The 56,159-nt window shown below is 32.8% G+C and carries 33 protein-coding genes and 1 pseudogene; 22 read left to right on the top strand and 12 right to left on the bottom strand.

All coding sequences use genetic code 11. The features are described 5' to 3' along the window. On the bottom strand, positions 1–984 hold a 984-nt coding region (gene hmd / locus QZV03_RS03475; RefSeq protein ID WP_296874318.1), incomplete at its 3' end, for a 5,10-methenyltetrahydromethanopterin hydrogenase. A 434-nt stretch (positions 985–1,418) separates the two neighbouring features. On the opposite strand from hmd, the gene hmdC reads away from it, so the two are divergent. The 5 genes from hmdC to QZV03_RS03450 all read left to right on the top strand — a co-directional run bounded on the left by hmdC (position 1,419) and on the right by QZV03_RS03450 (position 6,321). Next, positions 1,419–2,915, top strand: a complete 1,497-nt coding sequence (gene hmdC, locus QZV03_RS03470; RefSeq protein WP_296874317.1) for a 5,10-methenyltetrahydromethanopterin hydrogenase cofactor biosynthesis protein HmdC — start codon at positions 1,419–1,421, stop codon at positions 2,913–2,915. 460 nt (positions 2,916–3,375) lie between these two features. Next, positions 3,376–3,726 carry a hypothetical protein gene (locus QZV03_RS03465; RefSeq protein ID WP_296874316.1) on the top strand — a complete coding sequence of 117 codons (351 nt, stop codon included), beginning with the start codon at positions 3,376–3,378 and terminating at the stop codon, positions 3,724–3,726. A 17-nt stretch (positions 3,727–3,743) separates the two neighbouring features. Further along, positions 3,744–4,757 (top strand): molybdopterin-dependent oxidoreductase, encoded by a 1,014-nt coding sequence (locus tag QZV03_RS03460; RefSeq protein WP_296874315.1) that lies wholly within the window; start codon positions 3,744–3,746, stop codon positions 4,755–4,757. A gap of 10 nt (positions 4,758–4,767) precedes the next feature. Continuing rightward, positions 4,768–5,907, top strand: coding sequence for a Coenzyme F420 hydrogenase/dehydrogenase, beta subunit C-terminal domain (locus tag QZV03_RS03455; protein WP_296874314.1), 1,140 nt, complete (start codon positions 4,768–4,770; stop codon positions 5,905–5,907). Positions 5,908–5,916: 9 nt separating this feature from the next. Then, the gene (locus tag QZV03_RS03450) at positions 5,917–6,321 is read left to right on the top strand and encodes a hydrogenase iron-sulfur subunit (protein ID WP_296874313.1); all 405 of its coding nucleotides are present in this window, start codon (positions 5,917–5,919) and stop codon (positions 6,319–6,321) included. Positions 6,322–7,309: 988 nt separating this feature from the next. Here the strand turns inward: QZV03_RS03450 and QZV03_RS03445 are convergent. After that, positions 7,310–9,088, bottom strand: a complete 1,779-nt coding sequence (locus QZV03_RS03445; RefSeq protein WP_296874312.1) for a ribosome biogenesis/translation initiation ATPase RLI — start codon at positions 9,086–9,088, stop codon at positions 7,310–7,312. Positions 9,089–9,262: 174 nt separating this feature from the next. On the opposite strand from QZV03_RS03445, the gene QZV03_RS03440 reads away from it, so the two are divergent. From QZV03_RS03440 to QZV03_RS03410, 7 genes are all read left to right on the top strand, one after another. Further along, positions 9,263–9,814, top strand: coding sequence for a hypothetical protein (locus QZV03_RS03440; protein WP_296874311.1), 552 nt, complete (start codon positions 9,263–9,265; stop codon positions 9,812–9,814). A 61-nt stretch (positions 9,815–9,875) separates the two neighbouring features. Further along, positions 9,876–10,214 (top strand): aminoacyl-tRNA hydrolase, encoded by a 339-nt coding sequence (pth2, locus tag QZV03_RS03435; RefSeq protein ID WP_296874310.1) that lies wholly within the window; start codon positions 9,876–9,878, stop codon positions 10,212–10,214. A 44-nt stretch (positions 10,215–10,258) separates the two neighbouring features. Continuing rightward, positions 10,259–10,927, top strand: a complete 669-nt coding sequence (locus tag QZV03_RS03430; RefSeq protein WP_296874309.1) for a delta 1-pyrroline-5-carboxylate synthetase — start codon at positions 10,259–10,261, stop codon at positions 10,925–10,927. 1 nt (position 10,928) lies between these two features. Further along, positions 10,929–11,090 carry a zinc finger domain-containing protein gene (locus QZV03_RS03425; protein ID WP_296874308.1) on the top strand — a complete coding sequence of 54 codons (162 nt, stop codon included), beginning with the start codon at positions 10,929–10,931 and terminating at the stop codon, positions 11,088–11,090. Positions 11,091–11,110: 20 nt separating this feature from the next. Continuing rightward, complete coding sequence (locus tag QZV03_RS03420; RefSeq protein ID WP_296874307.1) at positions 11,111–11,380, top strand: elongation factor 1-beta; 270 nt, start codon at positions 11,111–11,113, stop codon at positions 11,378–11,380. 312 nt (positions 11,381–11,692) lie between these two features. After that, positions 11,693–12,157, top strand: coding sequence for a pyruvoyl-dependent arginine decarboxylase (locus QZV03_RS03415; RefSeq protein WP_296874306.1), 465 nt, complete (start codon positions 11,693–11,695; stop codon positions 12,155–12,157). Between the two features lie 21 nt (positions 12,158–12,178). Further along, on the top strand, positions 12,179–12,706 hold the full coding sequence (locus tag QZV03_RS03410; RefSeq protein WP_296874305.1) for a hypothetical protein: 528 nt from the start codon (positions 12,179–12,181) through the stop codon (positions 12,704–12,706). Between the two features lie 78 nt (positions 12,707–12,784). Here QZV03_RS03410 and QZV03_RS03405 read toward each other — a convergent pair whose 3' ends face one another. Further along, the gene (locus tag QZV03_RS03405; protein WP_296874304.1) at positions 12,785–13,387 is read right to left on the bottom strand and encodes a TetR/AcrR family transcriptional regulator; all 603 of its coding nucleotides are present in this window, start codon (positions 13,385–13,387) and stop codon (positions 12,785–12,787) included. 24 nt (positions 13,388–13,411) lie between these two features. Beyond that, the gene (locus QZV03_RS03400) at positions 13,412–14,020 is read right to left on the bottom strand and encodes a TetR/AcrR family transcriptional regulator (protein ID WP_296874303.1); all 609 of its coding nucleotides are present in this window, start codon (positions 14,018–14,020) and stop codon (positions 13,412–13,414) included. Between the two features lie 619 nt (positions 14,021–14,639). Here QZV03_RS03400 and QZV03_RS03395 point away from each other — a divergent pair. Next, positions 14,640–24,920 carry an Ig-like domain repeat protein gene (locus tag QZV03_RS03395; protein ID WP_296874302.1) on the top strand — a complete coding sequence of 3,427 codons (10,281 nt, stop codon included), beginning with the start codon at positions 14,640–14,642 and terminating at the stop codon, positions 24,918–24,920. 999 nt (positions 24,921–25,919) lie between these two features. On the opposite strand, the gene QZV03_RS03390 is transcribed toward QZV03_RS03395, so the two are convergent. After that, on the bottom strand, positions 25,920–31,256 hold the full coding sequence (locus tag QZV03_RS03390) for an Ig-like domain-containing protein (RefSeq protein ID WP_296874301.1): 5,337 nt from the start codon (positions 31,254–31,256) through the stop codon (positions 25,920–25,922). A gap of 262 nt (positions 31,257–31,518) precedes the next feature. Here QZV03_RS03390 and QZV03_RS03385 point away from each other — a divergent pair, with 262 nt between their 5' ends. The 4 genes from QZV03_RS03385 to QZV03_RS03370 all read left to right on the top strand — a co-directional run bounded on the left by QZV03_RS03385 (position 31,519) and on the right by QZV03_RS03370 (position 41,973). Beyond that, complete coding sequence (locus QZV03_RS03385; protein WP_296874300.1) at positions 31,519–33,903, top strand: PQQ-binding-like beta-propeller repeat protein; 2,385 nt, start codon at positions 31,519–31,521, stop codon at positions 33,901–33,903. 245 nt (positions 33,904–34,148) lie between these two features. Then, on the top strand, positions 34,149–37,967 hold the full coding sequence (locus tag QZV03_RS03380; RefSeq protein ID WP_296874299.1) for an Ig-like domain repeat protein: 3,819 nt from the start codon (positions 34,149–34,151) through the stop codon (positions 37,965–37,967). 199 nt (positions 37,968–38,166) lie between these two features. Continuing rightward, positions 38,167–40,353, top strand: coding sequence for a right-handed parallel beta-helix repeat-containing protein (locus QZV03_RS03375; protein ID WP_296874298.1), 2,187 nt, complete (start codon positions 38,167–38,169; stop codon positions 40,351–40,353). Between the two features lie 318 nt (positions 40,354–40,671). Next, positions 40,672–41,973 carry a hypothetical protein gene (locus tag QZV03_RS03370; RefSeq protein ID WP_296874297.1) on the top strand — a complete coding sequence of 434 codons (1,302 nt, stop codon included), beginning with the start codon at positions 40,672–40,674 and terminating at the stop codon, positions 41,971–41,973. Positions 41,974–42,132: 159 nt separating this feature from the next. Here the strand turns inward: QZV03_RS03370 and QZV03_RS11250 are convergent, their stop codons facing one another. The 4 genes and pseudogenes from QZV03_RS11250 to QZV03_RS03355 all read right to left on the bottom strand — a co-directional run bounded on the left by QZV03_RS11250 (position 42,133) and on the right by QZV03_RS03355 (position 42,725). Continuing rightward, complete coding sequence (locus QZV03_RS11250; RefSeq protein WP_342764222.1) at positions 42,133–42,261, bottom strand: hypothetical protein; 129 nt, start codon at positions 42,259–42,261, stop codon at positions 42,133–42,135. Between the two features lie 6 nt (positions 42,262–42,267). Further along, positions 42,268–42,372 (bottom strand): annotated as a pseudogene (locus tag QZV03_RS11265) (hypothetical protein); the annotation flags it as partial. Further along, positions 42,338–42,595, bottom strand: a complete 258-nt coding sequence (locus QZV03_RS03360; protein WP_296874295.1) for a hypothetical protein — start codon at positions 42,593–42,595, stop codon at positions 42,338–42,340. The pseudogene QZV03_RS11265 and the gene QZV03_RS03360, both read right to left, overlap by 35 nt. A 7-nt stretch (positions 42,596–42,602) precedes the next feature. Beyond that, the gene (locus QZV03_RS03355) at positions 42,603–42,725 is read right to left on the bottom strand and encodes a hypothetical protein (RefSeq protein ID WP_296874294.1); all 123 of its coding nucleotides are present in this window, start codon (positions 42,723–42,725) and stop codon (positions 42,603–42,605) included. A gap of 166 nt (positions 42,726–42,891) precedes the next feature. Between QZV03_RS03355 and QZV03_RS03350 the strand changes: the two genes are divergently transcribed. Together QZV03_RS03350 and QZV03_RS03345 are read left to right on the top strand one after the other, a co-directional pair. Beyond that, positions 42,892–43,857 (top strand): hypothetical protein, encoded by a 966-nt coding sequence (locus tag QZV03_RS03350; RefSeq protein WP_296874293.1) that lies wholly within the window; start codon positions 42,892–42,894, stop codon positions 43,855–43,857. Positions 43,858–44,485: 628 nt separating this feature from the next. Next, complete coding sequence (locus QZV03_RS03345) at positions 44,486–45,679, top strand: hypothetical protein (protein WP_296874292.1); 1,194 nt, start codon at positions 44,486–44,488, stop codon at positions 45,677–45,679. A gap of 223 nt (positions 45,680–45,902) precedes the next feature. On the opposite strand, the gene QZV03_RS03340 is transcribed toward QZV03_RS03345, so the two are convergent. Genes QZV03_RS03340 through QZV03_RS03330 form a run of 3 tightly spaced genes read right to left on the bottom strand, consistent with a single transcriptional unit; the run spans position 45,903 to position 52,160 of the window. Continuing rightward, complete coding sequence (locus tag QZV03_RS03340) at positions 45,903–47,720, bottom strand: right-handed parallel beta-helix repeat-containing protein (RefSeq protein ID WP_296874291.1); 1,818 nt, start codon at positions 47,718–47,720, stop codon at positions 45,903–45,905. Positions 47,721–47,779: 59 nt separating this feature from the next. Beyond that, the gene (locus QZV03_RS03335; RefSeq protein WP_296874290.1) at positions 47,780–49,267 is read right to left on the bottom strand and encodes a hypothetical protein; all 1,488 of its coding nucleotides are present in this window, start codon (positions 49,265–49,267) and stop codon (positions 47,780–47,782) included. Positions 49,268–49,289: 22 nt separating this feature from the next. Then, positions 49,290–52,160, bottom strand: coding sequence for a lectin like domain-containing protein (locus tag QZV03_RS03330; RefSeq protein WP_296874289.1), 2,871 nt, complete (start codon positions 52,158–52,160; stop codon positions 49,290–49,292). A gap of 837 nt (positions 52,161–52,997) precedes the next feature. Here QZV03_RS03330 and QZV03_RS03325 point away from each other — a divergent pair. From QZV03_RS03325 to QZV03_RS03315, 3 genes are all read left to right on the top strand, one after another. After that, on the top strand, positions 52,998–55,109 hold the full coding sequence (locus tag QZV03_RS03325; RefSeq protein ID WP_296874288.1) for a hypothetical protein: 2,112 nt from the start codon (positions 52,998–53,000) through the stop codon (positions 55,107–55,109). Positions 55,110–55,203: 94 nt separating this feature from the next. After that, complete coding sequence (locus QZV03_RS03320) at positions 55,204–55,392, top strand: hypothetical protein (protein ID WP_296874287.1); 189 nt, start codon at positions 55,204–55,206, stop codon at positions 55,390–55,392. A gap of 146 nt (positions 55,393–55,538) precedes the next feature. Beyond that, on the top strand, positions 55,539–55,874 hold the full coding sequence (locus tag QZV03_RS03315; protein WP_296874286.1) for a type II toxin-antitoxin system VapC family toxin: 336 nt from the start codon (positions 55,539–55,541) through the stop codon (positions 55,872–55,874). Positions 55,875–56,159 lie beyond the last annotated feature (285 nt).

Here is a 56,159-nt window from a genome sequence, read left to right as displayed (position 1 = left end):
GGTAGGTACGATTTCTGCTAAGGAACCGAAGTTCATTGAGTCAGCAGTACCTAATAATGCAGCTGGGTTTAAAGCATCGTCCATTTTGTCGATACCTTCGTTTTGCATTAATGCGGTAACTTGGGTTAAAGCTTCGTTAGCCATCATTTGTGCAAATCCAGCAGGAGCGCCTAAAATTTGAGTAACGGTGTCTCTGTAAGCTAAGATACCTGCGTAGGTAATAGCGGTTACTGCGGAACACATGTCACATACAGGACCAACCATGTTAGCTGGTAATGTGAATGCGGATCCTCTTGCTTTTTGACCTAAGTCCATTAAGGTGTCGATGGAAGCTTGGTCTGCGAAACCTTCAGCAATGTAAACTTGTCCTTTCATTTCTGGTACTGCACCAGGGTGGTAGGAAGCTACGTTAACGTCAGTTCCTAAGTCTTCGAAGATTTTGTTTAATCCAGTGGTTGGAATGGTACATGCGTGAGTTACGATTGCACCAGGTTTAATAGCGTCAGCGAATTTTTCGATGATAGCAGGTTGCATACCTCCTTCTGGTAACCAGGTCATAACCCAGTCAGCGTCAGCAACAGCTTCACGGTCATCGGTGGTACATTTCATACCTAAGTCTTCAGGGTGAGTGAAGTGAATTGCACCTTTTTCTGGTTTTGGTACAGTTTCAGCTAATTCAGCAACTTTTGCTCTGATTGCTGGCATTACTTCTTCTGGGTTTCCTGCTTTGTGAGCTGCCATAACTTCTGCGTAATCAAAGTCATCTACTACAGTGAATTCACCGTCAAATACTGGGTCGGATACTACTACTTCATCTACTCCGGCTAATTCTAATAATTCTGCACCCATTTCGATGGTTGAGTGAGTCATTGAGATGTTTTCTTTTCCGGTTGCTTCTGCAACTTCACAAGCTCTTGAGAAGTTGGTAATTCCACTTGCAGCATGAGTTCTGTAACATCCTGCACCTAAAATTGCTACTTTCATTTTTTTGTCTCCTTTACTATCGTTATTGAATCTTTCTTTTAGTTTAGAAAGAATCATATTTTTGTCTCCTTAATAGTTGGTAACTTTTTTTTAAATAAATTTATTTAAAAAAGTTTTACTGCATGGTCTAAATATATACTTGCTATTATTACAAATTATGGTAATTTTATTCCATGCAGTAATAAATTATATTTAAAAAATCATATTATTTAAATCTTTATATTCTACTTTGTTAAGTATTATCTTAACTATATTTTTTCTATTTTTAGTATTACTGTTATTACTATTTATTTATTTAAATAGGAATAAGTAATACTTTTAATTTTATAATATATAATGTTTACTATTATTTTAGGTATACCTAAATCGAAACTTATTTATTAAAGATTTTACTGAAAAATATAATATATATAACATAAATGGAGCAGATTTTCATGTATGACTTAATAAAAAAAGCAGTTTTTGATGATGAATCAGCAATTGAAATATCAAAAATGGATAAGGATGTAACCACTGTTGTTGATGCAATCTCAGAGCTTTCCCTGGAAGAGACAATGCGTTTGGGAATGCAATTCAAAAGATTCCCTCTGGGATGTGATTTGACGGAGGTGGTTGCAGGAACCTGTGCATCCGATTTGGAACTAAAAGAATTGCTGGGCAATTGCCGACTGGCCGACATGATTGGAGCACCTATTCATATCTGTGCATATGCCTTTTCAGACATTGCCGAAAAATTCGGCATGAGAGGCGTTGAGGTGATGCAGAAAGTTCATGAAATAGTTGATGTTCCCCTTGATTTGGATCATTTCGGTGAAAACGGGGCGATGAGACTCCCTAAATATATCAGTGGATGTGGTGGTGAATGTTATAACAAGGGTCCTGCATTTACAGAATGCCCACGTGGAAGGATTCATGAAAGGTTGATCGATAAGGAACTTGCCGAAAAGGACGATAAGGAAGAATGGATCAAACTGTCATCATCAGTTGCTGTCAATGTAACCTCAGAACAGACCAGTGACGGTCATGCTGCCCCATTAAGGGAAGCCAAGGACATAGCAGACCTTGCCAAAAAGTATGGTAGGGGATTGGAATCAATCATGTTTGTTGGTGATGGATATGATGAGGTGATTACAGGATTTGAAAAATCAATTGAGATAGGTGCAGATGTCATAGTTGTTGAAGGAGGTCCATTCAACAGGTGCGAAAACACCACTGAGGCATTTGCAAAAACAATTGCAGCTGCAAGAATATTGTCTCCAGGTAAGGTTGTTGCCACTAATGGAGCTTATGAGCATGAAGTCAGGGCAGGTTTGAGATCTGGATTGAACATGGTAATCACAGGATTTCCAAAAAATCATCATGGATACATGTGTGGCTATGAGCCTGGCACTGCAAGAAGGGGAAAATTCGGTCTTCCAAGAATCATACAAATCATTAATGAGGAATTTCCAAACAGAGGTCTTCCAGTCCAGAAGCAAGATTTATTGTCATTGGCAACAGCGGTTAAGATTGCGGGACCGGATTATGTATATCCTAGAAAAATCGGTTCATATCATGTTGGTGATGCCCATTGGGCAACTTTGGTCAATTCAAGAATGTATCAAAATATTGAGTTAAGACATACTTTAGAGGATATTGTGAATTTGGCTGACGGGAATGTTATTGCATTGCATGGAGGAAGGTTTATTTCATGGGTGATTGCAAATGAATTGGATAAGCATGTTGATGAAATTATAATTTCAGATGTAGACGATTGGGTATTGAAAAATACTGTTGACAATCTTCAAAGTGCTTTGGATGCCACAATCATTGCTGAGACTGATGATAAGGCAGCTGCAGATAATGCGGACTTTTCAATTGCTTCATCAACAATGATTCCTGTCAGGGATAACATTTTGAAGAAGGTGCCTAATGCATTAACTATTGTTTAGTAATATTTTTTTCTAAAAAAGTATGTTTCAAAGTAGTATTATTTTTATAAAAAGTATTACTATTTTTTTCAGCATACTTTAATTATATTTTTACTTTTAAATTTAAGTAAATTCATTATTTTTAAAAATCCATTTTTAGTATCCGTTCATTTTATTCAAATAAATTTTTTATTTCTTTTTTTAAATTTTTATTGCATTTGAACGATTTTTCCAATTATTATTTTTTCCTGATAAATTGTGGATAATCAGTGTTTTACTAAATTATAAACTAATCCTTCTTTATTTCGATAATATGATGTTAATTTATATTATTTTCTCTTTAAACTTCCAATTTAGGGAGTAATACTTTAATAATCTTTATATGGTTATTACTATTCAGTATTATATAGATTATTTAATTAATTTTTTTTTAAGTTAAATAATTTGGAGATTATCATTAATAATGATTGGAGAGAGTAGTGTGGAAATTACTGTAGAGAAAATAGCCATGATTCGGGAAAATTACAATCTCAAGAATGCTAATTTAAATTTGGATATTGATTGGTCAGTTGAATATATAAACACTGATCAAAGGGATGTAAACTACAATATAGTTTTAAGATCCAGTGAATATTTGAATTTAAACTTTAAGGTTGAGGGTTTAATTAGGTTAGAAATTTTTGAAGAATTCCTGCAGAAGGAGTGTTCTCAAATTGTTTTCCATCATGCATGCACAATGCTGATGAACATGATTACATTAACCCGACAATCAAATTATGAGCTATTAACCGATGATGTTAATTCTACTGTAAATCTGAATGCTACTTTTTAAAATTTTGGTGATGTATTATGTTTGAAATTAAACACACGTTATGCCCTTCATGTAGTGTTGGTTGTGGTATAAATGTGATTTTAGATGGTAAAGAAATTGTTGGGACATTCCCTTATAAAAGACATCCTGTCAATGCGGGTAAAAACTGTTTAAATGGAAGAAATTCTATAGACTGTTTTAAAAGCAAATTTGAAGATATTGACATTGACAAAGCAATGGCAGAAGCTATAAATGAAATCAAATCTTGCAGTTCATCAGAAGTATCTGTAATTTGTTCCGGAAACAGTACAGTTGAAGAAATTGAAGCGATCAAACAGTTCGCTGAATCCAATGGTTTTAATATAGGTTTTTATGCAAATGACCTAAAGAATTTTGATGATGTTGCATCATATGATGAGATTGCAGGTGCCGGCAAGGTATTTGTAATAGGTGATTTGCTGTATGAAAATCCGTTGATTGGAAGAAGAATTGTTCATGCGAAACAAAATGATGCAAAAATATATGCATTGAGTAAAAATGAAAATGCAGTCACATTCAACATTGCTGATGAAACATCCACTTCATCAGTTCAGGAATTTTTAGATAATTTTATGGCAGAAATCGACGAATCTTCAGTGGTAGTGTTTAATTATGTTGATGGGGCAGATGATTTGGATAAATTGGAGTCATTGGCCTGTAAAATTTTACCTGTTTTCAGTAAGGCTAATACAAAAGGTGCATTGAATATTATTGATTCAAAGTCCAGTGATGAAATGGTAGAGTTGTTCGATGAAACAAAATTACTATTGGTTTTCAATGACGATGTCGTTGATGAGTTCGAGTATGACTTTACTAAACTCTCTAAAATCATCAGTTTTGCCTGCTGTGAAAATGACACTACAAAAATTGCAGACATTATTGTTCCTATAAAATCATGGTTAGAGCAAGACGGATCTTTTGTTAATGCAATGGGTGAAGAGCAAAATTTCAATGTAGCAGTTGAATCAGATAACTTAAGCATTATTGAAGTTATTGGGGAGTTAAACAAATAGGGGAGATAATATGAGTTATGTTTTAGCAAAATCTCAAGATAGTGAAATTCTTGAAGCAGGAGAATGTGGGGGAGCTGTAACCAGTATTCTTAAGTACTTACTTGATGAAGGTTTAGTTGATGGCGTTTTAGCATTAAGTCCTCAAGATGATGTTTATGATGCGTTTCCAGTTTTCATCACCGATTCACAAGATTTAATAAAAACTGCTGGATCTTATCATTGTGCTCCAACAATGATTGGGGACCTTGTCCAGAAATATTTCATTGATAAGAAAGTTGCATTCACAGTCAAGCCATGTGATATGAGGGCAGTTGAAGAACTAATAACCCGGCATAAAATCAATAGGGACAACATTTATATGATTGGTTTAAACTGTGGAGGAACAGTGTCACCAGTCAGCGGAAGAGAAATGATTGACCTTTTCTATGAAGCCAATCCTGATGAGGTTATAAGTGAAGAAATTGACAAGGGCCAATTCATCATTGAACTTGCTGACGGTTCAGAAGAAGCGGTGAAAATCCATGACCTTGAAGAGAAAGGATATGGACGCCGTACCAACTGCCAAAGGTGTGATGTTAAAATCCCAAGAAAAGCAAATATTGCCTGTGGGAATTGGGGCGCTGAAGATGGATGGACATTCATTGAAATAAATGATGAAAAAGGTCAGGAACTAATAGATGGTGCTAAAAAAGCAGGGGTTCTTGAAACCAAATCTCCTAATGATGCTGCCGTGGAAGGAAGATCCAAGGTTGAAAACATCATGATTAAAATGGCTAAAAAGAATCAAGAAGCAACTTATCCAACAGTCAGTGAAATGACTGAATGGAACCGTTGCATTAGCTGTTATGCATGTCGCGATGTTTGCCCGATATGCTGGTGCTTTGAAAACTGCGAATTGGATAAACCTTACTTCAAGGATGAAACAAACATTCCTCCAACACCAATCGCTTTCCAGGGGGTTAGATTGTCACACATGAGTTTCAGTTGTATAGACTGTGGCCAATGTGATGATGTATGTCCAATGGATATTCCTGTTTCATTGATCTTTGATAAATTGCAGAAAAAGTACTATGATAGAACTGGTTATGTAGCTGGAGTTTCAGATGATATCAAACCTCCATTGTACAGTCCAGAAAAAACAGAGTTATGAGGTGATTTGATGTCTGATGATTTAAAAATTGTAGGTTTATTATGTAATTGGTGTTGTTATGGTGGTGCGGATACTGCAGGAACTGCTCGTATGCAATATTCCCCAAACATCAGAATCATACGTGTGATGTGTTCAGGAAGAATTAATCCTTCAATGATATTTAAGGCATTTCAGGAGGGTGCTGATGGTGTATTTGTAGGAGGATGCCATATTGGTGACTGTCATTATGATGCGGGTAACTACAAATGGTCAAGAAGATCAAAAATTGTTGAGGACATTCTTGAGGAATTTGGAATTGAAAAGGAAAGGTTCCGTCATGAATGGATTTCAGCATCTGAAGGTGAGAAGTTTCAAAGAACCATGGAGGAATTCCATAAGACCCTCTCAAAATTAGGGCCATTAGAATTAGATTAAGAGTTTAAAATAGTCAAGCCATATGATAATGATTGTAAATAGCTATTTTGGCTATTTACACTCATGTCTTTAGCTGTCTTTCTAATATTAGTGGGTTTCTCACTAATGCTAGAAAAATAGTTAAAATAGAGAATATTTTGATTGTTTTTCAATTAATTATCTTTATGTTGATAAAATTCATCATTAGCCAAGTAATGTCAGTTGTTGGCATAACCAATTGATATTACTTATTTTCTCCATCAATGTAAAGTAATTAATAAATAAAGAGAGATTTGTATAATTATATATAGGTTTCTTTCACTGTCTACAATAGCTATTAAAGCAATCGACTCCTCAGATTTTTAATAGCTATTCCATTTTTTAATAATTTTTTATAATAAAATATTATTTACGATAGTATTATTTTGATAAAAAGTATTACATTTTTTATTTTAATATTTTGGAGTAGTAATATTTGTCAAAATAAAGGAATTGATGGGATTATATTAATTGGGGTTCATAAACAATTTTTTTAATAATTTGCCCAGTATATTCCATTATTTTTTAATTCAAGGTAATTTTAATAATTTTAATCATTATTATCTTTTTTAAACGAAGATTGTATAGATGTTATTTTTTCTATAATTTAAAGTTATATTCATATTTTGTCCAGTAAATGGAATTTAATTAGTATATTTTAATTTAAAGCTTATTTTAAAGAGTAATATATTAATAACATTTATATGGTTATTACTAGTTAGTATAGTATAGATTATCAAATTCGCCTCATTTGATAATTTTATATGTCCGTACCTCAAATATAAATTAGGTCATATAACTAGTGTAAATAGCTGTTAAAGCTATTTACTCTCTATCTTGACAATATTTTTTTTGGATTTGTATATTAAATTGATCAGTTAATTAATGATGATTATTTAAGTTGTTGAGTTATTAAAGTTTCCTCCTCTCTTTAATAACTCTTTTTAATTAATGGTGATAGGTAGAAAATTTAATCGGATAGGTAATAATATTCTCCTTTTTCTTTCTGTTCACGGTCTTTGTAACTGTCAAGCTTGTTGACTCTTGGCCTTTTGGTTTCCTTATCCCTTCTGAATGTAATGTTTAAATTGCCTAAAAATTCGTTCATTGCATTTCTCAAATCAGTAGGCTTTGAGGCATGACCGTTCAGACCAGGAGTTCCGTTGAACACCATCGCCCTGTCTGAAATGTAGTCGATAAATACGATATCGTGGTCAACAATAAGTGAAGCTGCGTTTCTGCTTTCAACAAGTTTACGTATCACCCTTGCGGCAATCAGCCTTTGCTCAACATCCAGAAATGCGGTAGGTTCGTCGAAAAGATAGATTTCGGCATCTTTGGATAATGTTGCGGCAATTGCCAGTCTTTGAAGTTCTCCACCACTCAAACCTTTTACAGGTTTGTCAAGCATTTCCTCCAATGTCAACGGTTTCATTATTTCACTTTCAAAGATTTTGGATCCGAAACTTGGTGCGTTCATGTATAAAAAGTCACGGACAGTTCCTTCGAAGTTTGAAACGATGTATTGTGGTTTGTATGCTATTGTAACCTCTTCATCAACTTCTCCGCTTGTTGGCTCCTCAACGCCTGCAAGCATTTTGGCGAATGTGGTCTTACCGATACCGTTTGACCCGAATGCGGTCACGATTTCATCATAGAATATTTCACCTTCGTCGGCGGTCAGTGTGAAACCGTCGTATTCCTTGCTTAAATCGCTGTAGCTTGCAAGTGAATCCCCTTCATCCTCAGGGGTTGGCGGTCTTATTGTAAACTCAATTGGATTTCTTCTGATTCTGACATTTTCTTCAGCTAAAAATCCGTTTATGTAAGCGTTGATTCCCAGACGAACTCCCTTCTTACCGGACACTACACCGTATCCTCCTGGAGTACCGTACAGGATGTGAATGTTGTCTGAAAGTGCATCAAGTGTAGCGAGGTCGTGCTCGATTACAAGTACGCTTTTTCCCTCATCTGCAAGGGAACGGATTACCTTGACTGCATTCAGTCTCTGGGATACGTCCAGCCAGGATGTCGGTTCGTCAAAGTAGTAGAAATCGCCTTCCCTAAGTACAGTTGCAGCTATTGCAACCCTTTGAAGTTCTCCACCACTCAGGTTTTCCATTTTTCTGTCAAGAACGTTTTCAAGCTGCAGTTCTGTGGTGACATAGTCGAGCTTGTCCCTTTCGTTAACGTTTTCAAGCAAATCCCTTACTTTACCTTTCACGACTTTCGGAAGCTTGTCTACCATCTGCGGTTTCAGGATTGTTTTGATGTTGCCTTCGGACAGGTCTGTAAAGTATTTTTGTAGGGATGATCCCTTGTAGTAGTCAATGACTGCATCCCAGTTTTCTGGCCTGTTTTCATAGTCTCCGAAGTTTGGAATCAGACTTCCTGACAATATGTTCATGATTGTGGATTTACCGATACCGTTCGGTCCGAGAAGTCCCAGTACGCTGCCCTCTTCAAGGGATGGAAGTCCGAACAGTTCAAACTGGTTCTGGCCAAACCTGTGAATCGGTTCGCCTGCCGCTTCTGGCAGGTTGATGATTGTAATAGCATCAAACGGGCATCGGTTTGTACAGATACCGCACCCTTCACATAACTCTTCAGATATCAGCGGTTTTTTTGTATCCTCATCGATTACTATGGTGTCCTCTTCCATTCTGACACCCGGACAGTAATGAATGCAGACGTAGTCACATTTTTTAGGCTGACATCTGTCTTTATCTAAAATTGATATACGACTCATTATAATCTCCTTAAAAATATAATCATTAATAATTATGTAAAAACTATTTAATTAAAGTATTGCAATATTTTCATTAAAAAATATCTGACAATTCTTAATTAATTATTTAAATAAGAAACATTAAATTGTTAAACATCAAAAGTCACTTTTAAATTTGATACAATAGGTGGTTTTATGAAAATTAATAAAATTTTAAGTATAGTTTTGGCATTGATTATTGTAATGTCTGCATGCGGATGTGTTTTCGCTGAAGCTAGTGACAGTGGAAGTTCAGATTCAGGTTCTGATGGTGGAAGTTCTGACTCTTCTGATTCCGGAAGCAGTGACAGTGGAGGTTCTAAAACTCCAGATTCCGGAAGTAGTGATCAGAAAAGTTCAACTGGTGATGATACCTCAAAGAGCAGCAGTTCAAGCTCAAGTTCGGGCTCTCAATCCAGTAATTCTGGATCTTCTTCAAATAGTGGATACAGCTCAAGTTCTTACTCTTCAACTCCTACATACACTTCCAGTTCATCCGGATATTCAAGCGGGGATACTGTCTCAGCTGACACACCTGTAAACACAACTGCAAATCAAACCGCTAATGTGACAAACCATACTGCTAATAATACCAATCTCTCAGTTCCTACTCAAGATAACAGCAATCCGTTGTTTGGAGTTCTCTGGATGGTAGTGGCAGTATTCATTGTTATTGCGGCAATTGTTGTGATATACTTTAAATTATAGATAAGGTAATCTGCATTGCAGATGCCTTAAATTATTTTTTTAAACAATTTTTTGGGATATTATGAAACAGGTAATGATAGTTAGAACTGATTTGAAGATGCGCAAGGGAAAGATTGCGGCTCAGTGCTGCCATGGTGCAATAGGTGCATATAAGAAATCACCTGCTGACAAGATCAGAAAATGGGAAAATGAGGCATATGCCAAGGTGGTTTTAAAGGTAAAGACATTGGAGGAGCTTACAGCTCTTAAAAAACTGGCTGATGAAAAGGGCATTGCCAATTATTTGGTAGTTGATGCCGGAAGGACACAGATACCTACATCAAGCGTTACAGTTTTGGCGTTGGGACCTGATGAAGATGAAATCCTTGACGAAGTGACTGGGGATTTAAAACTTTTATAGTTAAACTATCATTTAATGAATCGTTATTTTAATTAAACAGTGGTGTGATTATTATCATAAAACAGGTTGTAAAGATTGGGGGAAGCCTATTTCCAAAATATGCAATTGAACTTGCAAAACGTCTAGAAAACACAAATTCGGTGATTATTTTCGGAGGAGGGGAATTCGCCAATCTTATTCGCAGATATGATGATGAGATCAACTTTTCAGACGAAGCCAATCACTGGACGGCCATCGATTGCATGGATATAATCGCCAAACTCGTTTGCGATAAGGTTGACTCATGCAAGCTCTCATATTCGATTGAGGATGTTGAAAAAATTTCAGATGAGGGTTTCACTCCCATATTTGTTGTTTCTCAGTTTTTAAGGGAAAATGATCCATTCGAATGCAGTTGGGATGTGACCTCTGATTCGATTTCGGCATATGTTGCGCACCTCCTGAATGCAAACCTTTTAATAGTAACAAATGTAAATGGTATATATACCCAAGAACCGAAAGAGCCAGGTTCAACATTCATAAGTAAAATCGATGCAAAAACATTACTAACTTTTCAGGAGTCGTCGATTGATGTAATGTTACCGTCTCTTTTATTAAGGTATGGGACTAATTGTTATGTTGTGAATGGGAAGTACCCTGAAAGGGTTTTATCTTTAATAGATGATAATATAAATGATTATAACTTCGATTACACACAAATAACAGGTGATTAGAATGAAAAAAGTAGAATGTGTAAGTTGTAAACAAGAAATTCCATTAACTGGAACTTTCGTTGAATTCGAATGTCCAGAATGTGGAGCAAAAATTGCAAGATGTGAAAAATGCCGTACTTTCGGTCACGGTTACAAATGTGAATGTGGTTTTGAAGGACCATAAACTTGAATGGAGGAATTAGAATGGGTGAAGTTTTAACTACAATGAAAATTATGCCAGACAGTCCAGAAGAAGACTTAGAAGCTATCAAAGAAACTATTAAAAATTCAATGCCAGAAGGCGCAGAAATCCACGAAATTGCTGAAGAACCAATTGCATTTGGTTTAGTGGCTATTATCTTAAGTTTCATCACCGATGATGGTGAAGGTGGATCTGAACCTGTTGAAGCAATGGTTTCAGACATTCCTGGTGTAGCCAGTATTGAAATTACTGGTGTCGGAAGATTAATGTAATTTTTCTTCCTTTTTTTTACTCTTTTTTTTATTTTTATAACTGAGGATATTGCCCTAATATCTGCCGATTATGGATAATTATTAATTGATGGAAATTAATCATTTTTAAATATGGTGGATAAGTTTATATTATTTTAACTTCATACATTAAAATGTAACTTTTATTTTAATATTAAATATATTGATATATTGTTTCAGTTAATATATTGATTTTATTCTTTTAAATTAAAAATAAAGAATAATTAGAAATTTTAAACTTAAAAAACTGAATATTATTTAAAATTATTTGGAGAGTTAATAATAAGTGATAAAATGAGAATAGCGATTGTATCTGGAAAAGATGAAGGACCAACAAAATTAAATGCTTTTGACAATGCTTTGAGCGATGCCGGAATAGGGGACGTGAACCTGATTAAAGTGTCCAGCATGCTTGCAGGCAATGCCGAGATATGTGATTTGCCAAAACTTAAGGCAGGGTCAATGGTAAACTGTGTATTGTCAGAACTTACATCAGACAATCCCGGAGATGTTCTAACTGTGGTTGTGGCTGTTGCTATCGGAGATGAATTGGGTTGTGTTGTTGAAACTAGTGGAATAAATAAGGATTCAAAAGACCTGATTGAAGAAGCAGAATATATGGTCAGATACATGATGGAAAAAAGGAATGTCGAAATTAAGAATCTGATTGTTGAACCTTGCACTACTCAGGTTAAAAACATCGCATCTTGTGTCGCATCAGTTGTTTATCTGAATGACGACATTGTAGAAAATCCCTAATGTTTTAATGGATGTGATTGGATGAATTATATTGTTCTTGGTATTCTTTTTATTATTTCCGGATTTTTCATGAAATATTCCGATGATCTGTATGATGTAAACCATGAGTTGACTTTTTCAGCACTGTTGGGAATCATATGCGCTATTGCATCTGCTTTGGCTTCAATTTACAGTAGCGAAGCGGCATACCTTTTCATTTCCATACTGATAGGCAATCTCATAGTTTTAAAGGTGGACGGGCTTCATCATATAATCACTCTGATTGTTTTTTTAGCAATACTTCTGATTGCGGGAATTCCTAACTTGGGATTGGTTATTCTGCTGATTTGTATTTTAGGTATGATAAGTGATGAAATAGGTCATGAGCTAATTCCAAAAAAGACCGATGACAGGTTTTTAAATTTATTTTTTGAATACCGCTTTGTGATGAAGGTTGTAGTGTTACTGCTTGCCCTTTGCGGCGTATTTGATATCTGGATATTTGTCTGCTTTATCCTGTTTGAGATATCCTATGTGGGAGCAGGTATCGTTTTTGAAAAATTCAATTAAATTATTTTGTTAATTTTCTCCTTTTTCTAAAGGAGAAATAAATATTTCTTTAAAAATAAGAGAGTGGGAAAAACAGTTTCATTGGCATTCGATGACCTGCCAAGTCATTTCAAAGTTTTTCTCAAACATCAATTCAACATCATAATCCGGGAAAGCTAACCAGTGATATTGAATTCCCATATACAGGGTATACAATGATTCCACAATGTTTTCAGTTGGGAAGTCCTGTCTGATTTCATTTTGCCTTTTGCCCTCTTCGACAAGGTCGGTTAAAAACATTTTAACATCGTTTCCTGTCTGTGAAATTATCTGATTAACTCTATCATGGGCATATCCCACTGAGGTTAAAAGAAGTACTATGCTGCTGTAATTGATTTTTTCGTTGATGCTTTCAATTTCCACGCCATTTATGTAGTGGTGTAAAATATGAAACAGTGTATCATGGATTCTGTTCTTTGATGAGCCTTCAAGGATGATTTTATCAAAATCGACTTTAATGTAATCCACCATATACTTTTGTAAAATTTCTTCAAATATGTCGCTTTTATCTGAAAAATGATAATAAATGCCGCCGGTTGTCAGTCCGGTACAATTTCGGATTTCACTAATTGAAATATCAATTGTCCCTTTATCCAATATTAATTTCAGCGTTTTTTCAAGAATCATGTCTTTAGTATTCATATAACCACTTTTCATGTTAATTAATTATTCTCTGAATCTTATCTTTTCCCATTCCAAATTAAAATTATCTTCAAAGGTAGGGGTCATATCCTCAATTAAATGTACTTCCCATCTATATTGAATTCCCATATACATGATAATTAATGATTCTGCAATGTCTTCGGCTGAGAAGTCCTGGCGGATTTCCCTATTTTCTTGACCTTCCCTAATAATTTCTGTTAAAAATTCCCTTGATTCTTTTATGAGACTTTGGCTAAGCTCCATAGTTTTTTCATAAGCAAATCCATTTCCACTCAAAACCAGCAATACGGATCTGTAGTCTATTTCATCATCAATCGATTCAATGGGGATTCCGGTTTCTTTTTGCTTGAAAATTTCAGCCATGACATTGTGGATTTTCTCTTTTGCATTTCCCTTTATCTGCCTTAGTTGGTCAATATCAAATTTATAATAGTTTATATAATATTTTTCAATAATTTCATTATATATCTCTTCTTTATTTGAAAAATGGTGGTATATTCCACCGATAGCAATTCCTGATGCGTTACTAATTTGTCTAATTGAAATAATTGAGTCATGATTTTCTATCATTAATTTTAAAGTCGTTTCTAAAATTAATTCTTTTGTGTTCATACATATAATAGTTTATTTTTTTTACTTATTAAATAATGTGGATAACGAACGTTCTGTTATAATAAAAATTGATATGAATGGTGGAAGTTCAGCTATATTGAAAAATACTAATTAAATTCTTGGTTTTTCTCATTAAAACAACAAAAAGTTTATAAATCAAGAAAAAAGCAGATATGGCTAAATATATATTTGAAAAATTATACAATAAAATTAGTCGAATTTTGATTTCAACTTAAATTGAAGGATTGCTTCAATTTTTTTGGAATGAATTATGTATTTTTCAGATTTTGGCTGTTGAAATAACTATGTTTTTGCATTGTTTTTTGTATATAATTCATCTAATAAATTTTTTTATATATATTTAATTTTATTTTTAATTTTTCTAATTTTATACCTTTTTTTTAATTATATTTGGTCTTTTTTATATATGTTGTGTTAAAAATATAAAAAATTGCAAAATTTTTTTAGCTATACAGTTGACTTTGGATAGTAATTCATATATATTAGTTAAAAATAAAGATTATATCATAATAAAGGATATATGATGTCTAAAACGCATTCAGATAACAGAACATTCGTTCTGTTCATATACTTTATTTAAATACGAGGTATTTTGAAAATGAAGATAAATAAGATGGGGGTATTGCTGATTATATCTCTTGTAATGATCATGAGTATTGGTGCAATTTCAGCGGCTGATACAAATGAAACATTGCTTGAGGATGTTAGCGATACAGATATTGAAATGACGTCAATTGCTTATGAGCAAGAAGACAATTCCACTCCAGTTTATCAGAGTGAAAGTGTCAATGACGTTGAAGAAATTAGTGCAAGTGATACTCAATATGAAGTATCGAAACAGAAAGAGGTGAAAGCAGCTTCTAATGCAAAAGGAGAAGTGCTTTCTGCTTCAAACGATGATGTGCTTAAAGCCGACACAAACTGTTTTTACTGGGTAGAAGGAGATAAATGGTACGAAGATTTGATGACTGCCATGAATGCTATTGCAAGTAGTGACAGTACAGTAGGAACAATAAAAGTTTCGGCAGGTACATACACCGAGGATGATGATCCAACCAGCGATGGAGACATCGAAATTGATTTTGACAAGAAAGCAACAATAACTATACAACCTTTTGAAGGTGATCAGGTTATTTTTAGTGGTGAGAAAATAAATACCTACCTCTATATTGTTGGTTCTAATGCCAAATTAACTTTCAATCACATATCTTTCACAAAGGGAAAAGCATCATATGATGGTGGTGCTTTTGAAGTTAAAGGACAATTGACATTGAACTATTGTATACTGACTGATAATTATGCAGACCGTTATGGTGGAGCCGTAAGTGTGTACGGGGGAGGTACATTTGTAGCCAACAATTGTCAATTCACAAATAATAAAGCAAAATCCGCTGGTGGAGCTATCTCCTGTGAGAACACAGGTAGTGTTGAACTTAATAATTGTACTTTTGAAGGTAATAAAGTAGGTGACGATGAAAACGATTTTGGATATGAACACGGTAGCGACAATCCTGGAAGTTGGGTGTTTAATGATTGTAGATTTAAAGGACATGGTTCCCTTGATATTGATGTAGAGGGTGTAACCAAATCAGTGACAATATCTCCTGAGGTTGAGGATGATGTAAACTATGCTGTTTTATATTTAAATGGTGAAGAGTATAAAAGGTTACTTTGCGATAATCTCAATCCTGCAACTTTCGATGACTTGGACGCTGGAACTTATACAGTTTACATGACAAAAGAATGGGAAAAAAGATACTCATATCCTGGAAATACTTTTACAATTGTAGAACCTAATTTTGTCTTGACTATGGGTGAAGATGTTAAAGTATTTGAAACTTTAAAAGACGCAGTAAACGCGATTCCATTTGGTGGAACTGGTGATATTGCTGTTGAAGGCGGAACCTGGACTGGAAGTAATAATTTTAATGTGGATATTGTAAATAAAAATGTTACAATCAGCCCTAAATTAGATATTACAGGATTAGCTGAAGATGTCATTTTTTCATCAGACGCTCAAAATTATTTGTTTTCTGTAGGGGCTAATGGGCAACTAGACATGGAAGATATAACTGTTATCGGTAAATTTATAGATGCGGCATTAAAATTCAATACTGCTTTGGAATGTACAATTACAGATTGTGTATTTAACAACACTTTCAATTTCGAAGATGGACCTGGAACTCCTATTAATGCTGAAAATTCAAATTTAGGACTTTATGGATCTACTTTTGAATCAAATGGCCAAACACTCTTGAAAAACACTATTGCAAACATATATGATTGTACTTTCGATTCCAATCAGGGTATTAATGGTGGAGCAATCAATGCAGATTCCTCTTCAAAATTAAATATTACCAGTTCAGAATTTACCACTAATGTGGCTACTGGTGAAGGTGGAGCAATATATGCAAGTAATCTTGAGGTTCATGACACCTTATTTATGGAAAATATTGCTGAAATTGGAGGTGCTATTTATATAACTGACCTCGCAGACAGTCTCATAAATATTACTGAATGTGTTTTCGATACCAATGTTGCAACCACTTACAGAAACATATACTCTGAATCAATCACAAGAAAAGTCAATTTAGAAGATAATGAATTTGATTTGAACTTAACAATAAATGTAAAAGACAGCGTCTATGGTGTTGAATATATCTTTGATGGTATTTTTGATTGGGGATCCAATTTGAATAACAATTATACCCTTTTATCAGGAACTATCGACGATGAAGATATTTTTGGTGATGCAGTTACTATTGTAGATAATAAATTTAATATGAGTTTGGGAGTACTGCCTGGAGGATCACATGAATTAGAAATGTCTGGAATGTATAACCAAGAGGACAGTAATGATTATTACTATCACCATAATTATTATCCTGATGCAAATGGAAACCAATTCTATTTGGATAATTACCCATATGCAAAAATATTAATTGAACAAGCTAAAATATTAATGAGACTTGAAGTAAACAATGTATTACTGCCTGAAATACCTGTTTTAAATGTTTATGCAAATTGGGATAAAACTTTCACAATTTTCATTGGAAACACAAGATATCAGGTTGAAGTTGTAGACGGTAAAGGTAGCGTACAATTGACTGGCCTTGATTTAGGCAATTATACTGCCATTGGTATGCGCAGTAGTGATGAAAACTTCACTCTTGCATTGAATTTCACAACATTTACAGTAAGCAAAACATACAGCAACTTCCTTGTATTAAGCACAAATGTTGAATATGATACATTAACTGAAGCTGTGGCAAATTCCGGTGAAGATGATACTATCTACATTAAAAACGGAATTTATAAAGACACAGGTATTGTAATATCCAATAAGACTTTAGACCTCATTGCATTGGAAGGTGCAGTCTTTGATGCTCAAGGTCATGATGGCAATTTCATTATAGTTCAGGAAACCGCTGAAGTCACTATATCTGGAATAACCTTCAGAGGAATCAACAACAGAAACACCAATTATGGAGCTATAGTCAATCACGGATATCTTACAGTAAATTCATGTAACTTTACAGACAATAAGATTACAAAGACATCATTTGCTGAAAATGGTGGAGCAGCAATATTCAGTGACGGAGAGTCATTAGATATTGATAATTGTAGTTTCATTAACAATGTCGCACCGTTAAAAGCAAGCACTGCAGCAGTCACATCATTAGGTTATAGTGATGTTTCAATAGCATCTTCCAAATTCATTAATAACACTGCACGTGAAGGTGGAGCAGTGCACATCCAAAACTTAATTCAAATTGAACCAGCAGTTGCTTCATGTGACTTTGAACAGAACACTGCCGTTAAAGGATCTGCAATATATGTCGGCAATAACTCCATATTCGTGAGTGTCTCATTATCCAATTTCAATAAAAACGACATCAAAAATGAGATGGGCGAAGATGCAGAACTTGAAGGTGGAGTAATATATGTTAATGCAAACGATGCTGAAGTAACATTTAATATTGACGCATCCAACTTTGAAAGCAACTCCAACAAGGAGGTTAATGGTGGAGTCATATGCCTTGACGGAATTTCAAACGCAAACATCGACACCTGTACTTTCAATAACAATAAAGGTAAAATGGGTTCTGTTATTTTAATGAAAAACCCTAATAATGAAAAGCTCAGGTTATTTATTGACAACAGTCTCATTATGAACAACGATGCAAAAATTGGAGCTATTGCAACATCTCCTAAAGTTACAGCATTCATTGACGGTTGTGTTCTTGCAAATAACACCGGTGAATACAGAAATATTTACAGCAATGGATTTACCGTAGCTCATGATACTATTTTTGATGTTAAAAATGTTGAATTAAAAGCATTGAATGTTAAATACGGTGAAAGCTCAATAATCAGCGGTACAGCAGATATTGGTGCTAATATCTATGCTGCAGCCAATTTAACAGTCGCTGGTGAAAACGTCACTGTGGAAATCAAAGACAATGCATTCACCTATAATACAGACATATTGAATCCGGGCAAATATCATGCTGTTTTAAACGGTATTTTAGATTACAATGAAAATGCATATCATATGGACAGCATTACTAAAATGTTCAAAGTCAACAGTGCAAGCTTTGATTTGAATGTTTCCGTTGACAATATCACATATGGTGAAACCATAAAAGTCACTGAAACACTACCTGCAAATGCTATTGGTACAATAACCTACCAATTGAATGGAGTATATTATACAAAAGAAGAACTTGAGTCATTGAAATTAGATGCAGGAAAATACACTCTTGTAGCATTATATAATGACGAAGCTTTCGAATCCACATATTCCATTATTGATTTTGAAGTGAAAAAGGCCAATCCAACCATATCTGTAGCGGATGTGGAAGTTGGATCTGACGAAAACATTACTGTAAACATTGAAACAAATGTTCCATCAATCTACACAATAGAAATTGGTGATTACAAACTCATCACATTAATCAACGGCAGCAAGTCCATTGATGTGGATAAGACATTTGCACCTGGAACTTACACAATCAAGGTCACTTCACAGGAACGTGTAAACTACCTGTCAGGTTCTGTTGAGGCAACCTTGACAGTCAATGGAGCATCACTTGGCACTACCAACAATGTTTTAGGCCAATCAGTTGTGACTTCATCATCAGGTAGTCAATCTCCAATTGATGAGATCATCATAAATGAAGAAAACTTTAATAATCTTGAAATGAGTTCCCAGAATGATCTTCTTATTGCTACAAATAATGATATTATTCGTGATGAAGATTCCCTTTTCGATGACTATGAAGAAACTGGCAACTTCATCTACCAAGAGGATGAAGATGACGATGACCCTCAATATTTCGACACTCTGGAAGAGGCAATCGACGAAGCTTCACTGTTTGGTGGTATCATTACAGTTAGAGGCGGAACATATAAGGGATATGGATTCTGCGGAATTGATATTGAAGGAGAATTGGAAATAACAATCAGAGCTTATGGAGATGAAGAGGTTATTTTCGACTGTGAAGGAGAAGATTACTTCCTACATTTAACATATGATACTGAAGTAGAGTGGATTGAGACAGTTCCTCCTATTCCAGTTCCATATAATACAGAAGGTCCTACCATTACACTTGAAAACATTACAGTAATCAATGGATACAACAGTGAAGGTGGAGCTATTGAACTGGTTGCAGGTACCTTGACCATGACCAACTGTAATTTCTACAATAACACTGCTGAGGATTACGGTGGAGCAATATGCATTGGTTCAATGAATTCAGACCAGGATGCAACCCTCATTGCACTAAACTGTACATTTATAGACAATTTTGCAGGTGAAGAAGGTGGAGCAATCTATATTGAGGCCGATCTCGAACAATATTCATCAGCAACATTTGGATTCTGTACATTTTTAGATAACTTCCAGGGAGAAGGGGAAAACCGTAAGATGAATTACTTTGCAGGCCCTGAAATTGAGGAAATAACTGCCCAATATTGTGTTTTCAATGGTACTGGTGAAATATACAACGTTATTATTGATAAAATCAACCAGACAGTCACAATTAACGGTACAGCCACAGATTCATTTGATTCAGTGATTTTAATGTACTTCGATCAAGCCCCTCTATACACAATGTACAATAACGGATCCTTCAATTTCTACATCACTTTTGAAGAAGTATTGGGAGGTAACTATACCGTAGGACTAATGAATGACCATAACTTCAATACATATCTCTTTGGATATAAATTTGAAATGATAAATGCAAATTTCATCATATCAGAGGATGAAGTGTATGAAAACTTAACCGATGCTATTGATGCTGTTGCGGAAAATGGCATTATTTATGCAAATCATAATTACCATATTGAAGAGAATATGGAAATTGAAATCAGAAAATCCTTCACTCTTAAAAATTTCAGAGACCGTATTGTTATTTTCGATGGAAACAGTACAAACTGGTTCTTTACAGTGGCTGAAGGATGCAATGTTGTGTTTGAAGGCATAAACTTTACTGATGGAAGCATAAAAACCAATGCGGCATTTGAAAATAACGGTAATTTAACATTTAAAAACTGTATTTTCACTGATTTTGAAACCGAAGCAATCATATACAATGCTGGTTTCTTAAACATATCTGGCTGTGAATTTTCCGACAATGTAATCAACAATGCAATTGTTTTAAATGAAGGAGAATTATCCGTTGATTCAACCGTATTTGCAGGAAATATCATTAATGCTAATTCCGTAATATTCAACAATGGAAATGCAGACGTTATCTCCACTAATTTCACAGAAAACATTAATTATGGAAATGGTGGTGCAATATACAGCTCTGGCTCATTAAATATTAAAGACAGTGTTTTCCGTGAAAATGAAGGTATTAATGGTGGAGCAGTTTACAGTACAGGAATATTACAAGTTATCAACTCCACTTTTGAAGACAACACTGCAAACGGATACGGTGGAGCAATATACAATGAAAATGAATTAGAAGTCTTTAATTCAACATTCACAGGAGACTATGCAGAAAATGACGGTGGTGCTATTTACAATAATAATATTGCTATCGTTAATAATTCAACATTCGTTGCCAATACCGCAAACGGCAAAGGTGGAGCTATATATAACAACAAAACTTTAAAACTTACAGAATCCATCTTTGGAATTAACGCTGCGGACGAGTTTGCAAACATATACAATGCTGGAGATATTCAATTCAGCAAAAACGTATTTGATTTCTATGATGTGATATTGCACATACCTGATGGTGAATACGGCGTCCCTGTAATAATTACCGGTACACTTGACCCTCAATTCAACATGGATCTTCAACTGGTCTTACCTGGATTTGTCAACCATACTGATGCAACAGTCGACATTACAGAAGGCATATTTGAATATAATGTAGGAGTCATGCCAAAAGGCATTTATGACGTCATATTAAATGAAATCATTTATGACAGCAACGGCAACATCTATTATGGTGAAGCAGTAATTGACAGGCTCATCGTCCATAAGGCAAATGTATACATCAATCTTACTGTTGAGGACATTGTCCTTAGGGATGCATTAGTGGCTGCACCTGTTTTAAAAGTCAATGCAAGCCAAGACGGAATCATCCATCTTCTATTCAATAACAAGTTTTTAACTATCAACATTACCGATGGTTATGGTGAAATAACCTTGGAAAGTGTTGGAGAAGGAAACTACACTGTATTTGCAGTTCGTGAAGGTGATGAAAACTATAATGATGCAGTGAACACAACTACCTTCAAAATCACTGATTATGAAGGCAATTTCATTGTCAACAGTACCGGTCATAAATTCGATTCATTACGTGAAGCTATCAACGATGCTGCAGATGAGGACATCATCTATGTAAACGAAGGAAATTATACTGGTGCTGACAATCTTAACTTAACAATTTCAGGTAAGAAATTAACTATTGCTCCACTAGGAGTTGTTGTTTTTGATGCAAATTCAACAGAGTTATACTTTTTGACTATTGATGAAACTTCCGATGTTACCTTGGAAGATATTGTAATCACTGGTTTTAATACTGATGATTCAGTCATTGATAATTTAGGTAATTTGACTGTTAATGGATGTACATTTGTCAATAACAATTTATGTGAAAAACTTATTGGCAGTTATGGAAATTTAACCATAGTTGAATCTGAATTTTATGACAATGTCCTAAGTGCTTACCTTATTTATGTTGCAAGTTCAGGAAATCTCATTGTTAACGAGTCAACATTTGAAAACAACACTGTCGACAATGTTGGTAACCTCATTTCAATAGATTTCGCGAATTCAGCAAAAATCATATCAAATGAATTTGTTGATAACATGGTATCAGGCAATATCATTTCTGTTAATCTATGCAACGATGCTCTCATTAATTCTGTGTTTGCCAATAACACTCAGGGCAATAATGTTATTTCTGCAGATAGAAATTCCAATCTGCTTGTTGAAAATTCCGTATTTACAGACAATGAATTGAGCAATATTATTTTCTCAACAAATAACAATCAAACAATCTCAGGATGTACATTCGTGGACAATACTGTTGAAAATGTTGTTTATAGTGAAGACAATAATCTATCCGTTTTAGGATCCACATTTACAGCCAACACCCTTTCCGGCAATGGAGCATTAAACATTCAATCAAATGTGAGTGCAACTGTCGATGGATGTGTGTTTACAGACAATAATGCAGACAGTTACAGAAACATCTATAGTGTTAGTTCTGATGTAAAAATCACCAATACCGTGTTTGATGCTATAAACGTTGATTTTACTGTTAATGACATTGACTACGGACAAAATGAAACAATTGAAGGTACTATCGATATCGGTACAAACCTCAACTTTACTGTTAATTTGAAAGTCGACTCCAAAACTTATTCAGTAAACGTAACTGACAATAAGTTCACCCATAAATTAACACGTCCTAGCGCTGGAGACCATACTGTAGTATTGAATACCGAAGACAGTAATTCAAACAGCTACATTTTTGATAAAATAACTAAAATATTCACTGTCAACCAAATAGAACAGCTATTAAACGTTACAATTAAAGACATTAATTATGGTGAGAAATTAAATGTTACCATAATCGCTAATAAACCTAACAATGTTGTCTTTGAATTGAACGGCAAGACCTACACTAATGAGACTCTGCAAAATCTCATATTAGCTGCTGGTGATTATTTAATTGTTGCAAAATCTAGCGGAGATAAAAACTACCTTCCGGCTACAGCATTCGTTCATGTGAAAGTTCACAAGGCCGTACCAAACATAACTGTAAGTAATGTTTCAGTTAAATATGGTGAAGAGATTAAAGTGGATGTAAGTGTCAGTATTCCTGATTATTACACAGTCTTTATAGGTGATAAATCAGTTTCATTATATGTTAATGACAAAGCAACATTCACATTCAACGGTACAGACTTCAAGCCGGACACTCATGAAATCAGGGCTTATGTATTTGAAACCGACAATTATACTGAAGCATCCGCTAATGCGACTTTAACTGTCAATAAATCTGACGCATTCTTCAGGTTGTCAAACGTTGTAATCGGTTATGGTGAAAATGCAACTATCACAGTAACCGCTCCTGTCAATGCATCTGGAAACATTACATACACCATACGTGACAGTGAAGGGAACCTGGTTTTAAATATCACTCAATCATGTCTTGAAGACCTTGTTGTTCCTAACTTGAAACTAGGAACCTATACTGTTACAGGTACTTATAGTGGTGACGATTACTACACTAAGGAGTCCAGAGTCAATTCCAGTACAATAACTGTGATCCGAGGTGAACCAACTATTGAAATTGACCTTGGAAACATAACTGGCAACACACCTGAAATTACCGTGAGATTGCCTGTGGATGCCACCGGAAATGTAACTCTCCTTGTAAATGGTCAAGTGATACAAGTCGTTAATGTGACCAATGGTAGTGCAGTTGTTAAGGTTAGAGACTTAAAACCTGGTAATAATACTGTTACTGTTGTCTACAGCGGTGACGGCAATTACACTCAAGCCAATAAGTCAGTTGTCATCAAGAGCAATGCTTCAATTATTTCTTCTGACATGACCAGAGGTTATAACAGTGGACTGGATTACACTGCAAATTTATATGATGCGGGTGGATCTCCACTTGCAAACACAAATGTGGCAATCAAGGTTGGCACAACCACCTACACTGTCAAAACCGATGCTAATGGTGTCTTGAAATTTAACAAGAAATTGGCTGTCGGAAATTATGGTGTTGTCATTATTAATCCGGTAACCGGTGAATATAAACTGAATAATCTGAAAATAGTTAAAAGAATCACAGGCAACAAGAATGTGAATATATTCTTCGCTGATGGATCCAAATATAAAGTCCGAATTGTTGGTGACGATGGTAAGTATGTTGGTGCAGGTCAGGTTGTTAAAATGAGAGTTGCAGGCAAAAACTACTTTGTCAAAACTGATAAGAAAGGTTATGCTACCCTTAAATTACGTTTAAGTGCTAAAACTTATAATATTGCTGTATCATATAAAGGTTTTGCCACTAAAAACAAAGTTAAAGTTAAATCTGTTGTAAAACCTGTTAAAAAGACAGTAAAAGTTAAAAAGACAGCTAAAAAACTTAAAATCAAAGTTAAACTTAAAGGCAAAAAAGTCCTTAAAAAGAAAAAAGTTTACATGAAGTTTAAGGGAAAAACATACAAGGCTAAAACCAATAGTAAAGGTATTGCAACATTCAAAGTACCTAAAAAAGTTATCAAAAAACTTAAGAAAGGTAAAAAATACACTGCGAAATTCACCTACAAGGTAAAAGCAAACGGAAAAACACTCAAAAACATTGCTAAATGTAAAGTATATGTGAGAAGATAAAACACAAAAATTTTGAGGATTTTTAAATCCTCACTTTCTTTTTTTTTTAACGGTTGGATCATTTAATAAAGACGCACAGTTTTTACAATCGATTTTTTAAGTCTTCAACAAGTGATGTATGCTATTTTTTGATGGGATTTAGACGAACCTAAATTTTCCAAAACCTTTATATATCACTTTCAATATACTTTATAACGATTGTTATAGTATAAATGTTTCCCCAAAATTTAGGCTTGCCTAAAAATTTAGAAACATTTATATACTATGACAACCAACTTTTATACAAGTGACATAAATTTAGGCATACCTAAATTTTCACTTAACAAAACATATTATTAGTCAAATAATGGTTGAATTATCTCACACTTTTACTCTCACAGGTAACTATTAGAACTTTTTATCTGATAAAATTTTCTAATGGGAAAAGTGAAAAGATTTTCAACAATAATAATACAATCTCCAAAATATAGGTGTTATTAAATTAGTTTTCCACAATTTTCTAATTTAATACACAGGAAAATTTATCTGCCAAAAAATTTTCCAAAAAACAAGTCGTGGTGTTTATTTAACTCTCCTCAACCAAAATAAACACCAACTACTCTATTTTTAAAAATAATTATGAAAATTATTGATTTTTATAATATTACTAAAAGTAAGAAATAGGATTTTCGATTACTTACCACTTTTCCGTGGACAATTTATAAAATAATGTATTGTCATCACCAATTATAAAATTTTGCTTTTTGTTTTCAACAAGTTTGGATATTCATAAAAACATAAAGAACATAAAAAAATTTTATGATTCTTATGTTTCTTATGTTTTCATTAATCAATTGAGGTTTTCATAATCAATTTCTTAATGGAAAATATTTTCAGTGTTAACGTAAAACATTCTACCTGATTTTCGATTTCATTAATTAAACATTTTTTGAAGAGGGATATTAATAAAATCGAGGTTATAAAAAAAAATTTAATTGATGGTGATGGATTTAAAGTAGTTTATTTGACTGTTATGGTATTGGTGTTTTTCTGTTTGCCGTATGTGGTTTTTATTTTGTATTTTCCTTTTTTGAGGTTTTTGACTTTGATTTTAGCGATTCCTTTTTTATTGGTTTTTGCCTTGTATTTTTTGCCGTTGATTTTAAATGTTATTTTCTTGTTTTTAAGTTTCTTTCCGTTTTTGTTTAAAAGCTTTGCAGTGTATGTTAGTGTTTTTCCCTTTTTGATTTTCTTGTTCTTGGTAATTAATGTAGGTTTAACAGTGATCTTGTTTGAAACCTTTATGTTTTTATAGGTTGATGTGATAGTGTATTTGCCTGCTTTTAGGCTAAGTTTTAGTGTTGCATAACCTTGGCTGTCTGTTTTCACATTAACGGTATTCTTGTTTATCTTGATGCTTACGATTGCGTTTTTAACCGGAACGTTATTGTTCAGCACCTGCACCTTATACTCCTTGTTTGCACCGTAATACTGCACGATGTTCCTGTTTTCGGTTATTTTATAATTGTTTGCGATTACATTAAATGTGCCTGTGGAAGTGGACATTGAAAGCAAATCAGTGCCCTGGTATGTGGCAGTGAAATCATATTTGCCTGCCTTAAACTCGCCAAGATTTCTTGAACCCTCACCGTTGGTGATGATGATTCTGTAATAATTGCCGTTGATTTCAAGAACCAGATCACCTGACAGTTTCTGATTGTTGATGTCAGTCAGTGTTGCTGTAACTATTAAATCATCATCTTCATTGACATTGGCAATGCTTACCTTAAGCACAGTGCGGACCTGATTTAAGACAAGTATCTCAGACACGGTTCTGGACTCATAATTATTGTCCCCATTGTAGGTTACGATAAGGTTATATGAACCGGTATTCAATGGGCTTATTAGCCATGAAGCGTTACCGTTAATAATTGTCCTGTTTCTTGGGGAGTATTGTCCCTGAATGCGGAAAGTGACATTACCGGTTGCATCATCATTTAAAACAGCATCAATTTGAATATTAGTGTTTAACACTAAAGGTGTAGTCTTGACGGTTATTGTCGGAGTCGCCTTTTTAACATTGACCTGAATAGTGTCACCTGATCCTTGGTATATGTTGTCTCCGTTATATCTTGCAGTTATGATATGGTTTCCTGAGGGAATGTTTTTAAAGATTGCTTTTGCCTGGTTGCCGGTTAAATTGACTGTCTGTGTTTGATTGTTTAAGGTGAATGTTACAGTGCCGGTTGCACCAGCAGTCACCCATCCAGTTACACTTACCTCTTCGCCGTAGGTAATGTTGGATGAGGATATGGTAATGCCGGATATTGCATTCTTGATGCTGAATTTGATTTGAATTGTCTGGTTGATGTAGTTGTCATCACCGCTGTAGATTACAGTCAAGTTGTGTTCGCCCACGCTTAAATTTGGAATTGAGAGTGTTGAAGATTGGTTAATTATAGTGTTGTCCACGATTAGCGTGATGTTTCCGGATGCGCCGTCAGGCAATGTGGCTGTTATCACTTCAACTTCGTTTGCAAGAATGTCCTTGATGTCTATGATGATTCTTGCCGGATTGACAGTTATAATATCTGAATATGTGTTGTTTTTATATGAGACGGTGATGTTGTATTTGCCTGCCCTGCTTTGAATCGGAAGCTTTGCTGTACCGTTTTCATCAGTGGTTAATGTGATTGTCTGGTTTTTAAATACAACTGTAATGTTTGTGTACTCATAAGGATTTCCGTCAGTGTCAAAGAGGCTGATGATATAGGTGCCCGGCTCCTGCTCATTGAAGACATTATCTGTTGTGTTGATGATTGCCCTTCCCTCAATTATGCTTGTTGTGTTCCATGAAACGTGTGAGTAGACATCATCTCCAAGGTATAGTATGTAGATGTAGTTGGTTCCTCTTTTGAACTTGACCGGGAAATTGCATGATCCATCAGTCAGGTTCATTATTAAAACAGGGTCATTGTTTATGTAGACTCCAACTTCGCCGGTACAGTCGGTGTAGTCTGTTTTGACAAGGATGTTACCTGTCAAATCATCATTGTTTGTGATGTCCACTGTAAGATTGGTTGTTTTTCTTGAAACAGTAAATGAGGTTGTTGCATTTGAAGGGGCGTACTTCTTGTCACCCGGATAGTAGACTGATACATGATAAATTCCATTTTCCAGGTTGGTTATTGTGATTGGAGTCACTGTATTGTTTAAAAATATTGTATCGTTAACACCGTTTATTATGAGTATTGCCTCGCCTCTGACATCACCTGGAGTGATTGTGATGTTAACGGTTGCATTGGCCTCTCCTTCCTTGACGTCATTGGCAGATAGTGTGATGTTGGTTTTCCATTTGCTTACAACAAAGAGTGTGCTTGCAGAACCTGATTGATAATACTCATCCTCATCAAATATTACAGTAATATTATAAACACCCACGTTTCTGTTGATTGTCAAGGTTCTTGTTGACTGTGTGGAGGCATCCTTGGTGTAGACTCCGTTAACATAAAGCTTACCTGATAATTTGGCAGATGAAGGAGTGATTGTAATTGTTATCCTGCCTGTTTCACCATACCTGACTTCAGGAGCAACCACAGTGATGTTGGTAGGCATTTTATAAACGCTGAACATGTAATTCTGATTTAAAACCTTAAAGTATTCGCCGTCACCGTTATAGTCAATGCCCATAATGTAGCTGCCGGGCTTTAAGGATTCATTAATTGTGAAGCTGCACTCACCATCAGTTAAGTTCACAGTGGTCTTTTCATTGTTTAATGTGAATGTAATGTTTCCGGTCGGTGTGGTATTGTTTCCTGTGACTTTAATGTGGAAAGTGATATTGTTTCCATCATTATATGTTATGTTGTTGTAGGTTACTGTCATCCCAGCCGGCTTTTTAGCAGCATCAACAATGGCTGAAGTTTTAAAGTTTAATATGCTTGCACTTATAATGTATTCGGCACTTTTTTGAGTATAGCTGAACTGGAATGTGAACTTGTCTTTTATGCTGGTGGTGATGTTCACATATTCTCCCCTGTCATTAACAGTTGTGACGGTCATGTTCAAATCAAGAGGTATGAGTAGATTTTCCCATCCATCAAATCCGATTATTTCCTCTCCATTGGTAAGGGCCAAGTTTAAGGTAATGTTTTCTGTCTGGTTGAACATGATTGGATAGTAATCTTTTTCAAAAGTTGGTGTGAAATAGTAGTTTTCACTTTTACCTCCATCTGCATTGAATAAAAAGCTATTAGGTGGTGCTTTGATGATTGGATTTGGTTCAAATGGATATTCTGGAGTGTTCATTTCATTTGAATACATTATTTTCAGTTTTCCGGTATTGTATATGTTTATTGAACCGTCGCCTTGATATAATTCTGACCAGTCGCTAATGAAATTATGGTCAAAGAGGCTGCCTCTGATTTCCATATTTCCATCGTTTTTTATGGTTCCGTAATATCTATGTTGTCTGTCACTTGTTGAAGAAATCAATGCATTGTCTTTAAATAATGTGTTTTTTATAATTGCATCGGCGTCTTGAGCATTATAAATTACACCTGAATGCACTCCAATAAGGTAAACAAAATCCCCTACCCATTTTTCTATCTGGTAACTGAATGGATGGTTCTGGGTTATTTTGCTGTTTTCCAGATTTAACACATGGTTATTGTATATTGCAGCTCCAATAGCATTGCATTCTTTTATTTCAGTGTTTGAGATGTTTAATGTTCCGGTATTGTATATTCCACCACCATTAATATTAACATTATTATTTGTGCCATAAATTTTGTTATAAACTTTACATGCCATTATTTTTGAGTTGTTAATTATTGTCTCGCCGGTGTTATATATTCCTCCGCCGTTTGAGTTTGCAGCAGTGCTTTGCATCAATGTTGTGTTTTCAATTGTGAGTTTGTCGCTATTGTATATTGCTCCGCCAGTTACTCCCTGAATATTTTGAATAATGGAGTTTAATATGACCAGATTGTTATTATTGTATATTGCTCCTCCATTCATTGCTGTTTTATCGGCGCCGGAGTTATAGCTGTTGTAAGTGTATTTGCTGCTGATTTTTTGACTGGTCTGTGCCGGATATATTGATGTGCCTGCAGTTATCATGTTTTCCATTAATGTATTGTTTAATGTCATTTTCCCGTCATTGTAGACAAGCCTGTAGTTTATGTTGGTGAAATTCACATCATTTAAAGTAGCGGCGTTTCTGTTGTAAATCACTCCTTTAAGTATTGTAGTTTCAATTGGTAAGTTGTATGGTAGTTTATTGGTGTTGGCAAATATTGTATCTGTTATTTTTAGCATTCCATTGTTGTAGATTAGACCTTTATCACTTGAGGGTCTTTCTTGAGATATTTGTAGAATGTTTTTGATATTACAGCTATCCAGTTCTAATTCTCCGTTATTGTTTATTAATCCTAAACTGTTGTCTTTAAATGTACAGTTTATTAGTTTTAGCTTTCCATTGTTGGAGATTATATAATTGCTGTTTCCGGAAAATGTCATATTGATGAATGTTGCTTTCACATTATTTTTTATTTCAAATGCTGTTTTAGTATTGGTAAGTAATATTGATGCGTTATTTCCGGTGATTGTAATGTCTTTTGTGATTTCAACTGTTTCGTCACTGTCATGTATGAGAATGATATTGTTAAGATCTATCACTCCATTATTGCTGGCTTGTTCCAGAGCTTTTTTAAGGGATTTTAACGTATTGTTCCAGGTTTCATTTGAAGCATAAGTGTTGTCTATGTTGATTTGTGTAGTGTTTAATGCTGTAATGTAGGTGTTTTTTACCTTTTCAAAATATAATGTGTTGGAGTATACTCCGAATAGTGAAGTTGTTAAATAACTGTTTTGATGTATTGTATATGTGAATGGTACATCGGCAGTGTATGTGACTTTTGGTTTAACTTCTGGAAGGTTTAAATCACCAATATTAATTTTTTTTATTAAAGTGTCATTTTCATAAACATGTATGTTATAGTTGGAGAATTCACCATCACTGAAAGGAGTTACGAATGAAAAATGCATATTCATTGTAATATTTCCAGTAGTTTCAAAATCCACCGTATCTTTGATTGACAATGTAATTTTTGTGGAATATGGTGAAAAATCAGACAGTGTATCCTCATCCTGATTTTGCAGCAGCATTTCAGATTGCGTGGTGTTTTCTTGACAATATGCTATTGCATCATCATCGTTTATATTTTCATTAATTTCAATTGTATCTTCATTCATTGCATTTAAAGAATCAGTATTATTTTCTGCTGCACTAATATTGGTCACATTGACCAATATCAGTAAAATTAAAAGAAATAATATGATTTTTTCTATTCTCATAAACTATTAACTCCTTATTATTTTCAATACTTGTATATAATATATATTACACAGTTATAATTAATAAGTATACAAGATAAATTTATATAGTTTTTTACACATATTAAATTACATTAGATATTTATTCAACTAAATAATACATTATTTCTTTTAATAAAAATGTCTGTCAATTCCTTGAATATATATTTAATAATCTGAAAATTGGTTAAAGAAGGAATAAATAATGAATATAAAAAGGATTTTATTATTATTTATTTTACTCATGTTTTTTGTAGGAACAAGTGTTGTTTGTGCAGAAGATGTGAGTGATATTGGGGAAATATCATCTGATGAAGTTGCTGATGAAGTAATTTCTGTAGATGATGATGTCAATGATGTTTCAACATCTGATGTTGATGAAGAGACTTCTATTGTTCAATCAACTCAAGATGATTATACTTGGGCTGATTTCCAATCAGAAGTTGAAGATACAAGTGTCAATACTGTTAAATTAAATAAGAGTAACATTGCTCCATCAAGCAGTAGTTCAGATCAGGTTACAATAAATCATGACATTACTATTGTTGGTGGTTATGGATATTATATAGGTAATGCAGACTGGAATAGTGCTGCATCATATGATTACATTCCAATGATTACTTCAGGAAATAATTTAAATGTAAAATTTGAAAATGTTACATTCCAATACTTGTCAAATAATATTTTAATGAAACTGATGGGTAATGGAAACTATGCTTTTAAAAACTGTGTATTTACAAACATTAACTGTACAGGTTCTCACCAGTCAGTAATCTGGTTGAATTACGGATATGCATTACTTGAAAATTGTACTTTTACAAACATCAAATCAAGTTTTGGTGCAATAACCAACTACTACTCCTCTTGGGGAACTGGTGTAAATAATGCTAGAATGACTGTTAGAGACTGTGAATTTTATGATAATATTGGTTTAAGTGAACCTGGTTGTATTAATAACTGTGGTTATTTGGAAGTTTATGATTCTACTTTTGAAGACAACTCTGCTGCATGGTGGGCTGGTGCAATACACACTCACAACTATGCAAATACAAGTATTTGGAATTCTGTATTCAAAAATAATAGAGCAGGATGGAATGGTGGAGCATTATATGCTTACAGTGATTTACAAGTATATAACTCCATATTCGTAGAAAATGCTTGTACCGGTCAATATGGTGGAGGTGCCATAGGCTCCAGTAATAGAGTTAGAGTAACTGTAGATAATAGTACTTTTATAAATAATACTGCTTCTGCAAGTAGAGGTGGAGCTATATGGGCTAATGGTCCTGGATATTTAACAGTTGATAAAAGTTTATTTGTAAATAATACTGCTAGGGAAAATACTGAGGGACAAGTGATGTACTATTCATATACTGGTAGCAGTGATACTGCAGCATATTTCACATACACTAATAATAGAATTTATGGTCCAAATAATGGTGTAAATTCTATTTATGCAGGTAATAGTCATTTACAGGTTTTTGCTGAAAACAATACTATTGATGATTACTCCAATTATACTGAGCCTGCGGACGATCCAATAACTGGTACAATTACAATACCTGGTGATGTTTCTATTGGTACTCAAGTTTGGAATTCTATTTTAAGTGGTGCTGTAAAAGGTACTCCTTTAGTTGATGGCAATGTGGTTTATGTTCCTAATGGAAATTCAATTTATTGTTTAGACATTAATGATGGTAGTTTAATATGGAATGTTTCTTCCAACTTCTATTATTCTTCTGAATTTAATAATTTCCATGATTTAGTATTGCATAATGGTGTTTTAATTGCTCCTTGTGATTGGGATAAAGTATACTTCTTTAATGCAACAAATGGTAATGAAATACAACCTGCATCTAATATTGTGGAAGGTTCAAGTTATTATGCTCCTTTAGTTGTTGGCAATACCATTTACATTAGTAATGATTATGGTAATGGTGATAACAGTGATACTTGGGTGTCTGTTATTGAGTATAATGGTGGTGTTTACAGTTATGTTGGCAGTCTCTTTGAGATTACTGGTGTATCTGAGAGTGCTTTACTTTCACAACCTATCTTATGGAATAATCACATTTATGTAAATACTGTTAATGGTTTAGTTTCATATAATTTAAATGATGGAACTACCAGTAGTATAAGCGGTACTGTAGGTAATCCTATTATTGATGCTAGTGGTAATATTTGTATTTTATCCAATAATGGTAATAGTCTTTCATTATTAGATTCTAATTTAAATGTAATGTCTTCAGCTGCACTAGATGGTGCATGTGATATGCTAGTTAGTGATGGTAATGGTAATGTTTACACTGTAGATGAAAATGGATATATCTACTATGCTAGTTATACTAGTTCTTCATTATCTTGCAGTAAAACTACATTCTATATTAATCCAATCACAACTGCTATGACTTGTTATGATGGTCAACTTTACATTGGAGACAATAATGGAATATTATGGGTTTTTAATGTCGATTATTTAAGTGCAGATGATATTGATGAATATAGTTTATATTGGGCATTTGATACTGGTTCTGCTATTACTGGAGGTATTGTTGTAACTATTGATGGAACTACATACTTTGGTACTTCTGATGGTCATTTTTACAGGGCAAACAACCAAGTTTTATAAAATAAATAGTCTTCTCAGTGATTTTTTTATTCCTAGGAGCTTTGAATTTTAATAAACAATATTATAAGTAGTGGATGAGAATTTTAATAAACTCTCACTACTTTTTTTTAATTTTAAAGGGCATGAATAATATGAAATCTAATAAATTTACATTTATACTATTTATTTTTTTAATTTTAATAAGTATAAATTATATTTCTGCAAGTGACATTAATGATACTGATTTAAATTCTAATTCATTAGAAGTGGATTTTGATAATTCTATTTTAAGTTCATCAGAGACAAATTCACAAAATGATGAATTGATGGATAGTGATAATTCCAATGAAATCTTAACAGAAAATGATAATCTGAATCATATTTATGTATCTCCAGAAGGTACTGAAAATGGGTCTGACGAGTATCATCCAGGTAATTTTAAAGTTGTATTGTCTAATACAAATTTAAAAGATAATACTATAATTCATATGCAAAATGGAACTTATTTAATTGATGGAACAACTATTACAGTTCAATCAAAAAATAATATTTCTATAATTGCAGATAATTATGGATCCGTGGAAATATGTGGTAACATTAAGAATAAAAAATTATTTACACTCAAAGGAACTACTAGTATATTTTGGAAAGATATTATATTCTCATCTATTCAGGCAAGTTCAGGTTATGTTTCTACTGAGGGAACATCATCTTGCACATTTGAAAATTGTATATTTTTAGATAGAAACGATTTCAGAAAAGCTTTTATTAGTGGTCCTACTTCAACTGCAACAAATGTTACTGTTAATATTAATAACTGTTATTTTTCCTCATTTGGATATAACATGGTTTCTGCTAAAGGAACTGTTTTAATTAATAATTCTATTTTTAAAATAAACAAACTTGAAAATGAAACTTATAATAATTTTCGTTGTATAAATATTCCAACAGATAGTAGTTTTAGGATATTCAACTCAACTTTTTATTCTAACTATGATTATCTAAATTTAGTAAATTCAAAAGGAAATTTAATTTTTGAAAAAAATAGTTTAAATAATCATTACTCCTTTAATCTAGAAAATAGTGGAAAATTATCTTCACATACTACTCTCACATTTTTAAATGGTGAAGATGAATTGAATGTTGCTGAGGGAGGTAAACTTAATATTAATGCTACTTTGGTAGATGATTATGGAAATATTATTATCCTCCCTGAACTTAAATTCACTATTTTTGGAAATAACTTTACCTATAACAATGGTGTTTATCAAACTGAAGTTAGCGTTCCAGAGGAATCTGGTAACTTTTCTATAGATGTTAGTGAAGAAGTATTTGAAAAATATCTTGGCTATTGTACAGTAAAAAGTCCAGAGTTAATTGTTAAGAAAGGTCAAAATATTACAATGAATGCTACTGATATGGTGTATGGTGAAAGTACTAATGTAAATGTCACTGTTTCCACCATGGAATCCGGAAATATTACATATAGTATTAGAAACTCTAATTATGATATTATTAAAGAATTTACTAAAGAGTTTTCAAATAATATTAGTGGTGCAGTTATAGACAATCTAGATGCCGGCACTTATACTCTTTCAGTTACTATTCCTGAAACTGGGGATTATGCAGCCACTACTGTTTCTAAAACTTTAACTGTTAATAAGGCAAATATTGTTGTCACAGTAGATAATACTACTGTTGATAAAAACATTACTGTTACTGTTATTGTACCTGGTGAAGGTTCCGGTAAAATTACTCTAAGAATAGGGCGTGTCTATGTTGGAGGTTATGCTAATAGTATTAGAGTTATAAATAATCTTGATGTTAATTCTGGTGTGAATACTTTTTCATTAGATCCTTTGCCTGCACAGGATGACTATGCATTAGGTTTTGAATTCAAAAGTTCAAGTTCAAATTATAATGATTTTTCAAATAATGCATGGAATAATGCAGAAAATCGTGCTAAACTTATCAAGTTTAAAGTATCTAAATTGGATTCTAATTTAAACATCACTGCTGATAATGTTGATTGGGGAAATAATGTTACTGTAAGTATCACTACTGATTCAAGATTCACTGGCAACATCACTGTCAAGTTAGGTGATGAGGAAAAATTAGCTGAAATCAAAGAGGGTTCAGGCAGTGTTTCATTTGCAGACCTTAAGGCAGACACTTATAATGTAACTGCCAAGTTCAATGAAACAGACATGTTCACCTCCTCCCAGAAGGACATTAATGTCACTGTAAATAAAGTGAATTCAACATTGACTTTAGGTGATGACATTATTTTTGATTGGAATAAGTCTGGAACCACATCTGTTTCATATGCTGGTGCAACTGGTGTAAATGCTGCAATAGATGATAGGGAATTTGAATTTAAGGATGGTGTTATCACTGTTTCCGGTTTGGCTGCTGGAAACTACACTTTAAGTGTAACTACTGTTGCTGATGAAAACCACACCAGCATAACCAGAACAGTTAACGTTAGGGTTAATAAGGTTAATTCAACATTGACTTTAGGCGATGACATTATTTTTGATTGGAATGAGTCTGGAACCACAAATGTTGTATCATATGATGGTGCAACCAGTGTTGAAGCTAGTGTAGATGGCGGGGTTGTGAGTGTTGATGGCAACACCATTACCGTTTCTGGTTTAAGTGCAGGTAACCACACTTTAAGTGTAAGCACTGTTGCTGATGAAAACCACACAAGCATAACAAAAACAGTCAGTGTTAAGGTCAATAAGGTTAATGCAACTGTTAACTTGAATGACATTGCTTTTGATTATGGATCTTTTAATTCCACTACATTTGATGGTGAAGGTATTAAAAATGTTACTGCAACTATTTTAAACCAGCCTGATGCTAAGATTGATGTTTCAGCAAACACCATTACTGTTTCTGGTTTGGATGCTGGCAATTACACTTTAGAGGTTATTGTTGTTCCGGATGAAAATCACAATGTTGTAACCAGGACTGTTAATGTCACTGTCAACAAGGTTGATTCAACTGTTGACATTAGAAACAATGCGGTGGTTTATGATTACGGTGATATTGGCTACTGCAGTATTTTTACTGAAGGTGCAGTTGATTTTGCTGTAGTTATTGTTGATCATCCTGAAGCTATTATCAAAATTGATGAACATGATATTGCAAATATCACCGGTTTAAATGCAGGCAATTATACCTTAAAAGTAACCACCAATCCTGACAAGAATCATAAATCTGTAAGTAAAACTGTTAATGTGACTGTCAATAAGGTTGATTCCAAACTCACCGTTCCGGACATTACTTTCACTTATGGTGAGTCCGCAACTGTCAGTGCAGTTATAGGTAATGCATCCAGTATTGCTGGTGTTAGTGTTGTTGGTCATCCTGAGGCTAATGTTACTGTTAACGGTACTAGCATTACTGTTTCCGGTTTAACTGCAGGCACTTATACTTTAACCGCTTCTACTGTTGGTGATGTTAATTATAATCCTGTGACTGTCAATGCTACTGTTACTGTTAAGGGTGTTGATGTTCCTGCGGCTCAGGCTTTAAGCACTAATGTTCCTGCTAACAGTCAGTCTCCTACTTTCAGCATCAAATTAGATAAGGATGCTACCGGTAATTTCACTGTCAGTGTTGACGGTAAAGTGGTTGACACCAAACCTTTAAAGGATGGTAGTGCAAGTATCACTGTTGCTAATTTGGCTGCTGGTAATCATAAAATCAGCATCAGCTATTCAGGTGACGGTAAGTATGCTCCTATCACTCAAAACACTACTTTAACCATTAAGGCTCCTGCTGTTGTTAAAAAGGCCACTAAGATTGTTGCTAAAAAGAAAACATTCAAGGCTAAAAAGAAAGTTAAGAAATACACTATAACTTTAAAATCCGGCAAGACACTCCTTAAGAAGGTTAAGGTTACTTTGAAAGTTAAGGGCAAAACCTATAAGGCAACCACCAACAATAAAGGTAAGGCTACCTTTAAGATTAAGAACTTGAAGAAAAAAGGTACCTATAAGGCTGTTATCAAGTTCAAAGGAAACAAGAACTATAAGGCTTCAAGCAAAAAAGTTAAAATTAAAGTGAAAAAATAGGGATCATCATAATCCCTATTCTAATTTTTTTTTTAAGTGTCTACTTATTTTACCAAAATGATATATTATACCTCGAACATAAAATAAATCATATTTTAATATTTATTAAAATATTTTTATATTATGGATTATGTTGGAGGTGAAAAAAATAAAAGTTTCATGGAAAATATCATTGTTGGCCATGATGTTTCTGCTTTCATTGGCGGTCGTTTCGGCTAATGAAGACAATTCCACTACTGTAATCTCTGATTCGTTTAATGAGACTTTCACAGTCTCATCGGTGGAAATTCAGGAAGACATTGCGGACAATCATAGTTTAGGTGAAGCTGACACTCCAGACTTAACGATTAATATCAATCAGGACAACGTTGATGATTATTTTGTAGGGGGAACACTGAAGTCCTCTTACGCTTATGCTAATTTATTCATATCAGAGGATATGGATGGCCTTGGCATATTGAAAATCGAGGCAAGCAACGTTACAATTAACGCTAATAACCATACATTGAAAAACACTGTTTTCAGCATTGAAGCCAGTGGAGTAACATTGAGCAATGTTATTTTGAATGTAAGTCAAGAGTTTGAAGACAATGACAATGCGGCAATACTGATTTGGGATGCAGATGATGTGGGAATTTACAATACTGTTATAAACTACATTGTCCCAAGGGATATCAGTGCATATGGAATATACAGTGAGGGGACAAACAGGAATTTGATTAACAATTTGAGGCTAATCAACAATACAGTCAATTTCATTGCCGATAATCCGTATGAGGGTCGAGATTTTGCATTGTGTTTGGAGTATTCGAATAATGCTATTGTTGAAAACAATACTGTTAATGCAAGGTTGCCTTTAAGGACTGTTGTTTTTACAGGAACTACTGCAATGATGTATTCCGAATTTGCACTTGCAGTGGGCATAGGCAACTGTGACAATCTGACATTCAACAACAACATTGTCGATTGTGAGGTCAACAGGAGAACCGAGTGCAGCGATCCTACTTTGGATGCGGTGTTCATATGCGATTCTAAGGATGCAAGGATTACAAACAACACCATCCGTCTTACGGATTTCATCACATACAAGGATGAGCCCAACTATCTTTATGCGTTGGATGTTTATCGTGATGACAATCTTTTGATTGAAGGCAATAATATTCATGTTGAAACCAGCGGAGGTGCTTTTGCTGCCGGAACCGCTTATCCTATTCAGCTGACAGGGCCTGCCAGTGGAGTCATTATTCAGTACAATGACATCTACTCCAAAAGCAACGGTCCCAACATCGGTATTTATTCCCAGAATTTCAACGGGGAAAACTACCTGACCATTCTCAACAATCATATGAACATTACCGGTCTTGCAGGCAATCACAGCTGGGCTTTGGTTGCAGGTATTGAGGCGCAGGATGATAATGATGTTGTCATGAACAATGTGATTGAGCTTCACAATATCAGGCAAACTTCAAGGGATGATAATATCTATGGTATTTCATATTCCCAGGAGACTGACGGAAGGCATTCATATCGTGTGGTGAACAATACCGTGATAAGTGACGGTTACTATCTTGCACATATGCTTGATGCTGACAACACTACCGTGACCAATAATACTCTGGTGAGAACTGACAAGTATTCGGATACTGATTATGATCCCTTCAAGCGTGGTAAGGCTATCGGTGAAGGAACTGATGAGTCCAAGAACAATGACTTTTCAGGAAACCGTGTAATCACTGTTTTCGAGTATGGTCTGGAGAATCAGGGCGATGAGGTTGACGGCGGTGATGAGTTTGACTACACTCCGCCTGAAAACGTCAACGGCAGGACCAATGTCATTAACGGCAGCGGCATATTGCCGGATAAGCCTGGATTCCCGGGTGGCAATCCTTTGCTTCCGGGAGGCAATGGTGGCGGTTCAATAAACACCGGCGGCAATAGTCCTGGTGGATTCAATAGTCCGGATAGTGCTGATGGTGACAATGGCTTTAAAGGTTTTCCTGACCTGAGCGGGGACAATGGTGAAAGCCTGTCACGCAAAACAAATCAGGGAACAGATACAAAAACCGTGAACTCATTCAACAATGATGGGACAGCCAGCAACTCATATAATAACAATGTGGTTGCAAGCGAAAACTCAACATCAAGTGAAACTCCAAGTGTCAACGGCATGACCTCATCTGGCAGGTCATCAAGTTCCGCTTCATCTGCCGGTGCCGGTGGAAGCAGCGGTGCATCACAGGATGTGAGTAAGGCTTATGAGATTAGCAAGAATATTGTGGAGAACGGTCCTGATGATATTTTGAAGTTCATCGCACTTGCAGTTGTTTGTGAGATATTGCTTGTTGTCGGATACAGGAGAAAGGAAAGTGAAGACATTACAGATTAACTGCCATGGCAGTTGATCTCTTTTTTTATATTTTTCAAAAGCATCGAATAATTGATTATACGATTAAGTAAATACTTACTTTTATTATAAACTGCTATTTTTATCGACTGTTTATTTTATTATTTCATATGTATTTCTCATAATTTCTATTTTCACAAGTGTCAGTATATAGGAAATTAATGAGGTTGGTTAAAAAATAAAAAATTTGGATGGCTGACAGATGATCTCTTTGAGGCATTGTCTTTATATAATCAAAAGTTTATTATATAGTTTATATAAATAATATAATAAAAAATATAATATAATGGATGATTGTTTATGGGAATAACCTCTTTTATAAAAACCAGATTACTCAACAACCGTGTGGAACAGTACAACACCAAGCGCAGCTATTGGGGCGAAAATGAAAGGCAACCTAGGACTGATGGAATAAACACCGGCCTTGACCTTGTCGATGCGCTGCCGCCGGTAATTAACAAGACAATAGCCAATGCTCGTTATGCTGTTAAGCTTGACGGTTACACTTCAGGTGTTTTGAAAAACAGAATCGATAAGGCAAATGTAAATATTGTATTGGTGGATAAGGAAAACAAACTATCTGCAGAACAGAAACTAACTTTAATTTTATGGGCAAGAAAAATTGACATCTCACAAGTTGCTAAAAACATCCTGCAGGCTGGAATGGTCGATGGGGAAGGATTAATTAAACCTGTAGAGAGATGGGATAAATCCATCGGCAAATATATCAAACCTATATTTTTGGAAATCGGGGCTCATGGCTATGGATTGAAAAAGGAATTCAACGATGACAATGAAGTCGAGCTTTACTTGCATGAGATGCCTAAAGATATTGTTAACGGATCTCCGGAGGAGTTCGATAATTATGTCAGCGTTGAGGAGGGAACATTGACTGTAAAGTACGAACCTGAAGAGGTAATTAACTTCATGTACAATGAAATCTACTGTGAAGCTCAATCTATTATCCTTAATTGTCTTGATGATATATACCACAAGTGCAATTTGGAGCGTAATCAAGTTGAGCGTATTAATAAGGATAATATTATTGAAGTAAAACCATCACTTGATTCAAACGGTCAACCTATTGTTACAGAACTTTCATCTACTGCAAAAGAAAATCTTTATGCAGATTACGGAACAACTGCTGATTCAAACGTAGCTATTGTACCGCCAGGAATTGAAAGTAAAATACTCGGGGGTAACAACTACCAATCTGATTATACAAGACAGACTGAAATATTTAGAAACAATATCTTAAGGACTTTCGTAACTCCACAGTCTCAGGCAGGTAACGAAAGGTCAAACCAGAACGTTGCAGAATACATTAACGATTCAGCCATTACAGGATTTATCGTTAATGTGGCTAATGATCAGAAATGGGTGTTAAAGTATTGCAATCAGCTATTGAATATGCAGCTGGAACTTATGGGCATTAATGAAACATTAAACATTTATTTCAGCTATTCAAGAGATGATGTGCTCCGATACATTATGGAACTCTCCTCTGAAGGTGATGAAATCTATAAGAACTACTTGTCTAACTTTGAAGAGGAACAGCCTGTCGGTGAGAGAATTTCATCTGAAAGCGGTGTTGAAGTATGATGTTTTTTGTAAAATATTTATATGCAATATCATACATAATTATAAATTGAATTTTATCGGAGGTAAAAACTTCATTTGAGGTTCAGCCTGTATATCCTTGTCTCGACGAGGGGCGAATTAGGTGGTATACGGGTTCTTCTATCATTCATTAAACTAATTTTAATTTTCATACACGAATTTAATTTCCTTGTTTTTTATCAAATCAATAAATTCATGATTTTCATTTTCAAAATTCTGGAATGCTGACCATGAAATCAAATCTGCCATCTGTAATCCTTTGTAATTCATTGAATCTGCGTGCTCAATGGTAATGGGTTGTTTTTGAATATTAATTAAACTGTTTAAAAAGAGTTCATTGAAATTGTCAATTTCTTTCTGTCTGTTTTTTTGACTTGTCAATGAATATGAAAGTGGGTTTATCGATATTGATTAATTCAGCCAGTTTTGAAGCTAAAATGCCATATAATTCTTTGTTGTCATATTCATAACCTATTTTATATCTGTTTGATTTGTCAAAGACGATTATGAAAATTTCATAATCAATGTTTTTCAACTTTTTGAGGATTTTGATTTTTAATTCATAAGGTAAGTTTCCGCCTTTGATTTCAGCAGAACTCAACATTTTCTTTTTAAATGACCTTCGGATTTTTTTTAAATTGACTTGTCCAGCTTCTTGGAATCCTTAACTTTAATGGCAGCCATAATAAAATGCTTTTAACTGCCTTGTTTAGTTCCCAAATCTCCGCTTTCATCAATATAAATATAAGACATGCTTAAAACCCGATTATAATTATTTAACAACGCATTATTAATCTATTTTTCATCATTAATTAATCTTTTTAATGACAAATAGAATATAAATATTTATATAAAATAAATAATAAAATATATAATAAATAATATAATAAAGTGATAATCATGAAACATGAACTTTTTGAAGTCGGATCATATGACTACTCCGATTTGGATAAACGTCTGACCAAACCTGTTGAATGGACTGCTGAAGATCTAAAGCTAATAGCTGAAAACTACCGTGGCGGAATTCCTTTAACATCAGAGCACGATAGGGTTTATATCGGCATCGGAAACAACATAGTATTCGAAGAGGATAAGGGAAAGCTATTCATAGACCTTCCGGATGAACTTGACATGAAAGGAAAAGGGCTGTCACCAAAAGTTGATGTTTTACTGAAAGACAATGGAGATTCATTTGGAATTGATACTATGAACTTGATAGATGTAGGCGTAACCAAAAACCCGAGAAAGATAACCTTGTTGAATTCTGAAATAACCGGCGAGACTGGAGAAACTGGAAAAACCGGCGAAACAGGTGTGGCCGGTGAAACCGGAAATCCTGAACCTGCACCACAGCCTCCAGAACCGCAAAATCAGGACGCTAATGTAGCCACTAATTTGCTTTTGGAAAAACTTCAGGGTAAAGATGTTGAAATCGGAAAACTTCAGGATGAAATAGACAACCTGAAAAAGGAATCCAAAAAGTATATCAAAATAAAAAAGGCTATAGAGGAAAACAAGGAATTCATAGACAATAAGGAAGATATCCTAAAAGAATTGTCTGAACTTAGAAAACATGAAAATGAAAGGAAAATAAAAGAGTACGAAGCTAAATACAACTTCAACTACAATGAAAACGCACAGGATAAGGAAATCATCGATAAGCTACTCACAGGTGATGTTGATATGGAACTGATGGAAAAACTTGCTGAGAGAAGAATTAAAATTGAAGCTACAAATGACATTTCAGCTCCTGGCGGACGCAACCCTCAAAACTCAGGTGAAATAGGTGAAACCGGATCTACTGGAAAAACAGGAGATGAAAATGCTCCGTCATTTACAACCCGTGAGAGTATAACAAGATTCTAAAGGATATGGGATTCAACCGAACCAGAATATAGCTATGATGGTGTTTTCTTACTTTTTCACCGGAGCTATACTTTCATTGAATCGCTCGTTATTTATATTTGGGGAAGTGTTTTCACTTTCCCATTAAATTTACAAAACTTAACCCTCGAACCGACCGGTAAACGGTCGGTTCTTAAATCTGACATGATTAATCATTTCTTCATATCGCTATTGCGACTCATTTCATTCGTCGCAACCTGTCCATCATAGATGGACAGCTTATTTTTCTTGATTGGCCTTTAGTGGAAATAGCAAAAACAAATCGGTAATATTATTAAACAGTAATGTAATAAATTATATCGAGGAATGAATAAAATGTTTTGTAAATGGTATTATCATGGCTGTTGTATACTATTTGCGTGTCCCTGTGATTTGACTGGGTCATGCGGACTCAAAGAATGAAACATACTTAAGGTCATATTTCATGAATTGTTTTTTGCATTAATGCCTGAGGTATTGATGTCTGTTTGTTGATTTAAACTATTTTTTCAAAGGTAATCCTATTGATAGTTTTTCCTTTAATGTAACTAATTTTTTATTACTTTTTTTATTATATTATTTATATAAAATAAATAATAAAATATTGATTATGACATTGCAGGAAGAACTACAAATCAATATTGTAATGAGTAACTACAACCAGAGAAGCGGAAGCTATTCATCCGACTATGATTATCTCTTTTTGGATAATCTATCTGACAGTCCATATGCAGATCTTTTCAGAAATGACTTGAAAAACTTGAAAATCAAAACAAGGAACAATACTAATTGTGCGATATTATACATTCCAAGTTATGGATCTCAGCCGGCAGCTATTCTGGTGAGAGTTCCGGTCGGTCAGATCTCCCAGACCACAAAGTTATTGCTGGATGTTTATGATACTTCAACAGTCTTCAGCAGTACTTTATCTCCTGGTGGGGATGTGTTAATGTTCGATGCAAATTCTGACACATACTCCCAATTTTTCATGAGCTACTCAGGTTTAAGTATCAACAATGATTCAACGGATGGGGGCAGATTTTTAAGAGCTAGATTTGTTCCAAGTATTGATGGAAGTTCACCAACATCATTATTTACAACATTCGCCTCTGGTGGTAGTCTATCAAACAATCGTGTTACTGTTGCAAGATTTAAACGGATTTCCGGTTGTGTGGATGTTAATGATAATGCAACATATCATGGAACAACAACTGGAACATACATGATGCAGACTGATTACAATCTCACACCATATCAGGTTGACAGAAAATCCACATCACTAAATTGGGGAGGCAGTAAAGCGTCATTAATGTTTAACGGTGCAGAAACTTTAGTGCAGGTCAATTCAAATGATACTTATGCTTCAGGAAGTGATGAGGATGGTGATTATAAACAGTATCATTTCCATGGCAGGGTATCAACAGGGTTCAGTGATGTGTCAGATTATCTTGAAGGATTCAACAAAAACAATCCGACTAAAATCTACAACAACAATTATGGTGAAGTTGATATTGCTCCTTCATGGTATGCAACAGATGAATTTGAAGAATTCAACTATGTAGATTTAAAATGGTTATTAATATTCCCGTCACCAATACTTGCAGCTAATGGCATTCCGAAAATAACAGTAACAGAACGTGAAACAGAAAAACACGGCATACGTTTATATAAAGGAAAGCATGAATATCCAAAAGCTTATAAAGGTTCCAAATTATTATGGGATGCAGATGATGAAAATCTTGAAGATACTGGACTTCACATTCCAGATAAGATTATAAATAAAGACTGGGACTGGGTGTTTTAATTGAATTATTTATAACTCATAGATGAGACTTAAGGAAATTTAAACAAACTCTTTGGATGGTTAATTGGTCATGTAAAATTATTAATGTAATGCTCATAGAAACACTATTATTAATTGCACACATTAAAGTAGGTATTATAAAAAATATAAACTTCTTGCTGGATGAATTGGTTAATTAAACAATAGGGAGAATCAATTATTAATTCTCCCCATTAAATTTTCACTATTTAATGTTTATTTTAATTTTTTTTACTGTTTTATTGAAATATGCATCTCCATTATATACAATTTTGGCAGAATATTTTCCTTTTTTAGTTAATTTAAGTTTAAAAGTAGCTTTTCCATACTTATTTGTTTTTACAATGTTTTTCTTTTTGGATTTGGATTTTTTATTGGATTTTGATTTCTTATGATGTTTTTTACCTATTTTTTTCACAATCAACCTAATTTTCGCATTTTTAATTGGTTTTCCTTTATTATCTTTTAAAATAACTTTATATTTTTTATGTTTCTTTTTTAGTTTGAATTTTTTATTATTGGCCGTAATCTTAACAGGTATTTTTTTAATGATTAAATTTTGATTAAAAACAGCATCATAATAATTATGATTGCCTTTAAATGAAATTATTATTTTATACTTGCCTGGTCGTAGATTTTTTACTAATAAATTAACTTCTCCCTGAGAATTTGTAGTTTTGATAGATTTTATTACGCCTGTAATTTCTACAGTGACAGAAGTATTTGTAATTGGAGAATCCATATATCCTTTAAAGAAAATTTTTAAGTATTCTATACTTTTATAAAAATATGTTAATGGATTTAAAATAATATTTGGAGTTATTTTTATGATTGTACTGTTATATTCATTTCCCCCATATATATTACTCCCATCTTGATTATAGTTTCTAATGAACATTGAGTTATTCACAATGCCCTGAGTTTCATTGTTGAGGTAGTATACTCCCGCACCATATTCGGCATTATTCTCAATGAAGGTGGAGTTATTTATAATGGATTTACCTTCATCTTTATAATATACACCACCACCATTTTTTGCAGAATTTTGAATAAATGTGGAATTTTCAATTATATTATTTTTTCCTTTATTGTTGTAAATTGCACCACCGTATTCTGATTTATTTTTGATAAATGTGGAGTTAAAAACGCTATTATGGGTCCAAGTATAATATATTGATCCACCTCTTTTTTGTGCTTCATTGTTTTCAAAAAATGAATTTGAAATAGTGGAATTAGAATGATCCATATGATATAATGCACCTCCATAATATGCTCTGTTATTTTTGAAACTAGATGAGTTTACTCTCAAATTAGTGTCTTTTAAAATACTGAGTGATCCACCATATCGTGTTGCATAATTGTTTATGAAACTTGAATTTTCAACAGTACTGCTACTATTGAGACTATAGAGAATTGCTCCTCCATTACCGGAAGTTGGACTTATATTAGCAGAATTGTTGTTAAAAACACAATTTTTTATTGAGGTCAGTGAATATGAGTCTTGAAAAATTGCTCCACCATCACCTGCTTTATTGTTTATAAAACTGCTATTAACAATATTGGCTATTGTATTTTCATTGAAAAATATTGCTCCTCCTGCCCATGCTTGATTATTAATAAAAGTGGAATTTATAATATTTCCAGTGGAATTAACTTCAAAAAGTACTGCACCAGCACTTCCCAATCTCGCATTACCATTGATGAATTTGATATTTTTTAATGTTACATTTTTCGCTTTAATGATAAAGATTTTTGAATTTTGATTTCCATCAATTATATGTCCTTGCCCATCAATTGTTAAACTTCGATTAATGATAATTCCTTCATCATTGTCTCCTTTTTGGTAGGAATAATCATTATTTAATATGAGTTCGGTTTTATTTAAATCATCAATTTCTTTGCTTAAATCTGTGAAATTTTTGTAGTCATTATCATCTTTTAAAAGTATATTATCTTCATTTTGAAATTTATCTGTACTATTTTCATTTGCACTTACAAATGATGTTGTTAAAAGGATACACATAATTAAAAGAAATAGTACTAGTATTTTATTCTTTTTAAAAATAATATTAAAACCTCCTTTTATATTTTTTCATGGTATTTGAAATATCCTATTATTAATAAGATAATTACAATGATAATTAAGTAGAATGAAAGCATATCATTTTTTATTTTAGGAATAGCTTTTTTTATAATCTCGTGTGATTTTTTAGTTTGGAAAATTGAATTTGATTGAACAGATGTATCATAACCAATTTTGGAATTTTTTACAGTTTCTTTTGAATTCAAAGTATTTTTAATTGAAGGTGAATTTTTGCTTCCATTATTTTTTATAAATTTGCCTGGATGTCTTGAATTATTAGATGTTGTATTTCCTTTTATGAAACTTGAATTGACCGAGGTTATATTTTCTTTCATGAAACTTGTATTAGTATCCTCAATATTTTGTTGAATAGTATTATTATTTTCATTATCAAAATCAAAACTATCTTTGATTACAAAGGATGTAATATAATAGAAGTCTTCAGTCCTGTAATCTCCCAAATTTTCTATCTTTAGAGTATGAACTCCTGAACTTAAATTTTCAAAAGACACATTCCAATTATTTTCTTCATACAAATACAAAGGTAATTCTTTAGTAATATTATCAACAGTGATATCTGCCCAATCATTATAATACTCAGTCTGATTCATTAAATTAATTTTAATGCTATTTCCATTAATAATGTAATTTATATTCATTTTTGGTTGATATTTATTTGCTTTAAACAATAAGGAATCCATAGTTCCATCAATAAAATTAATAACTGTAAAATTATAAATTCCTTCTTCATAAATGTCTGAATCTATAATAATTGGATTATCCAAGCCATAAATTGATTCTTTATAAATGTGTTTATTATTTTTAATAATAATTCCCATCAGATGAGAAAATACATATTCTTCATCATAATATTTTTCTAAGTTATCAATATTGATAATGCATTGAGCAGGTTTGAGAAGATTATAGTATGTAAAATTTGAAATATGGATTGTTTTATCTTTTTTAAGAATATTTAATGTAGAATTATACCTATATGATATCATATATGGATTATCTTCATTAAATTTGAAATTTAAAATTGAATTTTCATCAAGGAATGTATTTGCATCTTTAGAAATAAAATTATTGAAACTGAATATTAAAGAAAGATTATGCAAACCTATATCAATATTTGCTTTACTATTGTTGTGAAAAGATTCGGAATTATATGTAGGAATATGAATTATTTCATTTTTAGTGAAATCCCATACTCCATAATTATTACCATCGATTAAAACTGTTACTTCTCCATCACTAGGACTATCAATATGGATGGGTATCTCTCCTTGATAAAGTTCAATTACATCAAAATCATTAGTTGAAACGTTATTTTGAAAATTTTGAGAAAAATCATTATTTATTTCAAAATATTCACAAGATTTATTCTGTATTCCCGTCTGATTATCATTTTGCGCACTAACAAAAGAAATTTGTAAAATAAATAATAAAAAGACACAACTCACAAACAAAAATTTTTTGTTAAACATAAATTATCACTTTTTATTAAATTTAACTCTTCATAATGGTTAGCTTATGATTAACATTCACTCGATATAATTTACTTTTTGAATAAAATTTTATGTTATATGTTTTACCTTTTTTAAAATTATATTTTCCAATTTTAAAACTGGCTTCACCATTTTTATTAAATTTAATTTTATATATTTTTTTAGATAATTTGAAATATACATTTAATTTTTTTTTCGTATTTAAACTTAATTTAAGCTGCCCATTATATTTTACTTTCTTTTTTAAACCCTTTAATTTTTTAATTTCTTGATAAACATATGCAGATTTGGTTCTTGGATTATAATTGTCATCTCCTTTAAATATGACTGTGATTTTAAGGGGATTTTTTACTAATTTTTTATTAATAATAAATTCTCCATTTTTATTTAATTTTTTATTTTTATAAGTTTTTGAACCAAGTTTATATGTTATTTTTTTATTTTTCAACGATTTTCCATCGGAGGTTAAAGTAACTTTTATAGAATTACCAATTTTAACATCATTTAAATTAATATTAACATTCTTTTTAACATTCTTTTTAACATTCTTTTTTTGATTTATTATTAATTTTATAGTTTTACGAACATCATCGTATTTGTCATTGCCAAAGAAATGAATACGAACGTTATATGTTCCAGGATTATAATTGCTATTAATTGTTATTGAAGCTTGACCTTCATCATTAGTCATAACAACATGCTCTTCATCATCGATAATAAATGTTAATTCAAAATTTTTCAATCGTGTATTATTTACATCAAATAATGTGGCTATAATATTTTTATTTTCACCATCAATCATGCTCAAATCATTTGCTTCAATTTTAGTAGGAATTAAATCTCTATATTCAGTATATGCGTGTAATGCAAAGTTTAATTTATTCGATCCATTAGGATTTAAATCTTCCCATATTCCATTGCTAAAATAAAATGATTCATTAACATTTGAAGATACCTTAGAATAAGGATACCCCGGGGCTTCAATTGGAAATGATACAGTTCCATTATTGGAGGATATTAAAACTGCAACTTTATATGTTCGACCTTTGGTTATATTTATGGGAGTATTAAGATTAATTGTGTGAAATCCCGAATAATTAAGTTGTATACTTGTGGGATTGCCAATTTGGTGATTATCTATAAGGACATAAACACTACAATTAACAGCCTCATTAACATAAACGCCGCATGCAGTTAATGTTTCATTAGAATTGGCTGTCCATTGATTGGCATACATTGCTTGAGATAATTTAGTATTATACCATATATTTACCCCTAACGGAGAATAATGATAATTTTTACCAAAATTAGTATTGTTTTCAACTGAAGTAAATGCAAATCCTGTTGCTCCGCCCATTGTACTTATAAAAGAACGGGCTAATGTAGTATCATAATAAGATACATAATAATAACCATTATCCCCAACATTTGAACCATAACTATTTTTCACAATAAAAGCACCATCTTCCATATTCTCTGTTTGAGCTCTGAAGTTCGATTTAGGATAATTGTCATCCCAGCCAACAATACATATTGCATGCCATGTTGCATTTTTTGGAGGTTCAGAGAAAAAATAATAATTCTCATCCTTCTCATAGAAAATAGAATTATTCCAATATATAGAAGTAACAACACTTCCATATTCGTATATTGCCTGTTTAATTTCATCATTATCTTTTGAATTCTTGCGGGGTGAGATATATTTAATTTTTTGAACATGTTTTATAGCTTTATAATCTTCAATAACATCATCATCAATATATTGATCCTGTTGTTCTAAAACTGGGCCACTCCAACGAATAAAATAAGCAAGAGGCATAGATAACAAATTACCATCATTGACATCATAATCTGCACCATATTCCCCAAGAGAACTCATCACATTTTTCAAATTGTTTTCAGAAAAATCATAATCAGAAATATCTAAATCTGAAAAATCATATGATATTCTTTCATTTTTTAGCAAATATGATTCTAATGCTGCAATTGATGCAAACGCCCAACAATTGTTAGTATCATATTGGTTTTTTACAGAAGTAACATAGTTTTGTCCATTAACATTTCTTGAATCATAACTTGAAGGTAAATCTGAAAATTTTTCAATTGAAGGAGTTGAAAGAACATTATTTATCTCACCAGGCACATCTAAAGATAAGGTATAGTTTTCTTCCCATTTTAACCAACCTAAATATAATTCATCAACCAAATATTTATTAAAACGTTCATAAATAATATCTGGATAATAGGTATTTAAAACATGACCTACTCTTTGATTTATAGGGATATAATACTCATAACCTCTATGTATATTTATTGTACGACCGTCATATAATTTTCCGGTAGTTGTTTGGGTTGCATAAAGAGAGTATCCAATATCTCCATCTTCATCTTCCAAATGATTATTAAATTTGAATCCTTTTTCTTTAATTAAATATTTGATAAAATTCAAATATTCATTAGTTGAATTAAAAGATTCAAAATATTCATCAATGTCATCATCATCTAAGTCATCATCAGAATCTTCATCATCATCCTCATTATCATCCTCATTATCATCCTCATTATCCTCTGAGTCATCATCAGAATCTTCATCTTCATCCTCATTATCATCTGAGTCATCATTTGAATTCTCATCATCATTTCCTATTAAATCATGATAATCATGACTTTCAATACTTGCATCATTATTTTCAGAAACAAGTAAATTATTGTAATCGTCAAACTCTGTTGATTGTTCATTAATATTCATTGAAATTGAATCTGCATGTGACATTAAATTCATATTTTCATTATATGATGCACTAATTGTGCTAAGACAAGACATCATTACTATCATTAAAGAAACTACAAATAATACTTTGTTTATTTTCATTCAAATACCTCGATTAAATTAAAAATTTATTATGAAAATTATAAATGTTGCTAAAGTAATTATTATTTAATAGTTGTTTTAGAAACTATCACATAAATAATTTCTGATTTGCACATATAGATTAAATTTAAACAAAACAAGTGTATAATATGTAAAAAGAATAAAATATAACAAAGCATAGTTAAAAATCAAAGTTTTAAAAATAATGAAATAATAAATGGGTTATTCATACCGATGCCTTAAAATAAAATACTTAATAAATTGATGACTTAATATTAGATTCAATGGGTGAAGAAAAGTTCGATGAAAAAATAAATAAATAAAAAAATTTAGTGCAACTAAAAGGTTATAAAAAACTTTCACAAAAGCAGTAAAAGATTTAATTCATAATAAGAAATGATGAATATGTCATTGATTCATTAATTGGGTTTCAATTGCTTGAAATCTTGAAAATATTAATATTGGATTATTAATGAATGATGAAATGAGATTATTATCATTTTAGACAATTATATGTTACATCATAACAAGGAATTCATAAAATTTTCCGATTTATTAAAAAATTAAATTGATCTATCTCCCAACATAAGCTCAGGGTATAATCCAATAAAATTATCCTGGTTCGATTAAAAGAATAATTCACGATTCGGTAATCACGAAATGTAAAAAATTTTAATATTTGGAGAAGAATACAATTGTGTTATTTATATGGGTAATTTTATGAAAACTGCATGAAAAAATTTTTATGGTAATTTTGGTTTTTAATTATAAATAATACTTAAAATAGAAGTTAATAATATATATTTCAGTATGTATTATAATTTAAGGAGATTTAAAATGTCAAAAAAGATATATTGTTTATTATTATTATTATTATTTTTAATGCTTTTTGCCGTTTCATGCGTGTCTGCAAATGAAAATATTAATAATACTTCAACAAGTGATGAAAATGTATTAAATGAAATTACAGAAGTATCAGACACCAATGAAGGTATATTAAATGATGATGCACTTGACTCTGAACTTGATGTCGAAGCGGATGTTAATGAAGAGTATGGTTATATCACCATCAACATAACCACAAATTCTGCTGCAACAGGCAATGTCACATACAACATTATCAACTCAGCAAAGGAAATTGTTGTTAATGACACAGTATTGCTTAATGGAGGTGAAGCAATAATTGGAAATAATGATTTCGTCCTTCTGAAGGACATATACTCTGTAAATATTTATTATTGGGGAGATTCAATATATTCATCTACAACAAAAAATATAACATTTGAAGTTACAAAAATCATTCCTGATTTAAATGTTGTTTATACTCTTGATGAATACGCTATTGCACATATAACTGCAACAATTAATGATAATGCAACGGGAAATGTAACCTTTAGAATCTCCCGTGAAGGTGATGAAGATGAAGATTGGAATATAGAAATTGAAAATGGAATTGTTGAAGATGAATTTTATCTAGATAGTGGGATATATTATCTTTACGCTGAATACAGTGGTGATGACAACTATTATAGCGCATTTACAGAAAAAATTGATATAAATTTAACCAAAGAAAGCCCATACATAGAAATTGAAGTTTACATATCTGAAACTGGAATGGTATGTGTCAATGTAACGTTAGAAGATGATGCAACCGGAAACATAACTGTTAGATTATATGATGTATCTAATAAGGAAGTCATTAATGGTACTTTCAAATATGGTGATAAATGTCCATTCCAGTTTGAATTGGATAAGGGAACATATGAAGTTAAGGTAATCTATAGTGGGGATGAAAAATATTATGGTAATATTGAATCAGATTATATTGAAATTAATAAAGAAACTACGGAAGTAGAAATAGAATCGACTGTAGATGAATATGGAATAGTACTTATCAATGTGACATTAAATAAAACTGCAACTGGGAATGTTACATTTATATTCATTAATAATAATACTGGTGAACTATTTAATGTGATTAGTAGTGTTATTAATGGAACGGTACAATATAGGAAGTTAGAAGATTTCACAAAAGGTATCTGGACTGTTACTGCAATATATAATGGTGATGATTGCTTTTATGTAAACGATGCAACAGATTCATTTACAATAGACAAATCAGTTCCTAAAGTTACCAGCACTGTAAGAGTTAATCAGGGCAGATTGTATATTATTATAAATATGCCGGCAAATGCGACTGGCAATGTAACCATTAAAGATATTGCCTCAACATACAATAGGACCGAAACGATTGTAAATGGTACTGTATCAATTAGTGATCTTTGGGATCTCGGTAACTACACCGTTTATATTCTGTGGGGAGGTAATGAAAAATATTATGCATTATTTGAACATTATGTTGATTTTACAGTTAAATTAACTCCCTATATATCCTCTAATCATGTTTCTGCAGTTTATAATAAAAATGGTAAAGCTACTATAACATTAAAGGATCTATTATCTGGAAAAGCTCTTGTGGGGGCTGAAGTTCAAATCAATGTAAATGGTAAACCATACAAGGGTGTAACAAACAGCAATGGACTTGTATTTATTTCAATTCCTGCAAATATGGTACCAAAGACATATGTTGTAACTATATTCTATGCTGGAAATGGTACATATTATAAAGATTCTTCAGTAACCTTCAAATTCACTGTATTTAAGGCAACACCAAAAATTACTGCTAAAAAGAAAATATTCAAAAAGGCTAAAAAGGTTAAAAAATACTCAGTTATATTAAAGGACAATGCAGGTAAAGCAATTAAAAAAGTGCAGATTAGTATTAAAGTAGGCAAAAAAACTTTCAATGCAAAAACCAATGCTAAAGGTAAAGCAGTATTTAAATTCAATAAATTAACCAAAAAAGGTAAATATATATCTACAGTCATATTTAAGGGTAACTCTTACTATAACAAAGTTACTAAGAAGATTAAGATTGTAATCAAATAGAATCGCTTACATCTATGCATTACGAAACTTAATCGTAAATAATTTTTTTTATTTTTTTTTACACTGTGACAATAAGATTATGGGGTTGAAACTCATGATGGTGGAAGTAACAAATAAATTAAATAGTTCATTAATAAAACAGATTCAAATGTTGGCAATTGAAAAAGAAATGACTGAACAGGAATTAATTACTGAATTTATTATTAATGGTATAAACCAACTTCAGCAGGATTCCTATGAAGTTCCACAAATGCTGCAGATAGATGAAACAAAAAACCATTAAAAGATGTTTCAGAAATCAGAAAATTATTAGGTCATGACAAAACCGAAAGCAGAATAAGTCTCAATGATTATGTGGGTATCATATCAAGTCCTGAACCTACAGACAGTTTGAAAGAAAAAAGAGAAACATATAATCGAGGTTAAAACATGATATTTTTAGACAGCAGTTTTATAACTGCAATGTTCAATGACAGAGATAGTAATCATCAAAAAGCAAAACAACTGCTAAAAGCAGTACCAGAAATAAATACTGAACCCAAAGCCATAAACAATATAGTATTCAATGAAGTATTGAACAAACTAAATAAACCATATTATCATGCTAAAAGAGAAGAAATATTGAATTTCTTATATGGGTTGGATAAGATATATTTCGTAAAAGAAAAACACTACAACGAAGCAGTTAACTTAATGAAATATTATAAATACACAGTTAACTACAGTGACTGTTTAATACTTTTATCTCTAAAGAAAACAATATGACTGCTATTGTCTCATTTGACAGTGACTTCAACAAAATAAAAGATATAACAAATATTTACTTATAAAACAGCTTTTTGGTAAATAAAACTACATATGACTAAATTACAATGATTAATGATATATTGAAAACATATAGTGGAAAATTTAAATAATAATCCTTTACTCTTTTTCAAACCAAAACCATACAGACTCTTTCAAAAACTTTGTTGATTTGAAATTTTTTGATGAAATTGGTTTGGAATTTTTAATTTTATCTAAAAATAGTTAAATTTAATAAATAGGTGG

The organism is uncultured Methanobrevibacter sp. (assembly GCF_902788255.1).
In the GTDB taxonomy this organism is placed as follows: domain Archaea; phylum Methanobacteriota; class Methanobacteria; order Methanobacteriales; family Methanobacteriaceae; genus Methanocatella.
This window is presented reverse-complemented; position numbering and strand designations above follow the sequence as displayed.

Coding starts and splice junctions, on each gene's coding strand:
- QZV03_RS03335 (WP_296874290.1), bottom strand. CDS start 49,267: ATGTTTAACAAAAAATTTTTGTTTGTGAGTTGTGTCTTTTTATTATTT.
- QZV03_RS03370 (WP_296874297.1), top strand. CDS start 40,672: ATGGGAATAACCTCTTTTATAAAAACCAGATTACTCAACAACCGTGTG.
- QZV03_RS03330 (WP_296874289.1), bottom strand. CDS start 52,160: ATGAAAATAAACAAAGTATTATTTGTAGTTTCTTTAATGATAGTAATG.
- QZV03_RS03390 (WP_296874301.1), bottom strand. CDS start 31,256: ATGAGAATAGAAAAAATCATATTATTTCTTTTAATTTTACTGATATTG.
- QZV03_RS03320 (WP_296874287.1), top strand. CDS start 55,204: ATGATGGTGGAAGTAACAAATAAATTAAATAGTTCATTAATAAAACAG.
- QZV03_RS03445 (WP_296874312.1), bottom strand. CDS start 9,088: ATGAGTCGTATATCAATTTTAGATAAAGACAGATGTCAGCCTAAAAAA.
- QZV03_RS03450 (WP_296874313.1), top strand. CDS start 5,917: ATGTCTGATGATTTAAAAATTGTAGGTTTATTATGTAATTGGTGTTGT.
- QZV03_RS03325 (WP_296874288.1), top strand. CDS start 52,998: ATGTCAAAAAAGATATATTGTTTATTATTATTATTATTATTTTTAATG.
- QZV03_RS03345 (WP_296874292.1), top strand. CDS start 44,486: ATGACATTGCAGGAAGAACTACAAATCAATATTGTAATGAGTAACTAC.
- QZV03_RS03455 (WP_296874314.1), top strand. CDS start 4,768: ATGAGTTATGTTTTAGCAAAATCTCAAGATAGTGAAATTCTTGAAGCA.
- QZV03_RS03420 (WP_296874307.1), top strand. CDS start 11,111: ATGGGTGAAGTTTTAACTACAATGAAAATTATGCCAGACAGTCCAGAA.
- QZV03_RS03395 (WP_296874302.1), top strand. CDS start 14,640: ATGAAGATAAATAAGATGGGGGTATTGCTGATTATATCTCTTGTAATG.
- QZV03_RS03360 (WP_296874295.1), bottom strand. CDS start 42,595: ATGTTGAGTTCTGCTGAAATCAAAGGCGGAAACTTACCTTATGAATTA.
- QZV03_RS03355 (WP_296874294.1), bottom strand. CDS start 42,725: ATGAAAGCGGAGATTTGGGAACTAAACAAGGCAGTTAAAAGCATTTTA.
- QZV03_RS03425 (WP_296874308.1), top strand. CDS start 10,929: ATGAAAAAAGTAGAATGTGTAAGTTGTAAACAAGAAATTCCATTAACT.
- hmdC (WP_296874317.1), top strand. CDS start 1,419: ATGTATGACTTAATAAAAAAAGCAGTTTTTGATGATGAATCAGCAATT.
- QZV03_RS03400 (WP_296874303.1), bottom strand. CDS start 14,020: ATGAACACAAAAGAATTAATTTTAGAAACGACTTTAAAATTAATGATA.
- QZV03_RS03385 (WP_296874300.1), top strand. CDS start 31,519: ATGTTTTTTGTAGGAACAAGTGTTGTTTGTGCAGAAGATGTGAGTGAT.
- QZV03_RS03340 (WP_296874291.1), bottom strand. CDS start 47,720: ATGTGTATCCTTTTAACAACATCATTTGTAAGTGCAAATGAAAATAGT.
- QZV03_RS03460 (WP_296874315.1), top strand. CDS start 3,744: ATGTTTGAAATTAAACACACGTTATGCCCTTCATGTAGTGTTGGTTGT.
- QZV03_RS03315 (WP_296874286.1), top strand. CDS start 55,539: ATGATATTTTTAGACAGCAGTTTTATAACTGCAATGTTCAATGACAGA.
- QZV03_RS11250 (WP_342764222.1), bottom strand. CDS start 42,261: ATGAATTACAAAGGATTACAGATGGCAGATTTGATTTCATGGTCAGCA.
- pth2 (WP_296874310.1), top strand. CDS start 9,876: ATGAAACAGGTAATGATAGTTAGAACTGATTTGAAGATGCGCAAGGGA.
- QZV03_RS03405 (WP_296874304.1), bottom strand. CDS start 13,387: ATGAATACTAAAGACATGATTCTTGAAAAAACGCTGAAATTAATATTG.
- QZV03_RS03440 (WP_296874311.1), top strand. CDS start 9,263: ATGAAAATTAATAAAATTTTAAGTATAGTTTTGGCATTGATTATTGTA.
- QZV03_RS03410 (WP_296874305.1), top strand. CDS start 12,179: ATGAATTATATTGTTCTTGGTATTCTTTTTATTATTTCCGGATTTTTC.
- QZV03_RS03350 (WP_296874293.1), top strand. CDS start 42,892: ATGAAACATGAACTTTTTGAAGTCGGATCATATGACTACTCCGATTTG.
- QZV03_RS03415 (WP_296874306.1), top strand. CDS start 11,693: ATGAGAATAGCGATTGTATCTGGAAAAGATGAAGGACCAACAAAATTA.